This is a genomic window from Stenotrophomonas sp. YJH_SMC_94-11 (assembly GCF_059370435.1).
Genome location: NZ_JCAFTR010000005.1, coordinates 111,107 through 168,777 on the forward strand (window position 1 = coordinate 111,107; position 57,671 = coordinate 168,777).

Annotated in this window: 46 protein-coding genes and 1 pseudogene (2 of these 47 running past the window's edge); 25 read left to right on the forward strand and 22 right to left on the reverse strand. The window is 68.3% G+C overall.

All coding sequences use genetic code 11. From position 1 onward, the window contains the following. The 7 genes in view from AC5P74_RS10955 to AC5P74_RS10985 are tightly spaced (at most 49 nt apart) and all read right to left on the reverse strand, a layout consistent with a single transcriptional unit that may run on beyond the window. Positions 1-731, reverse strand: partial view of an NAD-dependent epimerase/dehydratase family protein gene (locus tag AC5P74_RS10955; protein WP_053499948.1) — the 5' portion only. Its footprint begins 292 nt before the window's first position; 731 of the gene's 1,023 nt are visible here — the first part of the coding sequence; the start codon lies at positions 729-731; its stop codon lies off the left edge, out of view. Further along, positions 731-1,750 carry a 3-oxoacyl-[acyl-carrier-protein] synthase III C-terminal domain-containing protein gene (locus AC5P74_RS10960; protein WP_005420980.1) on the reverse strand — a complete coding sequence of 340 codons (1,020 nt, stop codon included), beginning with the start codon at positions 1,748-1,750 and terminating at the stop codon, positions 731-733. Before AC5P74_RS10960 ends, AC5P74_RS10955 begins: the two co-directional genes overlap by 1 nt. Positions 1,751-1,755: 5 nt before the next feature. Beyond that, the gene (locus AC5P74_RS10965; protein ID WP_005420982.1) at positions 1,756-2,190 is read right to left on the reverse strand and encodes a hotdog fold thioesterase; all 435 of its coding nucleotides are present in this window, start codon (positions 2,188-2,190) and stop codon (positions 1,756-1,758) included. Between the two features lie 10 nt (positions 2,191-2,200). Further along, positions 2,201-4,258: a phospholipase D family protein gene (locus tag AC5P74_RS10970; RefSeq protein ID WP_053499946.1), complete on the reverse strand. Its 2,058-nt coding sequence runs from the start codon at positions 4,256-4,258 to the stop codon at positions 2,201-2,203. Beyond that, positions 4,255-4,872, reverse strand: coding sequence for a YceI family protein (locus tag AC5P74_RS10975; RefSeq protein WP_005420984.1), 618 nt, complete (start codon positions 4,870-4,872; stop codon positions 4,255-4,257). The genes AC5P74_RS10970 and AC5P74_RS10975 overlap by 4 nt, the downstream gene beginning before the upstream one ends. Positions 4,873-4,876: 4 nt before the next feature. Then, entirely contained in the window at positions 4,877-5,353 is a 477-nt protein-coding gene (locus tag AC5P74_RS10980; protein WP_005420985.1) for a SixA phosphatase family protein, read from the reverse strand. 49 nt (positions 5,354-5,402) lie between these two features. Then, on the reverse strand, positions 5,403-6,032 hold the full coding sequence (locus AC5P74_RS10985) for a nucleotide-binding protein (protein ID WP_005420986.1): 630 nt from the start codon (positions 6,030-6,032) through the stop codon (positions 5,403-5,405). A 123-nt stretch (positions 6,033-6,155) separates the two neighbouring features. Between AC5P74_RS10985 and AC5P74_RS10990 the strand changes: the two genes are divergently transcribed. Beyond that, the gene (locus AC5P74_RS10990) at positions 6,156-7,640 is read left to right on the forward strand and encodes an AAA family ATPase (RefSeq protein ID WP_005420987.1); all 1,485 of its coding nucleotides are present in this window, start codon (positions 6,156-6,158) and stop codon (positions 7,638-7,640) included. 611 nt (positions 7,641-8,251) lie between these two features. Here the strand turns inward: AC5P74_RS10990 and AC5P74_RS10995 are convergent. After that, positions 8,252-8,887 (reverse strand): tetratricopeptide repeat protein, encoded by a 636-nt coding sequence (locus tag AC5P74_RS10995; RefSeq protein ID WP_014035497.1) that lies wholly within the window; start codon positions 8,885-8,887, stop codon positions 8,252-8,254. Positions 8,888-9,056: 169 nt separating this feature from the next. Here AC5P74_RS10995 and AC5P74_RS11000 point away from each other — a divergent pair, with 169 nt between their 5' ends. From AC5P74_RS11000 to AC5P74_RS11015, 4 genes and pseudogenes are all read left to right on the forward strand, one after another. Beyond that, positions 9,057-12,743 (forward strand): indolepyruvate ferredoxin oxidoreductase family protein, encoded by a 3,687-nt coding sequence (locus AC5P74_RS11000; RefSeq protein WP_206619834.1) that lies wholly within the window; start codon positions 9,057-9,059, stop codon positions 12,741-12,743. 208 nt (positions 12,744-12,951) lie between these two features. After that, positions 12,952-13,284 carry a helix-turn-helix domain-containing protein gene (locus AC5P74_RS11005; protein ID WP_253135087.1) on the forward strand — a complete coding sequence of 111 codons (333 nt, stop codon included), beginning with the start codon at positions 12,952-12,954 and terminating at the stop codon, positions 13,282-13,284. A gap of 33 nt (positions 13,285-13,317) precedes the next feature. Next, positions 13,318-13,566 (forward strand): annotated as a pseudogene (locus AC5P74_RS11010) (HipA N-terminal domain-containing protein); the annotation flags it as partial. A 155-nt stretch (positions 13,567-13,721) separates the two neighbouring features. Then, positions 13,722-14,603 (forward strand): HipA domain-containing protein, encoded by an 882-nt coding sequence (locus tag AC5P74_RS11015; RefSeq protein WP_495204919.1) that lies wholly within the window; start codon positions 13,722-13,724, stop codon positions 14,601-14,603. On the opposite strand, the gene AC5P74_RS11020 is transcribed toward AC5P74_RS11015, so the two are convergent. After that, entirely contained in the window at positions 14,604-15,218 is a 615-nt protein-coding gene (locus AC5P74_RS11020) for a DUF938 domain-containing protein (protein ID WP_346608193.1), read from the reverse strand. It lies immediately after the preceding gene. A 762-nt stretch (positions 15,219-15,980) separates the two neighbouring features. On the opposite strand from AC5P74_RS11020, the gene AC5P74_RS11025 reads away from it, so the two are divergent. From AC5P74_RS11025 to AC5P74_RS11065, 9 genes are read left to right on the forward strand one after another with little or no spacing between them, the layout of a single operon-like run. Beyond that, positions 15,981-17,612, forward strand: a complete 1,632-nt coding sequence (locus AC5P74_RS11025; RefSeq protein WP_495204920.1) for a TldD/PmbA family protein — start codon at positions 15,981-15,983, stop codon at positions 17,610-17,612. A 30-nt stretch (positions 17,613-17,642) separates the two neighbouring features. Next, positions 17,643-19,277, forward strand: coding sequence for a TldD/PmbA family protein (locus AC5P74_RS11030; protein ID WP_171958011.1), 1,635 nt, complete (start codon positions 17,643-17,645; stop codon positions 19,275-19,277). Positions 19,278-19,298: 21 nt separating this feature from the next. Beyond that, positions 19,299-20,633 (forward strand): TldD/PmbA family protein, encoded by a 1,335-nt coding sequence (locus tag AC5P74_RS11035; protein ID WP_061479901.1) that lies wholly within the window; start codon positions 19,299-19,301, stop codon positions 20,631-20,633. After that, a complete protein-coding gene (locus AC5P74_RS11040; RefSeq protein WP_053497967.1) occupies positions 20,633-21,340 on the forward strand; it encodes a DUF4159 domain-containing protein in 708 nt (235 codons plus the stop codon). Before AC5P74_RS11035 ends, AC5P74_RS11040 begins: the two co-directional genes overlap by 1 nt. Before the next feature lie 16 nt (positions 21,341-21,356). Continuing rightward, entirely contained in the window at positions 21,357-22,340 is a 984-nt protein-coding gene (locus AC5P74_RS11045) for an AAA family ATPase (RefSeq protein WP_065178689.1), read from the forward strand. Between the two features lie 7 nt (positions 22,341-22,347). After that, complete coding sequence (locus AC5P74_RS11050; protein ID WP_206619830.1) at positions 22,348-23,244, forward strand: DUF58 domain-containing protein; 897 nt, start codon at positions 22,348-22,350, stop codon at positions 23,242-23,244. After that, positions 23,241-24,362 (forward strand): BatA domain-containing protein, encoded by a 1,122-nt coding sequence (locus AC5P74_RS11055; RefSeq protein ID WP_346607624.1) that lies wholly within the window; start codon positions 23,241-23,243, stop codon positions 24,360-24,362. Before AC5P74_RS11050 ends, AC5P74_RS11055 begins: the two co-directional genes overlap by 4 nt. Then, complete coding sequence (locus AC5P74_RS11060) at positions 24,359-26,527, forward strand: hypothetical protein (protein WP_346607623.1); 2,169 nt, start codon at positions 24,359-24,361, stop codon at positions 26,525-26,527. Before AC5P74_RS11055 ends, AC5P74_RS11060 begins: the two co-directional genes overlap by 4 nt. Continuing rightward, on the forward strand, positions 26,524-28,332 hold the full coding sequence (locus tag AC5P74_RS11065) for an amino acid adenylation domain-containing protein (protein WP_346607622.1): 1,809 nt from the start codon (positions 26,524-26,526) through the stop codon (positions 28,330-28,332). Before AC5P74_RS11060 ends, AC5P74_RS11065 begins: the two co-directional genes overlap by 4 nt. Positions 28,333-28,442: 110 nt before the next feature. Here the strand turns inward: AC5P74_RS11065 and AC5P74_RS11070 are convergent, their stop codons facing one another. Continuing rightward, positions 28,443-29,117 (reverse strand): hypothetical protein, encoded by a 675-nt coding sequence (locus AC5P74_RS11070; protein WP_053497980.1) that lies wholly within the window; start codon positions 29,115-29,117, stop codon positions 28,443-28,445. A 40-nt stretch (positions 29,118-29,157) separates the two neighbouring features. After that, on the reverse strand, positions 29,158-29,676 hold the full coding sequence (locus AC5P74_RS11075; RefSeq protein ID WP_061479909.1) for a hypothetical protein: 519 nt from the start codon (positions 29,674-29,676) through the stop codon (positions 29,158-29,160). A gap of 238 nt (positions 29,677-29,914) precedes the next feature. Here AC5P74_RS11075 and AC5P74_RS11080 point away from each other — a divergent pair, with 238 nt between their 5' ends. The 4 genes from AC5P74_RS11080 to AC5P74_RS11095 all read left to right on the forward strand — a co-directional run bounded on the left by AC5P74_RS11080 (position 29,915) and on the right by AC5P74_RS11095 (position 35,022). Beyond that, the gene (locus AC5P74_RS11080; RefSeq protein WP_346607621.1) at positions 29,915-31,015 is read left to right on the forward strand and encodes a hypothetical protein; all 1,101 of its coding nucleotides are present in this window, start codon (positions 29,915-29,917) and stop codon (positions 31,013-31,015) included. Positions 31,016-31,112: 97 nt separating this feature from the next. Beyond that, complete coding sequence (locus tag AC5P74_RS11085) at positions 31,113-33,602, forward strand: DEAD/DEAH box helicase (RefSeq protein WP_188239590.1); 2,490 nt, start codon at positions 31,113-31,115, stop codon at positions 33,600-33,602. Next, the gene (locus AC5P74_RS11090; protein WP_329842721.1) at positions 33,599-34,627 is read left to right on the forward strand and encodes a ribonuclease H-like domain-containing protein; all 1,029 of its coding nucleotides are present in this window, start codon (positions 33,599-33,601) and stop codon (positions 34,625-34,627) included. The genes AC5P74_RS11085 and AC5P74_RS11090 overlap by 4 nt, the downstream gene beginning before the upstream one ends. Before the next feature lie 80 nt (positions 34,628-34,707). After that, complete coding sequence (locus AC5P74_RS11095) at positions 34,708-35,022, forward strand: I78 family peptidase inhibitor (protein WP_171958004.1); 315 nt, start codon at positions 34,708-34,710, stop codon at positions 35,020-35,022. Between the two features lie 40 nt (positions 35,023-35,062). Here the strand turns inward: AC5P74_RS11095 and AC5P74_RS11100 are convergent, their stop codons facing one another. Together AC5P74_RS11100 and AC5P74_RS11105 are read right to left on the reverse strand one after the other, a co-directional pair. After that, positions 35,063-37,054, reverse strand: coding sequence for a M56 family metallopeptidase (locus AC5P74_RS11100; RefSeq protein ID WP_329842722.1), 1,992 nt, complete (start codon positions 37,052-37,054; stop codon positions 35,063-35,065). Positions 37,055-37,057: 3 nt separating this feature from the next. Further along, positions 37,058-37,444, reverse strand: a complete 387-nt coding sequence (locus AC5P74_RS11105; RefSeq protein ID WP_005421039.1) for a BlaI/MecI/CopY family transcriptional regulator — start codon at positions 37,442-37,444, stop codon at positions 37,058-37,060. A gap of 188 nt (positions 37,445-37,632) precedes the next feature. Here AC5P74_RS11105 and AC5P74_RS11110 point away from each other — a divergent pair, with 188 nt between their 5' ends. Next, on the forward strand, positions 37,633-38,730 hold the full coding sequence (locus AC5P74_RS11110; protein ID WP_206619822.1) for a serine hydrolase domain-containing protein: 1,098 nt from the start codon (positions 37,633-37,635) through the stop codon (positions 38,728-38,730). On the opposite strand, the gene AC5P74_RS11115 is transcribed toward AC5P74_RS11110, so the two are convergent. From AC5P74_RS11115 to AC5P74_RS11125, 3 genes are all read right to left on the reverse strand, one after another. Next, positions 38,689-39,501 carry a hypothetical protein gene (locus AC5P74_RS11115; RefSeq protein ID WP_346607619.1) on the reverse strand — a complete coding sequence of 271 codons (813 nt, stop codon included), beginning with the start codon at positions 39,499-39,501 and terminating at the stop codon, positions 38,689-38,691. The two genes, AC5P74_RS11110 and AC5P74_RS11115, sit on opposite strands and share 42 nt — an antisense overlap. Positions 39,502-39,504: 3 nt before the next feature. Beyond that, complete coding sequence (locus tag AC5P74_RS11120; protein WP_346607618.1) at positions 39,505-40,920, reverse strand: XVIPCD domain-containing protein; 1,416 nt, start codon at positions 40,918-40,920, stop codon at positions 39,505-39,507. A 116-nt stretch (positions 40,921-41,036) separates the two neighbouring features. Next, positions 41,037-42,143 (reverse strand): SDR family oxidoreductase, encoded by a 1,107-nt coding sequence (locus AC5P74_RS11125; RefSeq protein ID WP_053497995.1) that lies wholly within the window; start codon positions 42,141-42,143, stop codon positions 41,037-41,039. 196 nt (positions 42,144-42,339) lie between these two features. Here AC5P74_RS11125 and AC5P74_RS11130 point away from each other — a divergent pair, with 196 nt between their 5' ends. Continuing rightward, positions 42,340-42,648, forward strand: a complete 309-nt coding sequence (locus AC5P74_RS11130) for a hypothetical protein (protein WP_049438731.1) — start codon at positions 42,340-42,342, stop codon at positions 42,646-42,648. Here AC5P74_RS11130 and AC5P74_RS11135 read toward each other — a convergent pair. Beyond that, positions 42,636-43,694, reverse strand: a complete 1,059-nt coding sequence (locus AC5P74_RS11135; RefSeq protein ID WP_053497997.1) for a DNA topoisomerase IB — start codon at positions 43,692-43,694, stop codon at positions 42,636-42,638. The genes AC5P74_RS11130 and AC5P74_RS11135 overlap by 13 nt on opposite strands. Before the next feature lie 111 nt (positions 43,695-43,805). On the opposite strand from AC5P74_RS11135, the gene AC5P74_RS11140 reads away from it, so the two are divergent. The 3 genes from AC5P74_RS11140 (at position 43,806) to AC5P74_RS11150 (ending at position 50,354) form a co-directional block, all read left to right on the forward strand. Then, a complete protein-coding gene (locus AC5P74_RS11140) occupies positions 43,806-44,195 on the forward strand; it encodes an I78 family peptidase inhibitor (protein ID WP_032954733.1) in 390 nt (129 codons plus the stop codon). Between the two features lie 173 nt (positions 44,196-44,368). Continuing rightward, positions 44,369-48,823, forward strand: a complete 4,455-nt coding sequence (gene gltB, locus AC5P74_RS11145; protein WP_346607617.1) for a glutamate synthase large subunit — start codon at positions 44,369-44,371, stop codon at positions 48,821-48,823. An 85-nt stretch (positions 48,824-48,908) separates the two neighbouring features. Continuing rightward, the gene (locus AC5P74_RS11150; protein WP_005421057.1) at positions 48,909-50,354 is read left to right on the forward strand and encodes an FAD-dependent oxidoreductase; all 1,446 of its coding nucleotides are present in this window, start codon (positions 48,909-48,911) and stop codon (positions 50,352-50,354) included. Here the strand turns inward: AC5P74_RS11150 and AC5P74_RS11155 are convergent. After that, entirely contained in the window at positions 50,340-52,748 is a 2,409-nt protein-coding gene (locus tag AC5P74_RS11155; RefSeq protein ID WP_346607626.1) for an ATP-binding protein, read from the reverse strand. The two genes, AC5P74_RS11150 and AC5P74_RS11155, sit on opposite strands and share 15 nt — an antisense overlap. Positions 52,749-52,915: 167 nt before the next feature. Here AC5P74_RS11155 and AC5P74_RS11160 point away from each other — a divergent pair, with 167 nt between their 5' ends. Further along, complete coding sequence (locus AC5P74_RS11160; protein WP_206619816.1) at positions 52,916-53,782, forward strand: methylglyoxal synthase; 867 nt, start codon at positions 52,916-52,918, stop codon at positions 53,780-53,782. Positions 53,783-54,107: 325 nt separating this feature from the next. Here AC5P74_RS11160 and AC5P74_RS11165 read toward each other — a convergent pair whose 3' ends face one another. From AC5P74_RS11165 to ttcA, 3 genes are read right to left on the reverse strand one after another with little or no spacing between them, the layout of a single operon-like run. Further along, a complete protein-coding gene (locus tag AC5P74_RS11165; protein ID WP_005421062.1) occupies positions 54,108-54,887 on the reverse strand; it encodes a M48 family metallopeptidase in 780 nt (259 codons plus the stop codon). Positions 54,888-54,946: 59 nt separating this feature from the next. Then, complete coding sequence (locus tag AC5P74_RS11170) at positions 54,947-55,852, reverse strand: recombination-associated protein RdgC (protein WP_005421064.1); 906 nt, start codon at positions 55,850-55,852, stop codon at positions 54,947-54,949. A gap of 36 nt (positions 55,853-55,888) precedes the next feature. After that, the gene (gene ttcA / locus AC5P74_RS11175; protein ID WP_495204921.1) at positions 55,889-56,809 is read right to left on the reverse strand and encodes a tRNA 2-thiocytidine(32) synthetase TtcA; all 921 of its coding nucleotides are present in this window, start codon (positions 56,807-56,809) and stop codon (positions 55,889-55,891) included. Between the two features lie 91 nt (positions 56,810-56,900). Between ttcA and AC5P74_RS11180 the strand changes: the two genes are divergently transcribed. Further along, positions 56,901-57,104, forward strand: coding sequence for a YdcH family protein (locus AC5P74_RS11180; protein ID WP_005421068.1), 204 nt, complete (start codon positions 56,901-56,903; stop codon positions 57,102-57,104). A 122-nt stretch (positions 57,105-57,226) separates the two neighbouring features. Here AC5P74_RS11180 and plsB read toward each other — a convergent pair whose 3' ends face one another. Next, positions 57,227-57,671, reverse strand: partial view of a glycerol-3-phosphate 1-O-acyltransferase PlsB gene (gene plsB, locus AC5P74_RS11185; protein ID WP_346607616.1) — the 3' portion only. 2,192 nt of this gene lie beyond the right edge of the window; the window shows 445 of its 2,637 coding nt (coding positions 2,193-2,637); the start codon falls outside the window, past its right edge; it ends in the stop codon at positions 57,227-57,229.

Below are 57,671 nucleotides of genomic sequence, written 5' to 3' on the forward strand. Positions count from 1 at the left end.
AACAGGCCGTTGACCAGCGCATGCACGTGCAGCGGGGTGCCGGCGCTGATGTTGTAGGCGCGCCCGCTGCAGCGCGCGTCCGCCTGCAGCGCCAGGCTCACCGCCTGCACCGCATCGTCGATGGGGGTGACATCAATGAGCGCGCGGCCGCCATGGATCAGCGGGAAGCGGCCGCTGGCCGCCACCGCCAGCAGGCGTGGCAGGATCGCGCGGTCGCCGGGCCCGAACACCGCACGCGGGCGCAGCACCACGGTGTGCAGTCCCTGCCGCGCGGCAGCGGCCACGGCCAGTTCCGATTCCCATTTGCTGCGCGCGTAGTCGGTGATCCAGCGCCGTGGCGGCTGGAAGCGTTCATCCAGACCGTACTGGTCGGCGAAGCGGAAATAGATGCTGGGCGAACCCAAGTGGACCAGGCGGGCAACACCGGCCGCCTGCGCGGCCTGCAGCAGGCGCGTGGTGGCCAGCACGTTCGCCCGCTGGAATGCGGCTGCCGTTCCCCAGGGTTGCGACATCGCCGCGCAGTGCACCACCGCATCGCAGCCCCGCAGCAGCGGCGCCAGGGCATCCTCGGCAAGATCGGCAGCAACCACCTCGATACCGCGCGCGGCCAGCGCCTGCAGCCGAAGCGCATCGCGCCCGCTGCCGCGCACCTGCCAGCCCTGTGCCGCCAACGCCAGCGCGACATGCTGGCCGATGAAGCCGCTGGCGCCGGTGACCAGGACTCTGGCCATCAGTAGCGCAGCACCGCGCCGCCCAGCGCCAGGCCGGCACCGGTACCGATCAGCAGGGCCTGCCCACCGCGCGGCAGGCGACCGTCGATCAGGGCCTGGTGCAGGGCCATCGGCAGCGACGCGGCCAGCTGGTTGCCGTGCTCGCGCAGGATGCGCACCAGCCGCTGCGGCGGCAGGCCCAGCACGCGTTGCAGGTGATCCAGCGCCTGGCCGCTTGCCTGGTGCGGCACGATCACATCGCACGCGGCCAGGCTGGTGCCGGCACTGTCCAGCAGATCCTGCAGGAAACCGGGCAGGCGCCGCGCCGCTTCGCGGTACAGCGCCTTGCCCTGCATCTGGAAATGATGGGCCGCGCGGTAGGCATCAATATCGTCGAACAGGCGCATGCCGGTGCCGCAGGTCGGCACCTGGCACAGTTCGGCACCGTCGCCATAGGTGCGCAGGCGGGTGGCCAGCAGCGCCGAGGCCTGGCCGTCGCCGGCCCGCTCGACCAGCATCGCCACCGCACCATCGCCGAACAACGGCGCGGTCAGCGGGTCATCCGGATCGAGCCCGGCACTGGGAATGTCGCTGCAGACGATCAGCACGCGCCGGTAGCGGCCCAGCGCCAGCAGGCTGCCGGCCATTTCCAGCGCCACCACGAAGCCCAGGCAGGTGGCGTTGACGTCGAAGGACGGCACGCCACTGTCGCCCAGGCCGAGGGCGCGCTGCACCAGCACGGCCTGGCAGGGAATGGCCTGTTCCATCACCCCACAGGCGGAGAGGATGCAGTCGATGTCGGTGGGTGCCAGGCCGGCCTGCTGCAGGGCCTGGCGCGCGGCCTGCGCGCCCATCCAGGAGGCCCGCTCATCGGCCGCTGCATGGCCGCGGCTGGCCACGCCGCTGTGCCGTTCGACCCAGCCGTCCGGCTTGTTCCAGCGCTGGTCGAAGTGCTGCGACGGCACCCGCAGGCGCGGCAGGCAGGCACCGCTGGCGATGATCCGCAGCGGCAGCACGGCGGGAGCAGGCAGCCCGGACATCTGCCTCAGCCGTGGCCTGCAGCCACCACCGCCAGGGTCAGCCGCGAAATGCACACCAGCCGGCCCTGTTCGTCTTCGATGCGGATCTCCCACAGCTGCGTGCTGCGGCCCACGTGCACCGCACGCGCAGTGCCGGTGACGGTGCCGCTGCGCACGGCGCGAACGTGGTTGGCGTTGATCTCCAGGCCCACGCAGACCTGCTTGGCGGTATCCACGCAGAGGTTGCCGGCGCTGCTGCCCAGTGTTTCGGCCAGCACCACCGAGGCGCCGCCGTGCAGGATGCCGTACGGCTGGCGGGTGCGTTCGTCGACCGGCATGGTGGCCTGCAGCCAGTCATCACCGGCTGCGGTGAAGGCGATGCCCAGGGTATCGATGGCCGTGCCTCGGCTGAGCGCATTGAGCTGGTCGATGGAAACAGCGTCGCGGAACACCTGGGTCATGCAAGCACCTTCAGAGAATGGGGACGAGGCCGGCGCCGAATGCGGTCAGCATGCGCACCAGCAGCCACTTCGGGCCGACGTTCACTTCGGGGAAATCACCGACGGGCACGTAGCAGCGATGGAAATCCGGGCTCTGCCGCGGCAGCGGTTGCGGGCAGTCCGGGCCGGGCTTGAACTCGTAGTCGGTGGCATAGCGCCACGGCCAGAAGTCGAGGATCGGCAGTGCTTCGGAGGCCTTGCCGACGCTGTAGTTGAGCCCGGACAGCACCGGCGGCTTGGCCCGCGGCGCCACCGTCCACGAGTTCTGCGGGTGGGTATCGCGCAGGATGCTCTCGGCCAGCTGCTCGGCGAAGGCCGGGTCGTCGATGATCACCGCACCTTCGGTGTTGTAGTTCTCGCTGCGCGGATCGAAGTTGTGGGTGCCGACCACGCCGATGCGGCGGTCGACCACCAGCGACTTGGCATGCAGGCCCATGCGCGCGCCCTTGCGGGTGACCGGCAACGGCTTGTTGACCGCCTTGCTGCCCAGGAAGGAGGGCCGGGTCTCGGTGCGCAGCAGGCGGGTCTCGACCTCGCTGCCGGCCGCGCGGCGGCGCTCGCGCGCGTTCTGGTAGGCACTGCCGGTGCGCGGGTGGTTCACCGGCCCCTGTTTGCCGGTGGGTGCCGGGTGCTCATCGCGATCGCGGCTGTCGCCGGCATTGCTGCCCGCGGCGCTGCCGCCAATCAGCGGATTGCGCCCGCCGTCGTCGTCACCTCCGGGCGCGGCGATCGGATCAGGCAACAGGTTGCGGTAGTCGACCGGTGCATCCAGCGGGAACGGCTTGTATTCGAAGATGTTGAAGCCCAGTTCGCGCATGTTGCGCCGCTTGTACTTGTACGACAGCGCATACACGATCGGGTTGTCGGTGGCCGCCAGGCTGTTGCTGGACACCACCACCCGCGGCGGCTGCGGGCGCTTGCGCAGCTCGCGGAACAGCTTCTGCGCCGGCTTGGACAACACCAGGTACGGCGTCTGCAGGATCACCTCCTCCTGCGCGCCGGCGATCAGCGCATCCAGCTGCGGCTCGGTCACGTGCTGGCCCGCCAGTGGCGCATCGGCCTTCTCGCGCCGGTGCTTGCGCGGCAGGTCGGCGACATAGCGCACCGAGGCCACCGGCAAGGCGGTATCGACGAAGGAACGGCTGACGAAGTCCATGTCATTGGCTTCGGCACTGACCCGCTGCACCCGCTCGGGGCGGCGGAAGCTGGCCGGCGGCAGGGTCGGCACGCCCTCGCGCAGCAGGGTGCGGCCGACATCGTTCAGGCGCTCGGCCGGCACGCTGCGCCTGGCATGCCAGAAGGCATCGAAGTTGGCGGCCATCGCCCGCGCCTCCGGGCCGGCGATCAGCACGTCGCGGTCGCGGAAGTTGTACTCGCGGTCCCAGTCGTAATAGTCGTCCTGGTAGTTGCGGCCACCGACCACGCCGATCGCATCGTCGATCACCAGCAGCTTGTTGTGCATGCGCTGGTTGAAGCGGCGGAAGCAGCACAGCACGCTGCCGGCATAGTCGAAGTAGTTCAGCCGGGCCTTGCCGAAGGTCGGGTTGTAGACCCGCAGCTGGAAGTTCTGGTGCGCGCCGGACAGCGCGCCGAGGATCTGCAGGTCGGAGATCGCCGAGAGCTGATCGATCAGCACGCGCACCTTCACCCCGCGCCGCGATGCAGCCAGCAGCTCGTCGATGACCAGCCGGGCGCTGTCGTCCTTGTCGAAGATGTAGGTCTGCAGGTCGATGCTGCGGGTAGCGCTGCGCAGCAGGTTCAGGCGTGCCACCAGGGCGCCCTCGCCCTCGTCGAGCAGGGTGGCGTAGTGGCGCGGCTGTTCCGGGGTGGATTCGGTGAACGCCCGGCCGGCCAGCGCACGCAGCGGTGAGTCCTGCGCGCAGCGGTCGGCGCGCTGGCAGCCGACCACGGTCGAGCGCGCCTGCACGGCGATCGCTTCGGCACGGTCGCGCTCGGCATGCGAAAGCGATGCACAACCGCTGCCCAGCAACACCGTTGCCAGCGCCAGTATACGCAGCAGGAGGTTCACGGTTTCGGCGCCTCGCTCAGGCGCGCACGTAATACGAAGGTCACTCGGTCACTCAGGGCTAGCTGCCAGCTGTCCATTCCATACCGGCCTCGCTGCACGGTACCGCGGCTGACGACATCGCAATCATAGCCGGGTCGGGCGCACTCCGCCTTCTCGACCCGCAGCGACTCGGGGTGGCTGACGCCGCGCAGGGTCAGCCGGCCGTTGATGTCGCCCCCCTGTTCCACCGTCTCCGGCCAGTACGGCAGCGAGTCGAACTCGACCACCGGATGGCGCCCTGCATCGAAGAACTCTTCGCCGCGCATCCAGCCGGTGTAGCGCGCCTTGCCAGGGATCTCCACCGAACGGGTGAACATCTTCAGGTGCACCTGGTGGCGCCCGTCGGACAGGATCTCGATGCGCCCCTCGAAGTGCGGGAATACGCCTTCGATGCGCTGGCCGAAACGGGTCCGCACCTCGAAACCGATCCGCGAGCGCTGGGTATCCAGGCGCAGTACCCGCGGCGCTTCGGCGGACACCGGCGGCAACGGGGTTGGTGGGGGCACAGCCGCCCAGGCCGGGCCAAGCGCCAGCAACGCGGGCAGCAGGAAGCGGCTGCGCCGCGCCTGGCTCATCGGATCACGGCCACCAGAACGCGTTCAGGCTGGCCACGCCCGGCTCGATCGAGACCTCGCGCGGGAAGCCGAGGACGGCCACGCCGCCCGGCGGCATGCCCCGGTAGTCGCTGCTGGTGCCGTCGGTCATCAGGGCCACCAGCTGCTCCAGGCCCGGGTTGTGGCCCACGATCAGCACCCGGTCCAGGTCGCGACGTTCGTCCACCAGCGCCGCCAGGGTGCCCGGGGTGGCTTCGTAGATCCGGTCTTCCAGGCGCTTCTCGACATAGCCGATGGCCGTCATCACCGCTTCCAGGGTCTCACGGGTACGTCGCGACGGCGAGCACAGCACGCAGTCCGGCAGCAGGTTGTTTTCCTTCAACCACTTGCCGGCGGCTTCAGCTTCGGCCAGCCCCACCGGCGACAGCGGCCGGTCGAGGTCGGCCTGGCCGGAAACGGCGGGTTCGGCATGGGCATGGCGCAGCAGGATCAGTTCACGCATCGCGGGTTTCCATGGAGAAGAGGATGCAGCAGGAGAAGTGAGGCAGGCATCAAAGCTTGAGCCAGGACAGCAGCGGTTCCCAGTCCGCCTGGTGTTCGCGCACCTGGGCGGAGCGATAGTCGAACAGGCTGCGGCCCAGGCCGGTCATGACCACGTAGCTCTGGCTGTCACGCAGCTGCGCGACCACCGGGTACGGCCATTCGGCCAGCATCTGCAATGCCTGCTGCGAGGTCTGGGTCCAGGGTTTGGTGCGGTTGAGGACCAGCCCTACCGGCAGCTTGCGGCTGTGCACGCGCGGGTTCTGGGCCAGGCTGTTGAGGAAGCCGACGATGGCTTCGATATCCAGCGCCGAGGGCAGCACCGGCACCACCACGGCGTCGGCCGCGTCCAGGAAATGGGGGATATCGTCGGCCAGCGCACCGGCGGGTGCATCGATGATGACGGTATCGGTACCGTCGGGCAGCTTCTGCGCCCACTGCTTCTTCCGATACACATCGATGGGGAGCACCGCGCTTTCCAGCCCGGCACGCCGTTGTGCCCAGCGGGTGCTGGAGCCCTGCGGGTCGGCATCGGCGATCACCGTGGCCTTGCCCTGCAATGCCGCGTACGCGGCCAGGTGGGTGGCGACGGTGGTCTTGCCCACCCCGCCCTTGGAACCGGCCACCAGGATCGTCTTCATGCCAGCCTCGCTTCCGGGTACGTGCCCCGAGCGTACACCGGCGGTGGTGACGGGAGGTAGCGCCGTGCTGAACCAGTGGCCATCGCCTTTGCTATCGTGGCGCCCCCGAAGGATCGAACCGGCATGAGCGAACTGCAGGACCTGAGCGCACTGATCCGCGCCAATACCCCCCTGATCGTGATCGAGACCCAGGATGAGGGGCGCATCGTTGAACTGTTCCGGCAGACGCTGATGCACGTGTGGCGGGCCCTGCACCGCTGGTCCATCACCGAGGGCCTGCGCCGCATCGACCTGGACCGCGAGGATCCGCCGGTCGGCCCGCCCGATGCCAGCGCCGCGCTGCAGATGATCCGCCAGGCTGATCAGCGCGGTGTCTACCTGCTGCTCGATTTCCACCCCTACCTGGGCTATGCCAGCCACCAGCGCGCACTGCGCGACCTGATCCAGCGCCGCCACAGCGAACCGCACGTGCTGGTGCTGATCGGCGCCAAGGTCGAGCTGCCGGCCGAGCTGGAAGCACTGGCGGTGCGCTTCAACCCGCGCCTGCCCGATGCCAATGCCCTGCTGAAGATGCTGCGCGAGGAGGCCGACGCCTATGCGCGCGAACACGGCGGCCGCCGTGTCGAGGTCGACAGCGAGGCGGTGAAGAAGATCCTGAAGAACCTGCAGGGCCTGAGCCTGGTCGATGCCCGCCGCATCGCCCGCCAGCTGATCTACGCCGATGGCGCGCTGCGCGACGACGACCTGCCGCAGCTGGCACGGCTGAAGTTCGAGCTGCTCAACCGCAGCGGCCACCTGTTCTTCGAGCACGACAGCGCACGCTTCGGCGACGTGGCCGGCGCCAACCGGCTCAAGCGCTGGATCAGCCAGCGCCGGGTGGCCTTCATCGCCGGCTCGGCACCGGCCGGCCTGGACCCGCCGCGCGGCATGTTGCTGCTGGGCGTGCAGGGCTGCGGCAAATCGATGCTGGCCAAGGCCACCGCCGCCGGCTTCGGTGTACCGCTGCTGCGCCTGGACGTGGGTGCGCTGTACAACAAGTACCACGGCGAGACCGAGGCCAACCTGCGCCAGGCGCTGGCCTCGGCCGAGCAGCTGGCGCCCTGCGTGTTGTGGATGGACGAGATCGAGAAGGGCCTGGCCAGTGGTGGCGAGGACGGTGGCGTATCGCGCCGCGTGCTCGGCTACCTGCTGACCTGGATGGCCGAACGCAAGGCGCCGGTCTTCATCGTCGCCACCGCCAACCAGGTGCACGAACTGCCGGCCGAGCTGCTGCGCAAGGGCCGTTTCGACGAGATCTTCTTCGTCGACCTGCCCACCCCCGAAGTGCGCGTGGAACTGCTGCGGCTGCATCTGGGGCGACGCCAGCTCAATGGAGACGACTTTGCACTGCCGGCGTTGGCGGCCGCGGCGAATGGTTTCTCCGGCGCGGAGATCGAGCAGGCGATCGTGGCCGGACTGTACGCAGCGCACGCCGAAGGCCGGCCGCTGGACACCGAGTTGCTGATGAACGAGATCCGCGCGACGAGGCCGCTGTCGGTGCTGATGGCCGAGCAGGTCGAGGCCTTGCGCGCGTGGGCGTCGGGGCGGACGGTTTCCGCGGACGATTGAGGTTCCCGCGAACGGCGCAGCCCCTCGTGGTTGGTCGCTCAAAGCGACAGTCGTGGTTGGCCGGGTGGGTAGGCTGCGCAGGGGGCGCTGCAAGTACGTCCCTGCGCAGCCTACCCACCCGCCCCCTGACAGTTTCCGGGGACGTCGGCCACGGAGAAGAAAAAAGATGATCAAAAGCAAAAGCCGGTCGTCTGGCCGCTTTCTGTAGAGCCGAGCCCACGCTCGGCTGCATTTCGATCAGATATCGAATAGTTGATTCCGATGCGGATTCATCCACGCATGGCGTGGATCTACCCACCGCCGCCGATAACCTGTCGGGGTCGAGGCGGTCTGGGGCTGCAGGACCGTTGGCGCCATGAATGGCGCCATCGAGCCCCCATGGGTGAGGGCGCTTTGCTTGCGAAGCACTGCTTCGCAAGCGCCCGAACGCCCAGCCTCCAGCGGCTGGGCCGGGCCGCGGAGCGGGGTTTACGGCGTGTCCTGCAGCCCCAGACCGCCCCGACCAAGCCACAGATAGCTCAGAGCCTGCTGTTGCTGTTGCTGTTGCTGTTGCTGTTGCTTCGGCCGTTGCCTCTGCGGGTGCCGGGTGCAACCCGGCGCAACCCCCTCCCTCAGGGCCAGGCCGGCGGGGCAGCCGCCCACGCCTGCTGCACTTCCGCCAGCGAGGCACGCTCGTCGTCGCGCCACAACGGCAGCAACTGCGCATAGCGGCTGCTGTCGCTCCATTGCGTCGGCTCGGTACGCACTGCGGCGGCGTACCACTGCACCGCCTCCTGCTTCTGCCCGGCCCGCCACAGCGCCAACGCATAGGTCGGTGGCAACCAGCCCGGCTTGCTCAGCGAACCACCGGCAGCGGCCTGCCATTGCTCCAGGGCGGCTTCGGGCTGGCCCTGACGCAGCAGGTCCCAGCCGTAGTTCCAGCGCACGCCACGGCCCAGGCTGCCCTGCACCGGCGCATCCTTCAGCGCTTCGCGATACAGCTGTTCACCCAGTTCGGTACGGCCCTGGGCAATGGCTACCGACGCCAGCTGCACGGTGGCCTCCACGGTACGCCGGCCGCGCTCGCGCTGCTTGAGCAGCTGCGCCACCAGCGCATCCCCGTCGGACTGGACCACGATCATGGGCACGGCGGCCGCATCGCTGTCGAAGTAGAACTCCTGTGGTGCCGGCACCGCCGGCGCGGCCCACACCGGGGCCGTTCCCGAGACCAGCAACATGCTGCCCAGGATCTTTCCTGCAACTGACATCCCTTCTCCCCAGGCCGCAACCGCAGCCTCCCTCTCTCTCCCCGATCCTAACCCCAGCATGGCCGCCGGCGCGAGTGCCGGGGCGGCCGGGCCTCGCTGCTACAATTCGCGCCTTTCCCGCCGCGTGCCTGCACGCGGCCGGTGCCAGCCGATCCTGACCGGGCCAGCCATGACCAGTACCGCGCAACTCACGTCGCCCTCCTCCACCGACCTGATCGACCGTGACTACACGCTCGACCACAAGTACACCCGCAACGAGGGGCGGATCTATCTGAGTGGCGTGCAAGCGCTGGTGAAGCTGCCGCTGATGCAGCGCCTGCGCGACGCGCACGAAGGCATCGACAGCGCCGGCTTCGTCAGCGGCTACCGCGGCAGCCCGCTGGGCGGCTTCGACCTGGAGCTGTGGCGCGCACGCAAACACCTCGACGCAGCCAAGGTGAAGTTCACCCCCGGCCTCAACGAGGACCTGGGCGCCACCATGGTGTGGGGCACCCAGCAGACCAACCTGTTCCCCGGCGCCAACGTGCAGGGCGTGTTCGGCATGTGGTACGGCAAGGGCCCGGGCGTGGACCGCTGCGGTGACGTGTTCAAGCACGCCAATGCCGCCGGCACCTCGCGCTACGGCGGCGTGCTGGCACTGGCCGCCGATGACCATGCCTGCCGCAGCTCGACCCTGCCGCATGGCAGCGAGGACGAGTTCGTCAGCGCGATGATGCCGGTGCTGAATCCGGCCGGTGTGCAGGACATCCTCGACATGGGCCTGCTGGGCTGGGCGATGAGCCGCTATACCGGGCGCTGGGTCGGCTTCAAGACCATCGCCGAGACAGTCGAATCGTCGGCCTCGGTCGAGGTCGACCCGATGGCGCGCCGCATCGTGCTGCCGGAAGACTTCGAGATGCCTTCGGGCGGTCTCAACATCCGCTGGCCGGACCCGCCACTGGACCAGGAAATGCGCCTTCACCGCTATGCGGTGAAGGCCGCACAGGCATTCGCCCGCGCCAACGGCATCGACAAGGTGGTGATGGACGCGCCGCGCGCGCGGCTGGGCATCGTCACCACCGGCAAGAGCTACCTGGACGTGCTGCAGGCGCTGGAATACCTGGGCCTGGATGAAGCCGCCTGCGCCGACATCGGCATCCGCGTGTACAAGGTCGGCATGACCTGGCCGCTGGAGCCGCAGGGCATCGCCCGCTTCGCGCAGGGCCTGGAAGACATCATCGTGGTGGAGGAGAAGCGTGCCTTCATCGAGCGCCAGATGAAGGAACAGTTCTTCAACTGGCCGGCCAGCTGGGGCCAGCGCCCGTCCATCGTCGGCAAGTACGACGAGAGCGGCGAATGGATCCTGCCGTCCACCGGCGAGCTGACCCCGGCCACCATCGCCGGCGTGATCGGCCGCCGCATCCAGAAGTTCTTCAACAACGCATCGATCGAGCAGCGGCTGCAGTGGATGCAGGAGAAGGAAGCCGAGCTTGCGTTGCCGCGCGCCAGCTTCCCGCGCGTGCCGCATTACTGCTCGGGCTGTCCGCACAACACCTCCACCAACGTGCCGGAAGGCTCGCGTGCGCTGGCCGGCATCGGTTGCCATTACATGGTGACCTGGATGGACCGCAGCACCGACACCTTCACCCACATGGGCGGCGAAGGCGTGACCTGGGCCGGGCAGGCGCCGTTCACCGATACCCCGCACGTGTTCCAGAACCTGGGCGACGGCACCTACTTCCACAGCGGCTCGCTGGCGATCCGCCAGGCGGTCGCCGCCGGCGTCAACATCACCTACAAGATCCTCTACAACGATGCGGTGGCGATGACCGGTGGACAGCCGGTGGACGGTCCGCTGAGCGTGCCGGACATCGCACGACAGATGCGTGCCGAAGGCATCCACACCATCGTGGTGCTGTCGGACAACATCGGCAAGTGGACCGGCCAGCGCGAGCACTTCCCCAGCGACGTCGAGTTCCATGACCGCAGCGAGCTGGACGAAGTGCAGAAGCGCCTGCGCGAAGTGAAGGGTGTTTCGATCCTGATCTACGAACAGACCTGCGCCACCGAGAAGCGCCGCCGCCGCAAGCGCGGCAAGCTGGAAGACCCGCAGAAGCGGGTGATGATCAACTCGCTGGTCTGCGAAGGCTGCGGCGACTGCGGCAAGAAGAGCTTCTGCGTGTCGGTGCTGCCGAAGGAAACTGAGTTCGGACGCAAGCGCGAGATCGACCAGTCCAACTGCAACAAGGACTATTCCTGTGTGAACGGCTTCTGCCCCAGCTTCGTCACCGTGCACGGTGGCCAGCCGCGCAAGGGCAGCAAGCGCGATGCGTCCACGCTGCTGGACAACCTGCCGGCGCCGACCCTCCGCGGCAGCCTGGAACAGCCCTGGAACATCCTGATCACCGGCGTCGGCGGTACCGGCGTGGTGACCATCGGTGCGCTGCTGGGCATGGCCGGCCACCTGGAAGGCAAGGGTGCAACCGTGCTCGACCAGACCGGCCTGGCGCAGAAGGGCGGCGCGGTAACCACGCATATCCGCATTGCCCGTCGCCCTGAAGACATCCATGCCGTGCGTATCGCCGCTGGCGAGGCCGACCTGGTGCTGGGCTGCGACATGGTGGTGGTCAACGATTACTGGGCGCTGTCGAAGGTGCGTGCCGGCCGTTCGCAGGTGGTGCTGAACACCTACGAAGCGATGCCGGGCACCTTCACCACCCGCCCGGACATGCAGTTCCCCGCCGCCGACATCATCGCCGGCGTGCGCGTGGCACTGGGCGGCCAGGAGCCGCTGCTGCTCGATGCCACCCAGCTGGCCACCGCGCTGCTGGGCGACGCCATTGCCGCCAACCTGTTCATCCTCGGCTATGCCTGGCAGCAGGGCCTGGTGCCGCTCTCGTTCGATTCACTGATGCGCGCCATCGAGCTCAATGGCGCCGCCGTGGCGATGAACCAGCAGGCGTTCGCCTGGGGCCGCCTGGCCGTGGTCGATCCGCAGGCCGTGCAGCAGGCGGCCGGCCTGGTGCGCAACCGCCATACCGATACCGAATCCACCCCGGGCCCGCTGCATCCGCTGCCGCCAGGCGAGTGGGAGGGCAATGAATGGGGTGCCACTGCGGCACCGCGCAACACCGGCGACGAACGCGAACTGCGTGGCCTGCCCTCGCACGGTGGCGACGTGGCGTTCCTGCCGCTGGACGACGCCCGCCTGTCGCGCTCGCTGGATGAAATGATCGAGCGCCGCGCCGCGTTCCTGGTCGAGTACCAGGATGCCGCCTACGCCAAGCGCTACCGTGACCTGGTAGCGCGCGTACGCGCCACCGAAGCCGACCGCATCGGCGGTTCCACTGCGCTGACCGAGACCGTGGCGCGGTACCTGTTCAAGCTGATGGCCTACAAGGACGAGTACGAAGTGGCGCGCCTGTACACCAGCGGCGACTTCCAGCGCCGCCTGCAGCAGCAGTTCGAGGGCGACTACCAGCTGCGCTTCCATCTGGCACCGCCGCTGTTGGCGAAGAAGGACGAGCAGGGGCGGCTGTTGAAGAAGGAATACGGCCCGTGGATGTTCAAGGCCTTCGGTCTATTGGCGAAGCTGAAGTTCCTGCGTGGCGGCCGCTTCGATGTGTTCGGACGCACCGGGGAGCGCCGCATGGAGCGCAAGCTGATTGCTGATTACGAGGCGACGGTGCAGATGCTGCTGGACGGGCTGGAGGATGACCGTCTGTCGCTGGCGGTGGAGATTGCCAGCATTCCCGAGCACATCCGCGGCTTCGGCCATGTCAAGGAAGCGCATTTCGAGCAGGCCAAGGCGCGCGAAGCGGCCCTGCTGGCGCAGTGGCGCAATCCGAAGGCGCTGCATATCGTGCAGGTGGCGTAACCGGCAGCAGGGCCCTACCGGCCCTTGGCCGACTGCCCGAAAGGATCTAGAGCCGGAAGCGCTGGCGATCCATGCCAGCGAACGTCGACATTTCAGAAATTGTCGCCGTTCCGTGACATTCTCGAAATGTTATCGAACGGCGACTTTTGATTAAATGTTGCCGAGCGCATACATTCCGCCTATGGACATCCTGCGAACGTCCCGAGACTTGGGCCTGGTCATCCGCCAGCGTCGCAAAGCACTCCGTTGGGATCAGGCCCAGCTGGCCGAACGCGTAGGCGTCAGTCGGCAATGGGTCATCGAAATGGAGAAGGGCAAGCCACGGGTGGAGCTGCAACTGGTGCTGCGGACGCTCAACGTCCTCGGCCTGATACTGGCTACGGGCACTGTCGAGGGAATGGCCTCCTCCGCTGCATCGTCGGAAATGCCTCTGGAACTGCCTGATATCGACACTATCGTGGATGGCAACGGGCTGCGCCCGGACGAGCACCGCGCGACTGCCATGACGTTGGGGCGTAGAAAGCCCCACAAGGCCGTCTGACAGCCCCTTCCTCCCGGACATCGTGCCTCCCGCATGGACCTCAACGTACTCCTTTCCAACAGACTGGCTGGATACCTGGGACAGGATGCACATGGCCATCCGACATTCCGGTATGCAGACAGTTGGCGCCAGACGCCGGGCGCCTATCCCTTGTCACTTGCACTTCCATTGACAGAGAACAGCGCGCCCGCTGCCACGCTCTCTGCGGTCCTGTGGGGGCTGCTGCCCGACAACGAGGCCCTTCTGCAGCGATGGGCTTCCCGGTTCCAAGTTTCGTCCCGCAACCCGGTCGCATTGCTGTCACATGTCGGTGAAGACTGTGCCGGTGCGGTCCAGTTCGTACGACGCGAACGGCTCGCCGCCGTACTTGCCGGTGAGGACGATCGGCAGGAGCCGCTGCCCCTCCATGAGGTCGCCAGCGCCTTCAGCGGATCCGAGTGGACCAGATTGCAGCGCGGCAACCCGATGATGTCGGCCAGTTCAGCCTGGCCGGGGCGCAACCGAAGATCGCCCTGATGCAACGCGACGACGGAGGTTGGGCAATTCCGGCCGGTCGCATCCCCACCACGCATATCCTCAAACCCCCCAGTGGCGACTATGACGGATTCGTGGAGAACGAGGTCTTCTGTCTGCGCCTGGCCAGTCAACTCGGCATGTCGGCTGCGTCCACTGAAATGATCTGCATGGAGGACGCACAGGCCATTGCGGTGACGCGCTTCGACCGCGTACGAACAGCACAGGGTTGGCAACGCGTTCACCAGGAAGACTTCTGCCAAGCGCTGGGTGTCATGCCACACATCAAGTACCAGAACCAAGGCGGACCGGGGCCGGCCGATCTGGCGCGCGTGCTTTGGGAACATTCCAGCAAGCCGCGAGCGGATGTCGAAAGGCTGCTGCAGGCACTGCAGTTCAACTATCTCATTGGCGGCACCGACGCGCATGCCAAGAACTATTCGCTGCTGATCGGCGCACAAGGAAACGTTCGCCTTGCCCCGCTGTATGACATCTCAAGTGCACTGCCCTATGCACACCTGCAGCAACGCAAGATCAAGATGGCCATGAAGATCGGCAGCCATTACCGCTGGTGGGATGTCCGCCTGGCGGATTGGGAGGCCACCGCTGATGGAATGACGCTGGACCCGCAGAAAGCACTGTCGGGCCTGTTCGACATGGCAACACAGCTGCCCGGCATCGCCCGGGCGTTGCTTGCGGAACTGCAGGCAGAGGGCATGCGCCACCCGGTTCTGGAACGTTTAGTGGATGGCATCAGTGCAAGCTGCCAGCACTGCCTGCGGCAATTCGAACAATCCGCTACCTGATCACCCCAACCGCCACAGCAATAGCCGGTTATTGGCCGGCATTGCCACGTCACCCAACCGGGTGAACCCGTTGTCCGCCGCCAGCGCCTGCACCGCTTCGCTATCGCGGATACCGCTGCGCGGGTCGCGCGCCTTCAGCCAGGCATCGAACTGCGCGTTGCTGTCGCTGGTGTAGCGGCCGCCGTAATTGAACGGGCCGTAGACCGCCAGCAGCGCACCGTGGCGCATCAGCGGCGGCAGCGCGGCGAACAGCGCCTGCACGTGCTCCCAACCCATGATGTGCAGGGTATTGGCAGTGAACGCCGCATCGAACGAGCTGCCCTCCGGCAGGGTCAGGCCCACTGCCGGCGGCAGTTCCACCTGCAGCGCCACGGGCGGCAGCAGGTTGAGCAGAGCCGCCTCGGCGCGCCACGCCTCGATGCCAGGCAGATGGTCCGGATGGTCGCTGGGCTGCCAGCGCAGCCACGGCCAGCGCTCGGCGAAGAAGGCTGCGTGCTGGCCGGTACCACTGCCGATCTCCAGCACCCGATGGCGGTCGCCCATCCACGGGTCGAGTGCGGTGGCGATGGGTTCGCGGTTGCGCTCGCAGGCTTCTGAATGCGGCTTGCTCGACATCAGGACGGTGTCCAGGCGGGGTCGGCTCCATTGTGCACGAGGGGGTGTTGCTCGGCAGGGCTGCGCCCTGCACCCGCCGAAGCCGGAACCAGAGCCAGAGCAACGTCAAAAGCTGGCGTTCCGTGGGTTGGCGGGGTGGGCCCGGTTGCGGGGGACGCCGTAAACCCGTCCTTGGGGGCTTGGCCGCGCCTTGCTCGTGTGCGCTGTCCTGCGCACACGGCAAGACCGGGGTTGGGCGTCCTGCCCAACCCGCCCGCGGCATGCCTCGGGCCCATGCCGCGGACATCCCCGCAGCCGGACCCACCCCGCCTTCGACAGCTTCCAGCGATCTGTTGGAACGGCTCTTGGGGTCAGATCCGTTTTCCGCAGGAAAACGGATCTGACCCCGGATTCATTTCGATATCTGACAGAAAAATCGTGTCGACCAAGGTCGACACCTACCAACAGCCGCAGGAATCTGTCAGAGGTGGGGCGGTGTCGGATTGCGGGGTGTCAGCCGCATGGATGCGGCTGCCGAGCCCCCATGGACGGATTCACGGCGTCCCCGCAATCCGACACCGCCCCGCCCACTCACGGAATGCCCGCTTTTGACGTTGACGTTGCCCTGGCTTGAAGCAGGTGCAGGGCTGCAAACCCTGCCGAAACCCACCCAACCATGACTGCAGTCACTTGCCCGGTTGCGCCGCGCTGGCGAAAGTCAAGGAGTTGACGTGATCGGTCCGGCGCGTTGCCGACCGCACGCAAGCGAGAGAGAGAAACGCTGTGCAACGACGTGAGTTCCTGGCTTTTTCCGGCCTGGGCCTGGCCGGCCTGCTGCTGCCGCATTCCCGTGCCATCGCCGCCGAGCAGCTGCTGGCGCCGGTCGATACCGCCCAGCGCCGGCGCTTGGCCGAGGTCGCGCTGGCCACCGCACGCACGGCCAAGGCCAGCTACTGCGATGTGCGCATCGGCCGCTACCTCAACCAGTCGGTCATCACCCGCGAGCACCAGGTCGGCAATGTGACCAACCGAGAATCGTCCGGCGTGGGCGTGCGGGTGATCGTCAACGGTGCCTGGGGCTTTGCTGCAACCCATCAGCAGACCGAGGCCGCCGTGCGCGCAGCGGTCGAGCAGGCTGCGGCGATCGCCCGCGCCAACGCCAGCATCCAGACCCGCCCGGTGCAACTGGCACCCACGCCGCCCGTCGGTGAAGTGCGCTGGCAGACGCCCATCCGCAGGAACGCGATGGCGGTGCCGATCCAGGACAAGGTCGAGCTGCTGCTGGCCCTCAATGCCGCTGCGCTGGATGCGGGCGCCGACTACATCAATTCCACCCTGTTCCTGGTCAACGAGCAGAAGTACTTCGCCTCCAGCGACGGCTCGTTCATCGACCAGGACATCCACCGCATCTGGTTGCCGTTCACCGCCACCGCCATCGACAAGGCCAGCGGCAAGTTCCGCACCCGCGCCGGCCTGTCCTCGCCGATGGGCATGGGCTATGAGTTCCTCGATGGCGATGCGCGCGGCAAGGTACACCTGCCCGGCGGCATCACCGCCTACCGCGATTCCTACGACCCGGTCGAGGACGCCATTGCGGCCGCCCGCCACGCGCGCGAGAAACTGAAGGCGCCGTCGGTGAAGCCCGGCAAGTACGACCTGGTGCTGGACCCGTCCAACCTGTTCCTGACCATCCACGAGAACGTCGGCCACCCGCTGGAGCTGGACCGCGTGCTCGGCTACGAAGCCAACTACGCCGGAACCAGCTTCGCCACGCTGGACAAGCGCGATGCCGGTTTCCGCTGGGGCAGCGACATCGTCACCTTCTTCGCCGACAAGACCCAGCCGGGCAGCCTCGGTGCGGTCGGCTATGACGACGAGGGCGTCAAGACCCAGCGCTGGGACCTGGTGCGCGACGGCATCCTGGTCGACTACCAGGCCACCCGCGATGAAGCCCACATCCTCGGCCGCGATGCATCGCATGGCTGCAGCTATGCCGATTCCTGGTCCAGCGTGCAGTTCCAGCGCATGGCCAATGTCTCGCTGGCGCCGGGCAAGCAACCGCTCAGCGTCGCGGACATGATCAAGGACGTGGACAACGGCATCTACATCCACGGCCGCGGTTCGTATTCGATCGACCAGCAGCGCTACAACGCGCAGTTCGGCGGCCAGCTGTACTACCAGATCAAGGACGGAAAGATCGCCGGCATGGTCGAGGATGCGGCCTACCAGATCCGCACGCCGGAATTCTGGAATGCCTGCACCGCCATCTGCGATGAACGCGACTTCCGCCTGGGCGGCTCGTTCTTCGACGGCAAGGGCCAGCCGGGCCAGGTCTCGGCGGTCTCGCACGGTTCGTCCACCACCCGCTTCAACGGCATCAACATCATCAACACCGCGCGCAGTCTCGGCGCTTGAGCCACCCATCCTTCGATATGGAGAGCAGCCTTGCAAAGACGTGACTTCCTGGCCCTGACCGGGCTTACCGCGGGCGGGCTGATCGTGCCCTCCTTCTTCGGCAAGGTGATCGCCGCCGAGCAACTGCAGTCCAGCCTCGACCCGGCGTTGAAGAAGCGCCTGGCCGACGCCGCTCTGCAGGCCGCACGCAGCGCCGGTGCCACTTACTGCGACGTGCGTATCGGCCGCTACCTGCGGCAGTTCGTGATCACCCGCGAAGACAAGGTGCAGAACGTGGTGAACACCGAGTCCACCGGCGTCGGCATCCGCGTGATCGTCAACGGCGCCTGGGGCTTCGCCGCCACCAACGCACTGGGTACCGCCGACGTGGCCAGGGCCGCGCAGCAGGCGGCGGCGATCGCCAAGGCCAATGCCGGCGTGCAGACCGCACCGGTGCAGCTGGCCAAGGCACCGGGCGTGGGTGAGGTGAGCTGGCGCACGCCGATCCGCAAGAATGCGATGGAGGTGCCGATCAAGGACAAGGTCGGCCTGCTGCTGGACGTCAACGCCGCCGCAATGGGCGCCGGTGCCAGCTTCGTCAACTCGATGCTGTTCCTGGTCAACGAGCAGAAGTACTTCGCCTCCACCGATGGCTCCTACATCGACCAGGACGTGCACCGCATCTGGGCGCCGATGACGGTCACCGCCATCGACAAGAGCAGCGGCAAGTTCCGCACCCGATCGGGCCTGTCCTCGCCGATGGGCCTGGGCTACGAATACCTGGACGGCGCCGCCGCGGGCAAGGTGGTCAGCCCGAATGGCGTGGTCAACTACAGTTCTTCCTACGACATGAAGGAAGACGCCATCGCCGCCGCCCGGCAGGCGCAGGAAAAGCTGAAGGCACCGTCGGTGAAGCCGGGCAAGTACGACCTGGTGCTCGACCCGTCGCACACCTGGCTGACCATCCACGAGTCGATTGGGCACCCGCTGGAACTGGACCGCGTGCTCGGCTACGAAGCCAACTACGCCGGCACCAGCTTCGCCACCCTGGACAAGCGCGAACAGCGTTTCCAGTATGGCAGCGAGCTGGTCAACATCTTCGCCGACAAGACCCAGCCAGGCAGCCTCGGCGCAGTGGCATACGACGACGAAGGCGTGAAGTGCAAGCGCTGGGACCTGATCAGCAACGGCAAGCTGGTGGACTACCAGACCATCCGCGACCAGGCCCACATCCTCGGCAAGACCGAGTCCGACGGCTGCTGCTATGCCGACTCGTGGTCCAGCGTGCAGTTCCAGCGCATGGCCAACGTGTCGATGGCACCGGGCAAGAAGCCGCTGAGCGTGCCGGACCTGATCAAGGACGTGGAGAACGGCATCTACATCATCGGTGACGGTTCGTTCTCGATCGACCAGCAGCGCTACAACGCGCAGTTCGGCGGCCAGCTGTTCTACGAGATCAAGAACGGCCAGATCACCCGCATGCTGGAAGACGTGGCCTACCAGATCCGCACGCCGGAGTTCTGGAACGCCTGTACCGCCGTGGCCGACGAGCGTGACTACCGCCTGGGCGGTTCGTTCTTCGACGGCAAGGGCCAGCCGGGACAGGTCTCGGCGGTCTCGCACGGTTCGTCGACCGCGCGCTTCAACGGCATCAACGTCATCAACACCGCACGCAGCCTCGGCTGACCGGTCAGGAGCCCTTACACCATGAGTATCTTCACCGAAGCCCAGGCCAAGGCCATCCTCGACAAGGTCATCGCCCTGTCCAAGGCCGACGAGTGCACCGCCGTGCTGGCCGGCGCGATCAGCGGCAACATCCGTTTCGCGCTGAACAATGTCTCCACCAGTGGCATCGTCGACAACACCGAGCTGGCGGTCACCGTCGCCTTCGGCAAGCGCGTCGGCACTGCCTCGATCAACGAGTTCGACGACGCCGCGCTGGAACGCGTGGTACGCCGTGCCGAAGACCTGGCCCGCCTGGCCCCGGAGAACCCGGAGTTCATGCCGGCCATCGGCAAGCAGAGCTACCGCGCCAGCCCGACCTTCAGCGAATCCACCGCCGCGATCGATCCAGCCTTCCGTGCCAAGGTTGCTGCCGATTCGATCGCCCCGTGCCGCGGCCACGGCCTGGTCGCCGCCGGCTTCCTGGAGGACGGCCAGGGCTTCCAGGCCACCGCCAACAGCAACGGCAACTTCGCTTACCAGCGCACCACCAACTTCGATTACACCTGCACTGTGCGCACCGAAGATGGCCGCGGTTCGGGCTGGGTCGGCCGCAACCTGAAGGACGCGGCGGACTTCAAGGCTGACCAGGACATCCGCATCGCCATGCGCAAGGCCACCGAATCGGCCGAAGCCAAGGCACTGGAACCGGGCAAGTACACGGTCATCCTGGAGCCGGCCGCAGCGGCAGGCCTGATCAGCTTCATGATGAATTTCTTCAGTGCACGCTCGGCCGATGAAGGCCGCAGCTTCCTGTCGAAGAAGGGCGGCGGCAACAAGCTGGGCGAGCAGGTCTACGATCCGCGCGTGACCATGATCGCCGACCCGTGGCATCCGGATGCACCGGTGCTGCCGTGGGACAACGAAGGGCTGCCGCGCGAACGCATGGCCATCATCGAGAACGGCAGGATCGCCAATCTGGACTACTCGCGCTTCTGGGCGCAGAAGCAGGGCAAGACCGCCAAGGCCTCGCCGGGCAACCTGCTGATGAGCGGTGGCGACAAGAGCACCGCCGAGCTGGTGCGCGGCACCCAGAAGGGCATCCTGGTCACGCGTACCTGGTACATCCGCATGGTCGATCCGCAGACCGTGCTGCTGACCGGCCTGACCCGCGACGGCACCTTCTACATCGAGAACGGCCAGATCAAGCATCCGGTGAAGAACTTCCGCTTCAACGAGTCGCCGGTGATCATGCTCAACAACATCGAAGAGCTGGGCAAGCCGGTGCGTGTGGCCGGTGATGAATCCAGCTACGTGATGATGATCCCGCCGATGAAGCTGCGCGATTTCACCTTCACCTCGCTGTCCGACGCGGTCTGATGGATCGCCGGGCCTGCCTGCGCTGGTTGGCCGCTGCCGCTTCGGCGGCGGCGCTGCCGGCCTGGGCACAGGCAGGCCCGCGCAGTTCGCGCTACGACTTCTGGTTCACCCGCCTGCAGTACGACTCCGGTGACTGGGACGTGGACGCGCGCATGCCATCCAACCTGATCACCTCGCTGATCGACTACACATCGCTGCGCGTGGACCCGCAGGAACACGTGGTGGCCCTGGCCGACCCGCGCATGCTGGAAGCGCCGTTCTGCTACCTGGCCGGGCACACGATGGTGGAGTTCAACGCCGCCGAACGGCAGAACTTCGTGCGCTACGTGCGCAATGGCGGCTTCGTCTTCGTCGATGACTGCAACCATGACATCGACGGGCTGTTCGCCACCTCGTTCGAGGCACAGATGGGCCGCCTGTTCGGTCCGAAGGCATTGCAGAAACTGCCCAACAGCCACGCGCTGTACCGTAGTTTCTTCCGCTTCCCGGACGGTCCGCCCGCCACCAGCTTCGAACTCAACGGCTGGGGCGACGACCTGGTGCACGACTATCTGAAGGGCATCGAGGTCGATGGTCGGCTGGGCCTGCTCTACAGCAACAAGGACTATGGCTGCGAGTGGGACTACGACTGGCGCAACAAGCGCTTCCTGGCCGAAGACAACACCCGCTTTGGCGTCAACATCGTGATGTACGCGTTGAACAATTGACAGGACCTGCACGCCCATGAATTCCTCCGACCTCGATTCCCTGCTGCCGCGCCTGGATGAACTGCGCGCCGCGCTCGCACGCGCGGTGGTGGGCCAGCACACCGTGGTCGAGCAGCTGCTGATCGGCCTGCTGGCCGGCGGCCACTGCCTGCTGGAAGGTGCGCCCGGGCTCGGCAAGACCCTGCTGGTACGCTCGCTCGGCCAGGCATTGGAACTGCAGTTCCGGCGCGTGCAGTTCACCCCCGACCTGATGCCCAGTGACATCCTCGGCACCGAGCTGCTGGAGGAAGACCATGGCACCGGCCATCGCCATTTCCGCTTCCAGCAGGGCCCGATCTTCACCCACCTGCTGCTGGCCGACGAACTCAACCGCACCCCGCCCAAGACCCAGGCCGCACTGCTGGAGGCAATGCAGGAACGCACCGTCAGCTACGCCGGAACCACCTACGCGCTGCCCGCGCCGTTCTTCGTGCTGGCCACGCAGAACCCGATCGAGCAGGCCGGCACGTACCCGCTGCCAGAAGCACAGCTGGACCGCTTCCTGCTGCACGTGCTGGTGGATTACCCCAGCGAAGACGAGGAGCGGCGGATCCTGGAACAGACCACCGGCGGTGCCACCGACGCGGTGCCGAAAGTGATGGATGCCGAGGCGGTGATCGCCCTGCAGGCGGCTGTGCGGCAGGTGCATGTCAGCCCCGACGTGCTGGCCTGGATCACCCGCCTGGTGCGCGCCAGCCGGCCAGGCGAAGGCGCCCCGGCGGCGATCAACCAATGGGTGAAGTGGGGCGCCGGTCCGCGCGCCGGCCAGTCGCTGGTGCTCGCGGCAAAAGCGCGCGCACTGCTGCAGGGCCGCTTCGCCGCCACCCGCGAGGACGTGCAGGCACTGGCCGCACCGGTGATGCGCCATCGCCTGCTGCTGTCGTTCGCCGCCGAGGCCGAGCAGAAGCGTGCCGACGACGTGGTCGCCGCCCTGCTGCAGGCCGTGCCGTTCCCGGGTTGAGCCACGCGTGAACGCCGGTACCCCGCTGACCTTGCCTCCGGAACTGCGTGCGCGCCTGCGCCTGCTGCGGCTGCGGCCGCGCCTGGCCAGCGGCGCCAGTGGCATCGGCCAGCACGCCAGCCGCAGCCGCGGTGCCGGCCTCGAGTTCGCCCAGTACCGGGCCTACGAACCGGGCGACGAGCTGCGCCAGATCGACTGGAAGCTGTACGCGCGTTCGGACCGCTTCTTCGTGCGCGAATCCGAACGCGAAAGCCCGATCACGGTCTGGCTGTTGCTCGATGCTACCGCCTCGGCCGGCCAGGCCGATCGCGCGGCACCGCAGCGCACGCGCCTGGATCACATGCGCGGCGTGGCCGCCTGCGTGGTGGAACTGGCGCTGCAGCAGGGCGACCGTTTCGGCCTGCTGGCGATCAATGGCGATGGACTGCAGTTGGTGCCCGCAGCGAACGGCGCACGCCAGCGTGACCGCGTGCATCTGCAACTGCATGCCCTGCATGCGCGCGGCGGCTGGCCCGTGGCCGATCGCCTGCGCCCGCTGTGGGAGCGTGTGCGTCCGGGCGACCTGCTGCTGGCGATTGGTGATGGCTTCGACGCGGCCTGCATCGTGCTGCTGGAGCAACTGGCCAGCGCACGCCGTGAAGTGGCACTGCTGCAGATCCTCACCGCCGACGAGCGCGATTTCCCGTTCGACGCCGGCCATCGCTTCCGCGATCCGGAAACGGGCGAGGAACTGCTGGGCGATGGCGCGGCGATCCGCGCCGATTACCTGCAGCGCTTCGCCGACGCACGCAACGCATTGCAGTCGCGCCTGCAGGCCAGCGGCATCGCCAGTGCCACTGGCTGGCTCGACCAGCCGCTGGATCATCCACTGCAGGTGCTGTTCGGTCGTGGGGGCGGTGCATGACCCTGCTGTTCCCGTTGGGCCTGGCCGCGCTCGCTGCGTGGTTGCTGCCGCTGCTGATCCATCTGGCCCGGCGCCATCCGTACACGCCGCTGGATTTCGCCGCGCTGCGCTGGCTGCGTGCACAGATCCGCCCGCGCCAGCGCATCCGTTTCGATGACTGGCCTTTGCTGCTGGTGCGCCTGTTGCTGCTGGCTGCATTGGCCATGCTGCTGGCGCGCCCTGCGTTGGTCGGCCCTGCCCCGGTCCCCACTGCCTGGACGGTAGTGGCTCCCGGACTGGACGCGACCGCACTGCGCGGCACCGCCGAAGCGGGCAACTGGCACTGGCTGGCGCCCGGCTTCCCCAGCATCGATCAGGCAACGCCGGCATCCAGCGCATCGCTGCCCAGCCTGTTGCGTGAGCTGGATGCACAGCTGCCCGCCGGCACCGCGTTGACCGTGCACGTTCCCGATCCCCTGCCCGGTCTGGATGGCGCCCGCCTGCAGCTGTCGCGCGAAGTGCAGTGGCGGCCGCGACCGATACCGGCCACTCCGCAACCGAGTGCCGCGACGATGCCGCGTCTGCGCGTGCACAGCGATGCGCCGGCCGCCGCCCAGCACTGGGTGAACGCACTGCAGCGCGCGTGGGGCATGCAGGCGCCGCCCGCTCCTCTGTCGGTTGATGCCCTGCCCGAACGCGGCGAGATCGGCGTATGGAGCCGCAGCGATGCACTGCCGGCGAGCTGGCAGGCGTGGCTGCGCGACGGCGGTCGTGCAGTGAGCGCCGGCAAGCCTGCTCGCGGCGCCGGCATCCTGCTGCGCAACGCCGACGGCACACCACTGCTGTGGCAGCAGCGCATCGGCCACGGCGTCCTGCTGTCACTACCCGGCGACTGGGATGCCTCAGGCAACGCTGCGCTGCGCGACCCGCAGTTGCCGCGTGCCCTGCTGCTGGCCCTGCAACCGCCAGCGTCACCGCGCCTCGGCGATGCACAGGACCAGGCACCACGCCGGGCCGCACTGCCCGCCATAGCGCCCCCAGCGCGTGAGCCAACCACGTGGTTGCTGCTGGTCATCGTGGTGCTGTTCGCGCTGGAGCGCTGGGTGGCCAGTAGTCGCCGGCGCAGGGGGGCCGCATGAACACCCTGCAGTACGCCTGGCAACGCGCACGCCGTCGCCGTGCACTCGTTACCCTGCTGCTGGGCCTGCCGTGGGCGCTGGCCGCGACGACGCTGGCGCTGCGCCTGGCGGGCTTCGATATCGCCTGCGTGGTCGGCACGGTCAGCGTGCTCGCCTGCGCAGCGCTCGCCACGGCACGTGCCCGCCAGCTGGACCCACAGTGGGTGCAGCGTCAGCTCGATGCCGGCGGTGCCAGCGAGGACAGTGCCGACCTGCTGTTCGCCGATATGGCAACGCTCAATCCGCTGCAGCAGCGCCAGCGCGCGCATGTGCTGGCCACGCTGGAGCGCGCGACACCGGACCTGCGTCCGCGCTGGCCGCGCAGGGCGTTGGCCCTGAGCTGGGTCGCAGGCCTGGCGATCACTGCGCTGGCATTCGGCTGGCCACGTTCCGGCCCCGGCTCCGCGCCGGCCCGCACATCGGCGCCTGTCAGCACGGCTGCCGCCGGCCCGCTGCACCTTCAGTCCACCCGCCTGCGGATCGACGCACCGGCCTATACCGGCCAGGCCACGCGCACCCAGAACGCGTTGGATGCCAAGGTCGCCGCGGACAGCCGGCTGTCGTGGTCGTTGCGCTTCGATCGCGCGCCGGACAAGGCATGGCTGCAGTTCCACGACGGCCGCCGGCTGCCGCTGAGCGAGCAGGATGGGCAGTGGCTGGCGCAGGATGTGGCGCGCGTGCCTGTGCTGTACCGCGTGGTGAGCGAACCTGCACTGGCCCAAACCCACCTGCATCGCCTGGATGTGGTCGCTGATCGTGCGCCCAGCGTGCGCGTGCTGGAGCCCGCCGCGACCCTGGTGCTGGGCACGCCCGGGCAACGCCAGTGGTCGTTGCGCTTCGAAGCCAGCGATGACTACGCCGTGGCCACGCAGGCAACGCTGTCGATCACCATTACCCGGGGCAGCGGCGAGAACATCACCTTCGTTCGCCGCAGTGTCGGCCTCACCGGCAGCGGCAAAGCGACTGCACGGCGTTTCGCGTACACCCTCGACCTGGCTGCGCTGGGCGCGCAGCCCGGCAGCGATGTCATCGCCCAGCTGGAAGTACGCGACAACCACGCGCCAACACCGCAGGCCGGGCGCAGCAGCAGCGTGATCCTGCGCCTGCCCAGCGCCGAGGTTGCACTCGGTGCTGAACTGGAAGGCCGCATCAAGAAGACGCTGCCGGCCTACTTCCGCAGCCAGCGGCAGATCATCATCGATGCCGAAGCGCTGATCCGGCAGCGACGCAGCCTCGCTGCCGAGGACTTCGTGAAGCGCAGCGATGCGATCGGTGTCGACCAGCGCATCCTGCGCCTGCGCTACGGCCAGTTCCTGGGTGAGGAAAGCGAAGGCGCACCGAAGCCGCCGCCGACCAGCGACCTGCCCACCAGCGATGCGCCAGCTGCAGGCAGCCACGACGACGAGCACGAGCACGACCATGGCACCGAGGCCGGGGCACACGATGAGCATGGCCACGATCACGGCGGCAAGGCGTCCAATGCCGATTCGCCACCGGTGTTCGGCAGCGCCACCGATGTGCTCTCCGAATACGGCCACACCCATGACCATGCCGAGGCCGCGACCCTGCTCGACCCGCAGACCCGGGCCACGCTGAAGGCCGCGCTGGACCAGATGTGGTCGGCCGAAGGCGAGCTGCGCCAGGGCCGGCCAGAGCAGGCGTTGCCATTTGCCTACAAGGCGCTGGGTTTCATCAAGCAGGTGCAGCAGGCCGAACGCATCTATCTGGCCCGGGTCGGGCCAGAGCTGCCACCGATCGATGAAGGCCGTCGCCTCGGCGGTGATCGCGCCGGACTGGCCAGTCGTGAACTGCCGTTGGCCGCCCGAACCCCGCCCGACCGGGCCATCGTTGAAGCCTGGCAGCGCCTCGGTGATGACACCAGCGTGCCCGACCTCGATGCACTCGCTGCCTGGCAGCAGCGCAATGCCGCCTACCTGCCCGATGCGCTGGATCTGGCTGCCGCCATCGAGCAGCTGCGCATCGAGCCCGGTTGCCGCGACTGCCGCCGGCGCCTGCGCGCTCAGTTGTGGCGGGCGCTGCAGCGTCCACTGCCGCAGGCGATGCGGCGCGGTGCCGCCGATGCGATGGGCCAGCGCTACCTGGACGCGCTGGAGGCGCAGCCATGAACCCCTCCGGCCTGAACCTGTGGATCGCCCTGGCACTCGCTGTGATCGTGGCGATCGCCAGCGTTCGCCAGTCGCGCGGCAACACCACGCACCGTGGCCGCCGCTGGGGGGGGATCGGGCTGCAGGTCATCGTCGCCACGCTGCTGTATTTCTGCCTGGTGCCGCCCCCCCGCCAGCAACCCGCAGGCGGGCTGGTTGTGCTCGGAATCGATGCCAGCAGGGCCGGCGCGTTCCCGGCCAGCGAAGGTCCGCTGTGGCTGTTGCCGGAAGCTGCCGATGTGCCCGGCGCAAAGCGCGTACCCGACCTGGCCACCGCGCTGCGGCAGCATCCGGCCTCCACGCTGACGCTGGTTGGTGCCGGCCTGGTCGCGCGTGACCGCGACGCAGTACTGCCACGCGACGTACGTTGGCAGCCGACAGCGACGCCGCGCGGCTGGGTCGCCTTGCAGCCACCGGCCGACGCCGCGCCCGGCGCACGCTTCGAGGTACAGGCACAGGCGCGTGGCGTTGCCCGGGCAAAGGCGGAACTGCTCGACCCGGCCGGCAGCGTGGTCGATCGCGCGGATGTTGCCGAAGACGGCCACGTTCAGTTGAGTGGCATCACCCGCGCCGAAGGCCGCAGCGTATTCCAGCTGCGCCTGCTCGATGCCGACGGCCATGTGGTGGACAGCGCACCGGTGCCGCAGCAGACCCTGCCGGCGGCGCCGTTGCGCCTGCAGGTGCGTGCCAGGGCGCCGGGCCCCGAACTGAAGTACCTGCGCCGCTGGGCAGCCGATGCCGGCATCCGCGTGCAGGTGCAGGCCGATACCGGTGCCGGCCTGAGCGTTGGCGACGGGGCCTTGCCGCTGGACGCGGCGTCGCTGGCGCGCAGCGATCTGCTGCTGCTGGACGAGCGCAGCCTGGCGGCATTGAATGCCGCCCAGCTGGCCGCTGTGCGGCAGGCGCTGCGCGAAGGACTGGGCGTGCTGGTACGCAGTGCGGGCGCCCCTTCGGCCAGCGCGCGCCAACGCCTGCACGATCTGGGCCTGCCGCTGCGGGGTGATGGCAGCAGCCAGGTCCTCGAACTTCCCGGCGACGGCGAGAGCGCGGTCCTCGCCGCACGACGTGGCCCGCTCGCCGCGGGTACGCTGCCGACCGGCTACGGCGAAGAGGCAGACCGCAGTTCGCACGACGCCGCGCTGCCCACACTGGAAGCACTGGCGCTGCAGGTACCTGGCAGCAACGCGCTGCTGCACGATCGCACCGGCAAGGCTGTCGGTGGCTGGCGCGCTACCGGCAAAGGCCGCATCGGCCTGCTGCCCATCACCGACAGCTGGCGCTGGGTACTTGCCGGCCGCGATGACCGCCACGGCGAACTGTGGAGCGGCGTGATTGCCACGCTGGCGCGGGCGCAGGGCAGCGCTGAGGCGTTGTGGTCGCCACAGCCGATCAGCTGGGCGGGCGAACGGCAGGCGCTATGCGGCGTGCAGGCGCCGCTGCAGGCCTTCAACGCACGCGGTGAAGGCACGCCGCTGATCGTCGATGGCGCGACGTCAGACCTGCGCTGCGCGGGCTGGTGGCCGCGCGAGGCGGGCTGGCAGCGCCTGCAGCACGGCGACGCTACCCTCTGGCGCTATGCATTCGACCCGAAGGACGCGCCCGCGCTGCATCAGCAGGCAATGATCGATGCAACCACGCAGGCGCTGGCGGGCAGCTCCCCGGCAACCGCGTCGCTGATGCAACCCGTGCCGGGATCGCGCTGGCCGTGGTGGCTGGCGTTCGTGCTGTGCGCATCGCTGCTGTGGTGGCTGGAGCGACGGCGCTGATCCTGGGGTCAGAACCCTTTCGCCAGCGAAAGGGTTCTGACCCCACCGATCGGATCGCGAACGGCATCCACGCATGGCGTGGATCTACCAGCCCCACCCTCATGCGTCCTTCAACGTTTCCCCGCGCGCCGATACACGCCATTGAAGCGCACGTTCATGCCACCGCATTCGCTGTTGTCGGCCACGATCAGCACCTCACCCAGCGAGTGCACACGCACCCGGCACGTATCCTCGGCGAACTCGACATCGGCACCCTGCGGTGTGGCACGCGCTTCCACCTGGCCCAGGTTCGGCCCATACGGGCGCTGTTCCGGCGTGGGGTTGGCGGAGGGCCAGTAAGCGTCGCCATCCACGTGCAGTTGCCCACCCTGCACGGTGATGCGCAGGCCGTTGTCGCCATCTTTCCAGTGGCCCGTCCAGTCCTGCAGCGTGGGCACGGCCGCCGGCAACGGCTGCAGCTTGCTGCGGTCGACCCAGCCGGCGCTGCCGCCCACCTTGTTCGGGAAGAACGCGCAGCGGTAACGGCCCAGGTCGCGACCGGTCACCACCGTATCGCCGTTGACCACATAGCTGCGCTGGCGGCAGGCCGGTTCGCCCTTGGCGGGGCAGCCCTCCATGTCGCCGAGCAGGTACAGGCGCGGTGCATCAACCACCCGCGCCAGCGCGAACCGGCTCTGTTGGGAGGGGAACGCGCCATTGCGGCAGGCGCCGCCATCGGCGATACCGGACGCGAAGGCGGAGGCCGGCAGCAACGCGGCCAGCAGGCAGAATGAACGCAGGGACATGACAGCATTACTGGTGGGGGAGCCCGCAGGATATACCGGCCTACTTCACTGGCGCTGTGTCGCCGGCATCCTGCTCCTGTGAGAACCGCAGCGCGCGCTGCTGCTGTTCGGCACTGAGCTCTGGGGGTGGCCGCGCCACGGCCGCCTGGATCTGGTCGGGACCGCCGGTGAGTTTGTTGATGCCTTTGGCTGCCGCCAGCACACCCTTGACCACGCCCATCATGATGTAGCCACCGCCCATGCTGACCTGCTCCGGCGATGGCGGTTCGCTCCAGTCGCGGCTGAAGCGGTTATCGCCGAACTTCACCGGGTTCTTGAAGCGGTACAGGTCCAGCGGCTCGTCATCGGGCTTGAGCGCACGCACTTCGCCGAGGGTGGTGACGTTGTCCTGCGGCAAGGTGGTGGAGATCGGTGCGGTGGGGGCAGGCGGCGCATCTTCAGGGGGAACGGGTGCAGGATCGGGCACCGCCACCGGCGCAGCCTGTTGCGCCTGTACGATGCCGGTCAGCAGCATGCCGGCCAGGAGTGCTCCCTGCGTTCCACGTCGTGCCACAGCCATCCACCCTTTGGTTGCGTCCAGCGCCCAAGCATACGGATGCCGGCTTCAGATTTCGTTGGCATCGGCGGGGGCATTCAGGCTGTGTCGCGCATCATCGTTGCGCGGCCCGGACACTGAAGTTTGCAATGAGCTTCATTCCCCCCGTGGGATGGGGACGGCATCCTGCGGGTTTCCCGTCAAGACCCACGCTGATGACAGCTCCCTCCACACGCCTGCCGCGCCGGCAGGTCGCCTGCTGATGTCGCGCGCAGCAGTACTGGTTGGTCTGGCGGTCGTGTGCCTGATGGTCATCGCGGGCGCAGTCGAATGGACGTCACGTGTCCGCGCCGGCATCGCCTCGCTGCGCCGGGGCAGCACGCTGCGGACGCTGGACGCGGACGAACACAGGGCACTGGCACCAGTGCGCGCGTTGACCGGCTGCGACCACGACGACCAGGTGAAGCGGCTGCATGGCGCCTTCGCCGGTGGGACGTGGCGGAACAGCTTCCCGATCGGTGACGGCTTTCTGGGTGGCATTCCCGTGCTGGTGCCAAGACAGGCATGGCCCTACGTCTCGGAAGACAATGAAGCTGAAGTCGTACTGGGTGAGAACGTGGCCATGGTGGTGCGTCTCAATGGCTTCACTATCGCTGCTGCACGGCCGGATGCGGCCACCAGCCGCGTCTGTGGCGAGCGCCTGGAGACCCCCGAAGAAGTTTCGATGCGACGGGGACCCGGCCTGCGCGTTTCCCCGCTGGTGATTGCCGCACTGGCGTTGTGGGCCGCCGCTGGCGCCCCAGGGCTGCTGGCCATGCCGTTGCTCGCCATCGCCGGGCTGGCGGCCTGGCTGGCACTCCCTCGCCGCAACAGCCCCGCGACAGCTCAGCGCGTGCTGCAGGTTCGCGGACGCCTGCGCGCCTACCAACGCACTGCCCAGACATCCCGGGTGTGGTTGCTCGGCAATGACCGGCGTGTGCAGCTTCCAGCGGAATGGGAGCACGCTGCGGCATTCTCCCACGGGCGCTCGATGGTGCTGGAGGTGCGTGCCTGTGATGGATGGGTGTTGGGCGCAGGGACAGCATGGTGCCTCGCCAGCGACCGACGGCACTATCCGCCCACAGGAGGGTCGTGGCATCTGGCATGGCTGGGCCTGCTCCTGTGCGTGCTGGTGTTCGGCACTGGCGGAATGCCACCGCTCCGTCCGGATCCTGCATGGGCGGCTGCCTATGGCTGGGGGGGGCTCGCAGTGCTGGCATCGGGCTGGCACGCGGTGCAGATCGTGGTCTGCACCGTGCAGTTCCTGCTCCGCCGCCGCGCGCTTGACGCGGACATCGCGCAGCGTCCCGCCCCGTGGCACTGAACGGTTCACTCGTTCCCATGCTGGTGTCTCACATCCTGAGACACGGATGTGGTGCCATGTGACCCCTCGCAATCCGTCCCGGCTCCCTCCCTCTTCCATGGCCTACGAACTCGCCAAGCGCACCGCCGATGCCGAGCAGAAGCTCGCCACCCGCGATGGCCTGCCCGCCCGCGACGGCGCCCTGCTCAGCGCGCGCTTGCAGCGCCGCTACCAGGACCGCATCACCGGCAGCTTCGCCATTCCCGGCCGTGAAGGCCGCTACGCGCCCGTTCCCGACTCGGTACCACCGGCGCTGGCCGCTGCACTGAAGGCACGCGGCATCGAGCAGCTCTACAGCCACCAGGCCGAAGCCTGGGAGGCCAGCCAGCGCGGCGAGCACGTGGCCATCGTCACCCCCACCGCCAGCGGCAAGTCGCTGTGCTACACCCTGCCGGTGGTCAGCGCGGCCATGCAGGACAAGGCCAAGGCGCTGTACCTGTTCCCGACCAAGGCACTGGCCCAGGACCAGGTGGCCGAGCTGCTGGAACTCAATCGTGCCGGCGATCTCGGCGTCAAGGCCTTCACCTTCGACGGCGACACCCCCGGCGATGCGCGGCAGGCGATCCGCCTGCATGGCGACATCGTGGTGTCCAACCCGGACATGCTGCACCAGGCCATCCTGCCGCATCACACCAAGTGGGCACAGTTCTTCGAGAACCTGCGCTACATCGTCATCGACGAGGTGCACACCTATCGCGGCGTGTTCGGCAGCCACGTCACCAACGTGCTGCGCCGGCTCAAGCGCATCTGCGCGTTCTACGGCGTGCAACCGCAGTTCATCCTGTGCTCGGCCACCATCGGCAACCCGCAGGCGCATGCGGAAGCGCTGATCGAGGCCCCGGTGACTGCCATCACTGAATCCGGTGCGCCCACCGGGCCGAAGCAGGTGCTGCTGTGGAACCCGCCGGTGATCAACCCCGACCTGGGCCTGCGTGCCTCGGCGCGCTCGCAGAGCAACCGCATCGCCCGCATCGCGATCAAGTCCGGGCTGAAGACCCTGGTGTTCGCGCAGACCCGGTTGATGGTCGAGGTGCTGACCAAGTACCTGAAGGACATCTTCGACCACGACCCGCGCAAGCCGCCCCGCATCCGCGCCTACCGCGGCGGTTATCTGCCGACCGAACGCCGCGAGACCGAGCGTGCGATGCGCGCCGGCAACATCGATGGCATCGTCAGCACCTCGGCGCTGGAACTGGGCGTGGACATCGGCAGCCTGGACGTGGTCATCCTCAATGGCTACCCCGGCAGCGTGGCCGCCACCTGGCAGCGTTTCGGCCGTGCCGGTCGCCGCCAGCAACCCGCACTCGGTGTGATGGTGGCCAGTTCGCAGCCGCTGGACCAGTACGTGGTGCGGCACCCGGACTTCTTCGCCGAAGCCTCGCCCGAACATGCGCGCATTGCGCCAGACCAGCCGCTGATCCTGTTCGACCACATTCGCTGCGCGGCCTTTGAACTGCCGTTCCGGGTCGGCGATGGCTTCGGCCCGATCGACCCGGAAGTGTTCCTGGAAGCGCTGGCCGAAACCGAAGTCATCCACCGCGAAGGCGAGCGCTGGGAATGGATCGCCGACAGTTATCCGGCCAACGCGGTCAGCCTGCGCGCGGTGGCCGATGGCAACTTCGTGGTGGTCGACCGCAGCGACGGCCGCCAGCAGATCATCGCCGAGGTCGATTACTCCGCCGCTGCGCTCACGCTGTATGAAGGCGCCATCCACATGGTGCAGTCCACGCCCTACCAGGTGGAGACGCTCGACTGGGAGGGCCGCAAGGCCTACGTCACCCGCACGCATGTGGATTACTACACCGACAGCATCGACTTCACCAAGCTCAAGGTGCTGGACCGCTTCGATGGTGGCGTGGCCGGGCGCGGTGATTCGCACCATGGCGAAGTGCACGTGGTGCGGCGCGTGGCCGGCTACAAGAAGATCCGCTACTACACCCATGAAAACATCGGCTACGGTCCGGTGAACCTGCCCGACCAGGAACTGCACACCACCGCAGTGTGGTGGCAGCTGCCGCAGGCACTGCTGCTGCGCGCCTTCGCCAGCAGGCAGGATGCGCTCGATGGCTTCCTCGGTGCGGCGTATGCGCTGCACATCGTCGCCACCGTGGCGGTGATGGCCGATGCGCGCGACCTGCAGAAGTCGGTCGGCAACGGCGATGGTTCCTGGTTTGCGATCGCCGACCAGAGCGGCCGTGGCCAGTTGCGCGGCAGCGAGGGTGATCCTGGCGTGGTCGAACTGCTGCAGGAATTCGTGCCCACTGTGTATCTGTATGACAACTTCCCCGGTGGCGTTGGCCTCAGCGAGCCGTTGTGGCAGCGTCAGGCGGAGCTGGTGCAGCGCGCGCGTGAACTGGTGCAACGCTGCGACTGCAAGGCCGGCTGCCCGGCCTGCGTGGGCCCGGTGCTGGCTGCACAGGAAGAGGATGAAACCTCGCCACGCGCGCTGGCATTGCGCGTGCTCGACCTGTTCGACGCCGAGGCCTGCCGGCACGTGCCCGACGTGGTGGCGTCCGCACGCGACCCGATGGAGCTGCTGGCACCGTGAGCCTGAGCCTGGACAAGCTGCGCCTGCTGCGGAAGCAGGCCGGCGACCCTAAAGCGGCCACGCCGGCGGCGTCGGACGTTGCCCCTGCGCCACCGGCACCACCGGCCGCCAACGATGCGCAGCAACCGCCGGCCGAGCGTTCGGTGTTCGCCTGGGTCGAGCAGGAGATCCGCCACAAGCCCACAGGTGCTGCGGCTGCCACATCGGCACACACACCGGCCCAACTGCGGCGGCCGGAAGTGGGCAGCCTGCATCGCCTGCTCGGCATGCGCTCGCGGAGCGGCGCCACGCCGGCACGTGCCAGCGCACAGGATCGCCAGCTGCCGGGCGAGGAAATCGCGCCGGGTCTGTTCCTGATCGAATCGCTGCAACCTCAGCCGATCCCAACTGCCCCGCTGTCGCTGGCCTTCGCCAAGCGCGAAGACCAGCACGTGGCTGCACGCGATCTGCTGTTCTTCGACACCGAGACCACCGGCCTGGCCGGCGGCACCGGCACCCGTGCCTTCATGATCGGCGCGGCCGATTGGCATGTGTGCCCGCAGCGTGGCGAGGGCCTGCGCATCCGCCAGTTGCTGATGGCCACCATGGCCGCCGAGGACGCGATGCTGGCCACCTTTGCCCGCTGGCTGCAACCGTCCACCGTGTTCTGCAGCTACAACGGCCGCAGCTACGATGCGCCGCTGCTGAAGGCGCGCTACCGGCTGGCCCGGCAGCCGGACCCGATCACCGCACTGGACCATGTCGACCTGCTCTACCCCACGCGCCGTCGCTATCGCGGCAGCTGGGGGAACTGCAAGCTGTCCACCATCGAACGCCAGCTGCTGCGCGTGGTGCGCGAGGACGACCTGCCCGGCTCGGAAGCACCCGGTGCATGGCTGCGCTTCCTGCGCGGCGGCGATGCGGTGAACCTGCGCCGGGTGGCCGACCACAACCACCAGGACGTGGTGACCCTGGCCCTGCTGCTGCAGCGGCTGGTGCGCGAGGAACAGCGCGAGCGCGAGACACTGGCGCTGGTCGGGCGGTAATGACACACGGGGCCGCGTTGACATGCCCTGACGGTGGCAGCGGTGACACTGCCACCACCATCCACGCCTGGAGCCCGACGATGCGCCTCAATCCGCTTGCCCTGCTTGCCATTCTGCCACTGGCCGCCTGCAGTCACGCCGGCGGCAGCACCGCCCCCGATCCCACGCCGGCGCCCGTGGCCGACGCCGCGCACGAATGCAGGCCGGAGGCGCTCGAGGCCTTCACCGGCAAGACGGCTGACGAAGCCACCATCAAGAAGCTGGTGGCCGCCAGCGGCGCGCGCGGTGCACGGGTGGTCAAGCCGGGCATGGCGGTGACCATGGACTTCCGCCAGGACCGCGTGACGGTGCAGGTGGATGCGCAGAACCGGATCGAGCGCGCCAGCTGCGGTTGATCGCCCCAGGGTAGTGCCGGCCGCTGGCCGGCACTACCGATCAGAGTCGCTCGGCCTTGCCACTGGCCAGGGCGCGCGCGATCACCTGCTGCGCCTGTTGCGACGCCTGGGCATGCACGCGTGCCTGGCGCTCGCCCAACGCGGCCTGCTGGCTGCCCAGCGCTGCCTGGCGGCTGGCCAGTTCAGACTGCTGGCTGGCCAGGCGCTGCATCTCGCGGGTGTCGCTGGCGCGCGCGGTTTCGTTGTCCACGTCCTGCATCGCACGACGTGCCTGTGCGGCGGCCTCACGTGCCGCCTCGCGGGCAACGGCCACATCGTAGGTCGCGCCCCGCGCCGCCTTTGCCGCTTCCGCCGCCGCCTCGCGATTGATGTCATGCGCGGCCATCGCACTGCGCGCGGCCTCGGCGGCGATCAGTGCGATGCGGCGCGATTGCTCGCCCTGCAGGCGGCCCATTTCACCCAGCTGCCTGCCGAGTTCGCCCTGCTGGCGACCCAGCACGCTTTGCTGGCGGCCCAGTTCGCTCTGCTGGCGGCCCAGCTCTACGGCACCGCTGTAGGCACGCTGCAGGCTCTGGATCAGCATCGGGTCACGCACCACGTAGCGCTTGTCACCCTGGCGGAACCACAACGCCGGGCCCTTGCCGAGCTGCCTGCGGGCCACCGTCACGTCGTCCATGCCGCCGTTGGCGAAGGTCGAATCACCATCAACCAGAACGAAGGCCTCCCGGGGCGACCTGCCCAGGTCCAGGCGACCGTAGGTGGTGATGGAGGTGGCGGCCGACGTCGTGCCTTCATCGTCTTCGGCCATGCCCGTGGCGTCGCCGACATCGGCCACATCGGCATCGTCGGGCCCGGTCGCGTCAGCGGGTTCGGCCGGCGCGGCCGGTGCTGCAGGCGCGGCCGGGGCCGCCGGCACGCCCGCGGCGGATGGCGGTGCGGCCGGAGCCTTGGGAGCCTTCGGCGGTGGTGGCGCCACGACCTTGGGTGCCGCCGGTGGCGCGGGCGGTGCCGGCGGTACCGGCGCAGCGACCAGCCGCATCGGCGCCACACCCACCAGTACCACGGCCGCCGTCAACGCCATCGCCAGGATGCGGGGGCAGGCACGGCGTGGCTGCAACGAGAGCAGGCGACGCTTGAGGCTGGTGGCATCCGGTGCGGCACTGGCCACGCCCAGGTGCGGCTGCGGTGCCACCCCCAGCTGCAGCAACAGACGGCCATAGGCCTGGCGGCTGGCAGCGTGCTGGCCCACCACCGCTGCGTCCACCGCTTCTTCGCGCGCTTGTGCATATTCACGCACCGACAGGCGCAGCAGCGGATGGAAGAAGAACAGGTGCTGGGCCAGCGCAGGCAGCAGGCCCCACTGCAGGTCCCGCCGCTGCAGGTGCTGCAGTTCGTGGGTCAGGGCCAGGTCGAGCGCGTCGCCCTGCAGGGCGTTCTCGCCCGCCGGCAACAGCAGCACCGGGCGGAACGGACCGACCAGCTGCGGTGCGTCCACCTGCGTGCTCATCCACAACCGCGGCGCAGGCCGCACACCATGTGCATCGGAAGCCAACTGCAGGGCCTGCACCAACGCCTGGTCCTCGCAGGGATAGGCCGCTGCCAGCAGCGCGCGACAGCGACGCCACTCACCGAAGGTGCGCAGGGCCGTCAACAGCACGCCGGACATCCACAGGCCGGCCAGTGCGATGACCCACCACGCCACTGCTGGCGTGTCTGCTGCAGGCATCGGTATCGTCGCCAGCAGCTGCGCCGAGGCTTCCGGGGCCAGCGGATAGACCACGTCGGCAGCCGCATCGGTTGCGGTCATCGCCACCACCTGCGGTGCGGGCAGCCAGGCCAGCTGCAGCGGCTGGCTCCAGAACAGGCCAAGCACGGCCTGCAGCGATACCAGCCACCACAGGCGGCAGCGGGTCGCCGCCGACAGTGACGGCAGCGCGCGGCACACGCCATATACCAGGGCTACCAGCAGCACGGTCTGCAGGCTGGTCCAGCCCAGCCGTTCCAGCATCGGGATCAGCATCGTGGTGTCCATGGCTCAGCCCTCGTGGCGACGCGATTGGAGTTGGGCGACCAGCGCTTCCAGTTCGGCCAGTTCGTTGTCGCTGACCTTCTGCCGCTGCGACAGATAGGCCACGAACGGCGACACCGAGCCCTGCAGGGTGTTGTCGACAAACTGCGCCACCGCGCCCTGCAGCACGCTCTGCGGGCCGCGGGTGGCCTGGTAGCGGTAGATACCGTCCTGTTGCCGGCGCTGAAGATACCCCTTCGCCCGCAGGCGCTCCATCATCGTCAGCACAGTGGAGCGGGCCAGCCCGCGGGCCTCGCCGTAGCCACTGGCGACCTCGCCGACACTGGCCGGCGCATGTTCATCGATGTACTGCAGCAGGGCCAGTTCCTGGTCCCCGATGGTCTTGCCGCGCATGACACCACTCCCTTGACTACACGTGTCGCCACTGTCAGCTTGACGACAGCTGTAGTCAACCCCCCGGAAGTCACGGGCCGACGAACGGTAGGGCACCGAGCGCTTAAACCTTCGATGCGCTGTCTGCATCCGATTCGCAACGCCCGCTGGAATTCCGCATGTTCCGCCCAACGCTCCGAGTCGTGCTCATGCTCATCAGTGCCCTGCCCTTCGCCGCCGTCTCTGCCAGCCAGGACCAGGCCAACGACCAGACCCGCCGCCTGATCCGCCAGATCATGCTGGAGCAGCGCATCCCCGGGCTGCAGGTCGCGGTGGTCAAGGACGGGCAGATCGTGCTCTCCGAAGCCTACGGCCTGGCCAACGTCGAGAACGGCGTGCTTGCCTCGCGGGACACCCGCTTCCCGCTCAATTCGGCCACCAAGGCGTTTACCGGCGTGGCTGCCGCGCAGCTGGCTCAGCAAGGGCAGCTGGATCTGGACGCGCCGGCCTCGCGATATCTGGCTGATCTTCCGCCAGCGTGGAGAGACGTACGCGTACACCAGCTGCTGGCGCATACCTCCGGCCTTCCGGACATCCTTGATGCGAACGGGCTGCTGGGCGGAGGTTCCGAAGCACAGGCATGGGCGGCGGTGACAGCTCGACCGCTGGAAGCGGCGCCTGGGCAGCGCTTCGCCTACAACCAGACCAACTACGTATTGCTGGCGCGGATCATCGCGCAGCAATCCGGCATGCCCTACGAACGTTTCCTCGCCACCGGCCAGTTCAGCAGCGCGCGGATGGCCCGCACCACCTTCGGCGACAGCTACGACCTGATTCCGGATGCTGCGACGATGTACAGCCTGGCCCCGCGTGCCACCGACGATGTAGATGCGCCGCCCCGCCTGTCGCATTGGTTCTACGACATACCGCCTTCGCTGTGGGCGGGTGGCGGCATCCTCACCACCGCCGACGACACCGCGCGCTGGCTGGTCGCGCTGACCGAAGGCCGCCTGCTGCCGGAGACGGCCCTGCGGCGGATGTGGAGCGTAGAGCGCCTGGCGGATGGCCGTGCCGGCCCGTGGGCGGGTGGCTGGCCGGTGTTGCACGCATCGCCCGACCTTCAGGTGGCCGGTATCGGCGGTGCGCGCTCGGCCTTCGTGGTCTATCCCGAGCGCGGCGTGGCGGTGGTGGTACTGACCAATCTTGTCGGTGCCAATCCACAGCAGTTCATTCCACGCATTGCCGATTTCTATGCGCGCGATGCCTCAACGCCCGGTCACGAACGGGTCGCCCTGGCACGGCAATAGCGGGCTGTCATCGCAGGGCCATAACCCGGCCGGCACGGTCCTGGACACTTCAAAGTGATCCTGGTTCCAGCGCAGGAAACCGCCGTGCATGGCATTGCCATGGTCGAAGCTGCGTGCATCGGCGGTCAGTGGCTGTTCGGGGTCGGCTTCGGCCACCCAACGCAGCACGGGCACTTTGTCCAGCACGCCGATGAAGGCGAACAGATCGCCCGCGCCCTTGTCCTCGTAGGCCGTCAGGGTCGCCGCATCGGGCAACCCGGCCTGCGCCAGGATGGATGCGGTGACATCCTGCAGCGGTGCGGCTCCCTGTGCGATGTAGGCGCGCATGCCCGTGGTGGTTGCCGGGCAGCCCTGCAGCTGCACCAGATAGCCGGTGATACCGCCACTGCCGGAGAACGACCGCATCCAATAGCGGAAGCGCGGCCCGCTGCGATCAGTAACCATGAAATCCTGCTGGCCATCCTGCGCGGGAATGGAGAGCACCTGCACCTTGCTGGCGCTCTCCACGTTGCACTTCAACTGCGCCAGCACCTGCCTGGCAGGTTCGGGCAACGTAGCGTAGCGGCCGCCGGGATGGACGCTGCCGGAAGCCTTGGGCAATGCGGGCAGTCCGCGATCCGTGGGAAGGGTCTGCGCAGGCAGGGTCTCCGGTTTCGCGGCCGAGCTGGCAGTGGGCGCCACCGGCGCGACGCGCTCTCCAGCGGGCGCGCAGGCGCTGCAGGCCAGCAGCAGCATCAATGGAACGCTCGGCGTCAGCTGCGATCGGATCATCGATCAACGCCCTCCCATCGCCGGCGCTTCCTGCTGCTGTGCCGGCGCGGGCACAGGTGCAGCCTGTTCGCGCGATTGCTGCTGCAGCTGGCGCACGCTGGATTCCACTGCGGTCTCGCGCACCTCGGCCGCATTGACCCCTGCGCGCAGCGCCGCAGGATCGCCCGGGCTGCCCTGCACCAGGAACAGTGTCTCGCCCGCCGCACGGCCGGCGCTGGGATTGCTGGCCACGATCTGGTCGACCCGGGTGATGCCCGCGGCCTTCGCTTCGCGCAGCATCACCAGGCTGTAGTCCTCGGCATGCTCGGCGTAGCGTCCGCCCAGGGCCTGCAGGCGCGTACTGCTCTGCTGCTGCAGGGCATGATCGCGATGCTGCGGCTGACGGGGGTCCTCGTTGGCCGCGAGCGGCACGTCCTGCCCCAATTCGCGCGTCTGGCCGGGTGCAACCGAGGTCAGCACGTACTGCCAGCGGTTCTGCCCAGGCGTGCCGCGCACCGTCGACACGAAGTCGTCATACTCGCCGCCACCGATGGTCTGGCAACCGGCCGAATCGGTGTTGGACCGGCTGCCACGATGGATCTTGAAGGTGTCGTTGAGGTCCTGCACGCCCTGGGTATCACGCGCATCGAACCAGCCATCGCCATTGCTGTCGCGCTCCACCCGTCCGGCGCCCGCAGTGATCGCGTCCTGCGAAGGACGCAGCGCGAACTCATCGGGATGGCCATTGCGCGGATGGGTGGTCGCGCGCATCTCGGTGGTGCCCTCGCCCAGGCGCCCCAGATCCTTGACCCGGTCGCCGTTGACATCCTCACCCTCGGTCTTGGTACGCGGCGCCACATTGCCAAAGCCCGGGCTGCGCGGCGCGGTCTTGGCATGGCCGTCGTACTGGGCGGTCGGCTCGGTCGTGGCCTGGTTGAACTCGCGCACATGGCCGCGGCCCTGCGCATCCTTCCACAGCACCACGATGCGGTCATCGTAGACCCCACGTCCGCGCGCCTCGGTCGTGCGGTTCTCATCGCGCAACCCCAGCACCACGCGGTCCTGGGTTGCCATTGCATCGTTCGCTGCGATGTTGCCGCGCTGGGCCACGATGCTGCCATAAACGTCGTACTGCTGGGCCTGGCTCAATCCCGCTGTCTCGGCAGCATCGGGCATCCGCGGCGGGCGCGTCGCCTCGCCCAAGCGATCCAGCATCGGATTCACCGTAGCTGCATCGGCTGCGGCCACGCCCCCGTTCCGGCGCAGGCCCTCAAGCTCGGCGGCCGCACGCGCCGAGATATAGCGATCCAGCGATTCCTGCACCACTGCGCTCTGGCCGTCGTGCAGGGCCTGGAGGCGGGTGGCGGCAGCACGCGCATCGTTCCGCCGCAGCAGGGCGACGACCTCGTTGGCTGCGGCATTGATATCCATTTCGGGCATGGTCGGTCCTTGAACATGGTCGGTACAGGATCAGCCTACCCCAATCGCACGGTGGGGCCTTTGACAGGTCGCACACCTTCGCTGCCCCGCCGGATTCAGGCGGGAACCATCACAACTCAGCCGCGTGGCCCACCCATCACCGGCAGGATCGCCCCGCTGATGTAGCTTGCACAGACCGGCGAAGCCAGGAACACATACGCCGGTGACAGCTCTTCAGGCTGTGCCGGCCGGCCCATGTCGCTGTCCTTGCCGAACTCCGCCACGTCTTCGGCCTGCTTGTCGGCGGGGTTCAGCGGCGTCCATACCGGCCCTGGCGCCACGCAGTTCACGCGGATGCCGCGCGGCAGCAGCTGGCTGGCCAGCGCCTTGGTGAACGCATGGATCGCGCCCTTGGTGGCGGAATAGTCGATCAGCGCCTTGCTGCCGAAGATCCCCGTTTCCGAGCCGGTGTTGATGATGCTCGCGCCTTCGCCCAGATGCGGCAGTACCGCACGCGCCATCTGGATGTAACCGCCGATGTTGGTCTGCAGGGTCTCCTGCAGATGCGCATCCTCCAGATCTTCCAGGCGCTCGCAGTGCAGTTGGAACGCGGCGTTGTTGACCAGGATGTCGATGCCGCCGAACGCCTTGGCCACCTGCTTGACGGCCTTGTTGCAGAAACGCGGATCGCGCACATCGCCGGCGATCACCACGCAGCGGCCGCCTTCGCGTTCCACGTGCTGGCGGGTGATGTCCGCGTCTTCGGCCTCGTCCAGGTGCAGTACCGCCACATCCGCACCTTCGCGCGCGAACAACACTGCCACCGCACGGCCAATGCCGGAGTCGCCACCGGTGACGATCGCACGCATGCCCTGCAGCTTGCCGCTGCCCGTGTAGTCGGGCGCAAGGAAACGGGGCGCCAGCTCCAGTTCGTGCTCGTGGCCGGGCTTGGCCAGCTGCTGTGCCGGCATCGCCTCCGGCTGCCGGCGTGCGCCGGCCTGGGTGGCGGTCTTCTTCGTTGCCTTCTTGGCCGCGCGCGCGTCCTTGGCCTTCTCCTGGTCCTGCAGGCGCCGCTGCCGTGCAGCGACGCGTGCCGCCCGTGGATCACTGGCGGCTGCCTTGCGGGTTGCGGTCTTCACCACGCGCGGGCGATCAGGGTCGGCGACCGTCTTGGTCGGGGTGCTGCCTTTGCGCACTTTCGGCGATGCCTTACGGCGGGCGGGGGTCTTGCTGGTGGTGGCCATGCAGGTCTCCTCGGGAGGGAAAGGGGCTGCCGGCCAGCGGCCGGCACTACCGGAGGGCGGCCCATGCCGCTCCTGCAGTGTCTCCACCCACGCTGTTGGCGGCGGTGAGCGCGCCGTGTCCACGATGTGCACGGCATTCATTCCGCCACCACGTCTGACGTCGCACCCTGCACGCAATCACACCAGGAGCGCCGCCATGAAACTTGCCATCGCCACCGCCGCCGCCTGCTTTGCCCTTGCCGCCTGCAGCAGCACGCCGATGGCCCAGGTGCAGCCGATCGACGGCGTGATCTCCGGCCAGTGCCACAGCGACAGGGTGCGCGGCGCGGTGGGCCTGGCCGCCTCGGACGCCACCGTGGCCCGCGCACGCGTGGACAGCGACAGCCTGCACGTACGGGTATTGCGCCATGACGGGCCGCGGGTGCCGCCGGCCAGCGAAGGCGGCGACCGCCTGACCATCGAAAAGGGCCGGACCAACAACATCGTTGCGATCTACTGCGGCTGACGACTGCGACTGAGCCGCCGCGCCCGGCGCAGCACTTTCAGCGTGGCCTGCTCCCACTGCCGCGGGCCTCGCAGGCCGGCCAGCGAGGCCAGCTCACCGCGCTCCCAGCCGGCAAACACGCACGGGTCGATGTAGGCCTTGCGGCACACGGCCGGCGTGTTGCCCAGCCGTGCCGCCACTTGGCAGACCACTTCACGCTGCGCCTTGGCCAGCGCGCGCTGGCTGGCCGGTTCCGGCAGTTCGGTGGCGGCCAATGCCTGTACCGCCGCCAGCGTGCCGCCCCAGGTGCGGAAGTCCTTGGCGGTGAAGTCTTCGCCCATCACCTCGCGCAGGTAGTCGTTCACCGCGCCGGAATCCACCGGCTGCAGCGCGCCTTCGTCGTCGCGGTACTGGAACAGCGCCTGCCCGGGCAGCTGCTGGATGCCGCGTACCAGCGTGCCCAGCCGCCGATCGCCCACCACCACCTCGTGCAACTGCCCGGATTTGCCCCGGAAGCGCATGCGCACGCGGCCACCGCGCAGCAGGTCCAGGTGGCGGTTGCGCAGCGTTGTCAGCCCGTAGGATTTGTTTTCCTGTGCATAGCTTTCGTTACCCACCCGCACCAGGGTGTCGGCCAGCAGGGCCACCACCACCGCAAGCACCTTGTCGCGCGGGAAGCCGGGCTGCTTCAGATCGCGCGACAGCCGCCGCCGCAGCGTGGGCAACGCCTCGCCAAAGGCGATGATGCGGTCGAACTTGCCGGCATCGCGCTCCTTCGCCCAATCGGCATGGTAGCGATACTGCTTGCGTCCACGCGCATCGCGGCCGGTGGCCTGCAGGTGGCCATTGGCGTGGGCGCAGATCCACACGGCGGTATACGCAGGTGGAATCGCCAGCGCACGGATGCGCTGCAGGGTGGCGGCATCGCGAACCGCGTGGCCATCGGCATCGCGGTAACTGAAGCCCTTGCCGGCGCGACGCCGGCTGATGCCTGGCTGGGTGTCATCGACATAGCGCAGGCCGGCCGCGCGCGCGGCCTGTCGTTCGGGGGTAGAGGAGGTTGGCATGACCGCAGTGTCGCCGTCGCGATGCCGCGAACCTGTCGATAACAGAAGACAAACACGTGAGGGTCGGTTCGCCGCTATGCTCGGGCTTTCACAATCCCTTCCGGAGTCATGATGTCGTTCCCGATTCGCGCCCGTTCGCTCTCCGCCCTGCTGCTGCCGGCCGTGCTGGCCCTGACCGCCTGCCAGGCTCCGGCGCTGGATGAACAGGATTCGGCCACTGCCCATGCCCAGCAGGCGGCCGAAGCCGCCAAGGCGCCGGCCGACGAAACCGGCAAGGCCACCGAGGCACCGCCGGTCGGCACCTGCGATGCCAGCCAGGTGCAGAGCCTGGTCGGCCAGGCCTACGCAGACGCGCTGGGCAAGCAGGCGCAGGAAGATGCCGGTGCCCACCAGCTGCGCGTCATGAAGCCCAATGACGTCGCCACCATGGAGTTCCTCGGCGACCGCCTGAACATCGAAGTGGACGACAAGGGCCTGGTCAGCGGCGTGCGCTGCGGCTGAGCCCGACCGCGCGCCGGCACGGGATGCCGGCGCGTTCTGTTGCACCTGCAACCGTGTATTGCGGCGCTGCAGCAACCTGTGATCTAGTCGAGGCATCCGGTGGCCTCACGATGCGCTCCAGGGAATGAGCGGGGACGAGTGTCGCCGCCAACCCTATACGCATCGAGGTAGAGATGGCCCCCCGCAACCGCCAAGGGCTTTACGACCCGCGCTCCGAGCGCGATGCCTGTGGATTTGGCATGGTCGCCCAGCTCGACGATCAACCTTCGCGCCTGTTGGTTGATACCGCCATCGCCGCGCTTTCGCGCATGACCCACCGTGGCGGCGTCGCCGCTGATGGCCTGACCGGCGATGGCTGCGGCCTGCTGCTGCGCCGCCCCGATGCGTTCCTGAAACTGCTGGCCAGTGAAGCCGGCATCGCCGTCGCCGCACGCTTCGCTGCCGGCCTGGTGTTCCTGCCGCACGATGCCGAGGCTGCACACGCCTGCCGCACGCAGCTGCAGGCGCAGGTCGAAGCGGTCGGCTGCAAGGTCGCCGGCTGGCGCGAGGTACCCACCGACGACAGCGTCTGCGGCCAGCTGGCGCGCGACACCCTGCCACGCATCGAGCAGGTGTTCGTCGATGCCGGCGTCGGCCAGGATGATGCCGGCTTCGCGCTGGCGCTGTTCCTGGCCCGTCGCCGCAGCGAACAGCAGCTGCGCGACCATGCCGACTTCTACGTCACCACCCTCACCCCGGATGCGATCAGCTACAAGGGCATGGTGCTGCCGGACAAGCTCAGCCGCTTCTTCCCCGACCTGCAACGCCGCGAACTGGCCTCCAGCGCGATCGTGTTCCACCAGCGCTTCTCCACCAACACGCTGCCGCGCTGGCCGCTGGCGCACCCGTTCCGGATGCTCGCCCACAACGGCGAGATCAACACCATCGAAGGCAACCGTCGCTGGGCGCAGGCGCGCAGCAAGGTGTGGAAGACGCCGCGCTTCGACATCGCCGAATTCGATCCGGTGATCTCCATGCACGGTTCGGATTCGCAGAGCCTGGACAACATGCTGGAGCTGATGGTTGCCGGTGGCATGGAGCTGATCCAGGCGCTGCGCATCCTGGTGCCGCCGGCCACCCAGTCGCTGGAGTTCAAGGACCCCGACCTGGCCGCCTTCTACGAATTCCACGGCCTCAACAGCGAGCCGTGGGACGGCCCGGCCGGCATCGTCGCCTGCGACAGCCGCTATGCGGTGTGTACATTGGACCGCAACGGCCTGCGCCCGGCGCGCTGGATGCTCACCGCTGACCGCCACTTCCTGGTCGCCTCCGAAGCCGGCGTGTGGGAAGTGCCGACCGAGCGCGTGGTGCGCAAGGGCAAGCTCGGCCCCGGCGAAATGGTGGCCATCGACCTCAAGCGCGGCGACCTGCTCGATTCGGACGCGGTGGACCGCATCAACCGCGGTCGCGCGCCGTACAAGCAGTGGCTGCAGCAGGGCGTGACCTACCTGCAGACCGAACTGATCGACCCGTCGCTGGTGGAAGAACCGTTCGACGAAGCCACCCTGCGCAGCTATCACAAGCTCTACCAGCTCAGCAGCGAGGAAGTGGAACAGGTGCTGCGGCCACTGGCCGAGACCGAGCAGGAAGCCACCGGCTCGATGGGCGACGACACACCGATGGCGGTGCTGAGCCAGCGCAGCCGTCCGCTGTACGACTATTTCCGCCAGGCCTTCGCGCAGGTCACCAACCCGCCGATCGATCCGCTGCGCGAAGACTGCGCGATGTCCCTGTCCACCCAGCTCGGCAAGGAGACCAACATCTTCCATGCCGGCCCGGAGACGGTGAACCACGTCATCCTCAACTCGCCGGTGCTGAGCCAGCGCAAGCTGCGTCAGCTGCTGAAGATGGACCAGTACGTGCAGGCCAACCGCCTGCTTGATCTGTCCTACAGCGAAGACGAGGGCCTGCGTGCCGGCATCGAGCGCATCTGTAGCGAGGCCGAGCAGGCCGCGCGCCAGGGCATGGTGATGCTGCTGCTGTCCGACCGCTACCCGGTGGCCGGTCGGCCGATGGTGCATGCCCTGCTCGCCACCAGCGCCATCCACCACCACCTCTCGCGGCTGGGGCTGCGCTGCGACGTCAATCTGATCGTCGAAACCGGCACCGCGCGCGACCCGCACCACATGGCCTGCCTGCTCGGCTTCGGTGCCACCGCGGTGTATCCGTACCTGGCCTACCAGACCCTGTTCGACCTGGGCCGTCGCGGCATCCTCAAGCTCAGCAAGGGCGGCGAGCAGTCGCAGATCGGCCGCCGCTACCGCAAGGGCATCTACAAGGGCCTGTCGAAGATCATCTCGAAGATGGGCATCTGTACGGTGGCAAGCTATCGCGGCGCGCAGCTGTTCGAGATCATCGGCCTGGAACCCGAGGTTGTGGACATGTGCTTCCCGGACACCGCCTCGCGCATCGGCGGCGCCGGCTTCGCACGCCTGGATGCCGACGCGCGCGAGCTGTGCGCGCAGGCGTGGGACGCGCAGCAGGACGTGGATGTCGGCGGCCTGCTGAAGTACGTGCACGGCGGCGAGTACCACATGTACAACCCCGACGTGGTCACCACCCTGCAGCGCGCCGCGCGCAGCGGTGACCCGCGTGCGTGGCAGCAGTACTGCGATGCGGTGCACGCGCGCCCGCCCTCGGCGCTGCGCGACCTGTTGGAACTGGTGCCGGCCGCAATGCCGGTGCCGCTGGACGAGGTCGCCCCGGCCAGCGCCCTGTTCCCGCGCTTCGATACCGCAGCGATCAGCCTCGGCGCCCTGTCGCCGGAGGCGCACGAGGCCCTGGCCATCGCCATGAACCGCCTCGGCGGCCGCAGCAATTCCGGCGAAGGCGGCGAAGATCCCGCACGCTATGGCACCGCCAAGCGCAGCAAGATCAAGCAGGTGGCCTCGGGCCGCTTCGGCGTCACGGCCGAATACCTGGTCAATGCCGAGGTGCTGCAGATCAAGGTCGCGCAGGGCGCCAAGCCCGGCGAAGGCGGCCAGCTGCCGGGGCACAAGGTCAACGAACTGATCGCGCGGCTGCGCTATGCGCGTCCGGGCATCGGCCTGATTTCGCCGCCGCCGCACCACGACATCTATTCGATCGAGGACCTCGCGCAGCTGATCTACGACCTCAAGCAGGTCAACCCGACCGCGCTGGTGTCGGTGAAGCTGGTCAGCCATGCCGGCGTCGGCACGATTGCCGCAGGCGTGGTCAAGGCCGGTGCGGACCTGATCACCATCTCCGGCCATGACGGCGGCACCGGTGCCTCGCCGGTCAGCTCGATCCGCTACGCCGGCGTGCCGTGGGAGCTGGGCGTGGCCGAAGCGCACCAGGCGCTGCTGGCCAACGACCTGCGCGGGCGTACCCTGCTGCAGACCGATGGCGGCCTGAAGACCGGCCTGGACGTGGTCAAGGCCGCACTGCTGGGCGCGGACAGCTTCGGCTTCGGCACCGCGCCGATGATCGTGCTGGGCTGCAAGTACCTGCGCATCTGCCACCTCAACAACTGCGCCACCGGCGTGGCCACCCAGGACGAGCGCCTGCGCGAGAACCACTTCACCGGCCAGCCCGAGCGCGTGGAGAACTTCTTCCGCCTGCTGGCCGAGGAAGTGCGTGGCTGGCTGTCGTACCTGGGCGCGCGTTCGCTGGAAGAAATCGTGGGCCGTACCGACCTGCTGCGCCAGATCGACGCCGCACCGCGCGACGGCGTGCGCGTGGATCTGTCGCGCCTGCTGGCCGACAGCCGTTACGAGGGCAGCCACTGCGCGGCGCAACGCCTGTACGAATCGCCGGACAGCCTGGCCACGCAGATGGACGGCCTGCTGGCGCCGGCCATCGAGCACAAGCGTGGCGGCGAGCACCGCTTCCTGATCCACAACACCGATCGCAGCATCGGCACGCGCCTGGCCGGTGCCGTTGCGCGCGCGCACGGCAACCAGGGCATGGCCGAAGCACCGCTTGAACTGCGCTTCCGCGGCAGCGCCGGGCAGAGCTTCGGTGCCTTCAACGTCGGCGGCCTGCACCTGGAAGTGGAAGGCGAAGCCAACGACTACGTCGGCAAGGGCATGGCCGGCGGCCGGCTGGTGGTGCGTCCACCGCGTGGCGCCCGCTTCGAGGCACGCAGCACCGCCATCATCGGCAACACCTGCCTGTATGGCGCTACCGGTGGCGAGCTGTTCGCCGCGGGCCGCGCCGGCGAGCGCTTCGCCGTGCGCAATTCCGGCGCGCTGGCGGTGGTGGAAGGTGCTGGTGACCACTGCTGCGAGTACATGACCGATGGCGTGGTGCTGGTGCTGGGCAAGGTCGGGCTGAACTTCGGCGCCGGCTTCACCGGTGGCCTGGCCTACGTACTGGACGTGGACCGCGATTTCGTCGACCGCTACAACCACGAGCTGATCGACATCCATCGCGTCTCCGCCGAAGGCTTCGAGAACTACCGCCAGCACCTGCACCGCCTGATCGGCCGCCACCGCGAGCTGACCGGCAGCATCTGGGCACAGCAGATCCTGGACGAGTTCCGCGACTACATCGGCAAGTTCTGGCTGGTCAAACCCAAGGCCGCCAGCATCGAGTCGCTGACCGAAACCCTGCGACGCGCCGCATAACGGTAGTGCCGGCCGCTGGCCGGCATCCCAGGATCACGTAGTGCCGGCCGCTGGCCGGCATCCGGAAAACACCACAGAGTCCGCCATGAGCCGCAAGCACGCCTTCCAGTTCCTCGACCTGCCCCGCACCATGCCGCAGCGCATCCCGGTGGAACTGCGCACGTCCGGCGACTGGGGCGAGCTGTACGGCAAGTTCGGCAAGGAAGACGCCCAGTACCAGGCGGGCCGCTGCCTGGACTGCGGCAACCCGTACTGCAGCTGGAAGTGCCCGGTGCACAACGCCATTCCGCAGTGGCTGCAGCTGGTGCAGGAAAACCGCATCCACGAGGCCGCCACGCTGTGCCACAGCACCAACCCGCTGCCGGAAGTATGCGGCCGGGTCTGCCCGCAGGATCGGCTGTGCGAAGGCAGCTGCACGCTGGAGGAATTCGGCGCGGTCACCATCGGCGCGGTGGAGAAGTACATCGTCGATACCGCACTGGCCAGTGGCTGGCGTCCGGACCTGGGCGCGGTGCAGCCGACCGGCCACAGTGTGGCGGTGATTGGTGCCGGCCCGGCCGGGCTGGCCTGTGCCGACCGCCTGGCACGCGCCGGCATTGCCGCCGTGGTCTACGACCGCTACGAGCAGATCGGTGGCCTGCTGCAGTTCGGCATTCCCAGCTTCAAGCTGGACAAGGACGTGATCCATCGCCGCCGTGACGTACTGGAAGGCATGGGCGTGCAGTTCCGCCTCGGCGTGGAGATCGGCCGTGATGTCAGCGTGCAGCAGTTGCTGGACAGCCACGATGCCGTGTTCATCGGCACCGGCGCCTACCGCTATACCGATGGTGGCCTGGTCGGCCAGGACCTGAAGGGCGTGCTGCCGGCGCTGCCGTTCCTGGTGCAGAACAGCCGCATCGTCGGCGGCGATGATCCGAAGGGCCGGCCGATCGCCGGCTGGGAAGACACCATCGCCCTGCCCGACCTCAACGGCAAGCGCGTGGTGGTTCTGGGCGGTGGCGATACCGGCATGGACTGCGTGCGCAGTGCGGTGCGGCTGGGCGCGGCCAAGGTCACCTGCGCCTATCGCCGCGACGAAGCCAACATGCCCGGCAGCGCGCGCGAAGTCGCCAATGCACGCGAGGAAGGGGTGCGCTTCCTGTTCAACCGGCAGCCGCTGTCGATCGAAGCCGGCGCCGACGACGAGGTGATCGGCGTGACCGTGGTCGAGACCCGGCTGGGCGAGCCCGATGCCAATGGCCGCCAGAACGCGGTGCCGATCGAAGGCAGTGAGTCGCTGTTGGAGGCAGACGTGGTGATCATCGCCTTCGGCTTCTCGCCGAGCGTGCCGGCGTGGCTGGCGGAACTGGGGGTGGAAGCCCAGCCCAATGGCCGCATCCTCGCCGGTGGCAAGGACCGCCTACCGTTCCAGACCGCGCATCCACGCCTGTTCGCCGGTGGCGACGCGGTGCGTGGTGCCGATCTCGTGGTAACCGCGGTGGCCGAAGGCCGCGACGCCGCTGCCAGCATCGTCCGCCTACTGGCGCACTGAGTCCGGCAACAGCAGCAGTTGCAGCAGCGCGCGCAGTTCGTGCGCCTCCAGCGGCTTGGCCAGGAAATGGTCGATGCCCGCCTCACGGCAGGCCTCGCGCGTGCGTTCCAGCACGCTGGCGGTCAACGCAATGATCGGCACCGGAGCATGGGCAGCGCGGGTATCGCTACGGATCGCCCGGGCCAGCGCGAAGCCATCCATGTGCGGCATATGGCAGTCGGTGATGACCAGGTCGAACGGTTGCACCTGCCAGGCCTCCCATGCCTGCAGGCCGTCGCTACAGGCGTGCACCTGCAGTCCCAGCTCGCACAGGCGTTGTGCCAGCAACTGCAGGTTGGTCGGATGATCCTCGGCCACCAGCACCCGCGCCGGCGGCAACGGTCGTAGCGCGGGCCGTGCCATCGCCGGTCCCGCAGCGGGGGCCGCACAGGCCGCCAGGTCCAGCTCCAGCCACACAGTGGTGCCCTTGCCGGGCACGCTGCGCAGGTGCAGATGCCCGCCCATCGACGTCGCCAGCTCGCGGCAGATCGACAGCCCCAGGCCACTGCCGCCGAAACGGCGCGTGGTCGACGCCTCGGCCTGCTCGTAGGCGGCAAACACCGCCTGTTGCCGTTCCACGCTGATGCCCACGCCGGTGTCGGTCACCTGCAGGCGCAGTTGCTGGCCGCCGTCGCGCTGCTGCAGCACGTGGACCTGCAACACCACGCTTCCCTGCAGGGTGAACTTCAGCGCGTTGCCGGCCAGGTTGAACAGGACCTGCCGCAGGCGCAGCCCGTCAGCCAGCGACCAGGGCTGCAACGTCGGGTCGATCTCGCTGCACAGGTGCAGCCCGCGGCTGGCCGCGACGGGCATCAACAGCTGCTGCACCGCGCGCACCAGCGCCGCCAGATCGGTCGGACGCAGCTGCAGGGGCGCCGGCTGCAGGCGCTGGCTGTGCAGCACATCGTCGAGGATCTGCCGCAGCATCTGCGCAGCCTCACCCACGGTGGTCAGCACCTGCCGCTGGTCCGCATCCAGGTCCGTGCCGGCCAGCCGCTCCAGCATGCCCAGCAGGGTGCTCATCGGCGTGCGGATCTCGTGGCTCATGGTCGCCAGGAAATGGCCCTTGGCCAGCGCCGCCTGCTCGGCCGCGCGGCGCGCCTCGGCCAACGCCGTTGCACGCGCCTGGGCTTCGCTGACGTCCATCCAGTAGCCGCTCCACTCCACGCTGCTGTCATCGCACGGCAACGGTCGTCCCTGTGATCGGACCCAGCGCCAGCCCTGTGCCGACCGGGTGCGGAAGGTAACGTCGATCGGACCGCGCACGAGCGCGGCCGCTTCGATGCTCGCCATCACCCGGCTGCGGTCACCGGCATGCACGGCCGCCAGCAGCTGCAGATGGTCGATCCGCTCAGTCTCCACGGCTACGCCGAACAGCGCCTGCACGTCGCCGGCGATCTGCGCCAGGCTGTAGTGGCCGGTTGCCGAACGGCGCGCCTGGTAGACCACCGCCGGCAGGTTCGCGGTGACTTCATGCAAGCGCTGCTCCAGCACCCGGCGACGCACGCTCTCGCGATGCACGCGCCAGTAGCCGAAGGCATGCAGCAGTATGAGCGCGAGCAGGATCAGCGACACCGGCACCAGCCAGCGCAGTGCCGAACCGGCCGGACGCGCACGTGGCAGTTCCGGCAGCCAGGCACTGCGAACCGATGCCCGACGCGCATCGCCCTCCCGCTGCAGCTCCCGGTCGAAGGCAGCGACCACCGCGGCACAGGCCGGTACGGCGGCCAGCACCAGTGCATCGCCGAAGCCAGCGGGTGCTGCGATCACCAGAGGGTCACCCGGCACGGCGCGAAGCGCGGCTTCGACTTCGGCGAGATTGGCCACCACGGCATCGACCAGCCCGGCGCGCAGCAGTGACAGCGCGTGGTCCAGCGGCGCCGGTGCCAGCAGCTGCGCACCCGGGGCCTGTTCGGCCAGCAATGCGTCCAGCGGCAGCCGGTCCGGGCTGGCCACGCTGCGGCCACGCAGTCCCTCCAACCCCAGCACTGCCGCTGCACCCTCGCGCCGCACGATCACCTGTGGCACTTCCAGGTAGGGGCTGCTGGCCACCCAGCCGGTCGGCAGCTGTGCGCGCGGCCAGCCCAGCAGCACCTGGGTGCCAGCCGGCAGCGGGTCATCAGTGAGCACCGCTGCGGGCAACGGCCGCGCATGCTGCACCGCCTGCGGGCCCAGCAGCGGCAGGTAATCCGCAGCCAACCCCGCAAGGTCGCCCTGCGCGCTGTATGACAGCGGCGGCCGATCGGAACGCCATGCCACCTGCAGTGGACTCGCACAGCCGGACGCAGCAGCGATGCCGGGCAGCAACAGCGATGCCATGACAGCGGCGACGGCGCGGCGGCCGGCGACATTCACGGTAGACATCCTCATTTCGCGGGCAGGAACCACGGCCGCGCAGCGGTACCGCTGCCAGCCACGCTAGCGAGGCGCGCTTCCGCGACAATGAGAAAAATTCGAAAAACATCCCTATCGGCGAATGCCGACATACACTGCCGCTTCTACCCGTCCCTACGGAGCGCTCGATGCGTATCGGCCTGGCCGCCAACCGTCTCCATCACCACGATGCGCGCGCCGCGCTGTTCCGCTGGCTGCGTGCCAGCGAGGCCGGGCTGCGTGAACTGGGCGTATCGCTGCACGCGGTCGGGCGCACCCACGATGCGATCGAACGGCAGGGCTTCCTGGCCGGCTACGGCGGCCTGCACCGCTACCCCTACGGGCGCGAGGGTGGCCTGATGAAACTGGTGGCCGAAGTGGTTGGCATGGGGCCGGATCGCACCCTGGACGGTGCGATCTACCTGATCGACCCGGTCGATCCTTCCTCGGTGTTTCCGGAGGCAACCGCGCTCAAGCGGCAGTGCGTGATCCACGGCAAGCCGTTCATTTCAACGGTGGCCACTGCGCGCGACTGGATCGAGGTGGAACGCATCCACGCCGGGCTGGCTGCCGATACCGGTGCCGACGATCTGCATGCCTTCCAGCACCAGACGCTGGCGCTGATCGCGCACGACGCGATGAAGCCGGCGATGCTGGCCTTCGCCGACGAGCACTTCGATGTGCTGGCACGGTTCGGCGAGCGCGTGGCGACCGGCACCACCGGCCAGCGCTTGAACGAACTGGCCTGGAGCCGCGGCTGGCCCAGCGATACGCCGTGGGTGACGCGCTACCAGAGTGGCCCGATGGGCGGCGATGCGCAGATTGCCGACCGTGTGCTGGAGGGGCGCTGCCAGCGCGCGATCTTCTTCGAGGACCCGCATGTGGCACGCCAGCACGAGGCCGATATCCAGCTGCTGGAGCGCGCGGTGACGACAGTGACCGACCAGGCGGTGTGCCTCACCGCGCCGCGGGTGGCGGCACGCTGGGCTGCCGCGGCGGCATTGCGGGCGGGGTGAGGGTTTCGGCCAACGGCTGCGCCCCTCGTGGTGGGTGGGGGCTGCACGATCATGAGGTTGGCCGGGATGGGTGGAATTGCGGGGGACGCCGTGAACCCGTCCCTGGGGGCTTGGCCGCGGCATCCATGCCGCGGACACCCCCGCAATCCCACCCATCCCGTCCTTCGACAGTTTCCGGTGTGCCCACCACGGAAGAAAGAAGGAAGAGCAGGAGCGGGTCGCGCGCTGCGCGCGCTCTTCTGTAGAGCCGAGCCATGCTCGGCTGCTCTTCAACGTGATGACTGGAACCCCGCGCCACGCGCTTCAGCCGAGCATCGGCTCGGCTCTACAACAGCTGGCGAAGCATCGCCTTCAGTCGCCGACCTTCCAGCTGGAAGTAGTCGCGCTGCTCGCGCCAAGCAGGGAAACGTTGTTCGACTTCATGCCAGAACGCGGCCGAATGATTCGGTTGGATCAGGTGGCAGAGTTCGTGCACCAGCACGTACTCGAACGCTTCCGGACGACCCAGCACCAGGGCCAGGTCCAGGGCCATGCTGCCATCGGGGGCCAGCGAGCCCCACTGCGAGGACATCACCTTCAGGCGCAGGCGGCTGGGAGCGCGCGGCAGGGTGGGCAGGTACTTCGGCAGCCAGCGGCCGACGTCGGCGCGGGTCTGCGCTTCATAGAACTCGCGCAGCAGGCGGCGCAGGGTGGCGTCGCCACCACGGGTCGGCCACTGCACGCAGGCACCGTGCGCGTCGATCTCCAGCCGCGCGTAGCGGCCTTCCTGCCAGCGCAGCGGCAACAGTTCACCGCGCAATGGCAGCACGCCGTCTTCGCCGGGCTGCAGCGGTGCCGGCAGGCCCTGCCCCTGGTACTGCCGCAGCTGCAGCGCCAGCCAGTCGCGGTGCTGTTCCAGGAAGCGCTCGCCCATTACCAGGCTTGCGCGCGGTGGTAACGTCAACCGCGCGCCACGCTCGTCCACGCTCAGCTTGATGCGGCGCGCGCGCGGATCGCGCACGCGCAGCACCTCGATCTCGGCATCCTCCAGGCGCAGGCGAACGGTGTCGCGCTGTACGGTGGCGGGCGGGGTCGGCGTGATCAGGCGGCGCAGCAGACGGCTCATGCGCCCAGCATAGCGCTGCTTCGGGCCGCCGGATGACCGGCGACCGTCGAGCTGCCTGTTCAGTCAGCCTTGCTGAGCTTGAACGCTTCTTCCAGCAACAGGAACAGGCGGCGGATCTCGGCGCTCTGCAGGGCGAAGCGGGCATCGAACTCGGCACGGCGGCCGTCTTCGTCGGCATGCTCCAGCTGGTCCAGGGCGCCGTCGAGGAACTTCAGCTTGCGCACGATCAGGTCGTCGCCGATCACGAAGGACAGGTTGTCCTCGAAGATCAGCGCCAGCTTGGTCACCTGCTTGCCGGCGTCCAGGTGCTTGTCGATCTCGTCGCAGCGCAGTTCCTGGTGCTGGCACTTGACCACCGCGCCGCCTTCGACCGGATCCTTCATCTCGCACTCTTCGCCCAGGCTCAGCCCGGTCGGCAGCGGCTCTCCGGCGATCCAGCCGGTCAGGATCGAGCGCGGCGCGACTTCGGCGTTCAGCGGCATCGCCGGGAAGCTGCCGAGCAACCCGCGGATGTCGGACATGAAGTATTCGCCGGTCTTGCGGCTGGAGGTATCCACCGCCACGTAGCCGTGCTGCAGGTCGATGAAGGCGTCGTTGCGCGAGGACTTCACGAAGGCGCGCGGCAGCAGTTCATGCAGCAGGTCGTCCTTCATGCGCTTGCGCTCGCGGCCACCCGGGCGCCGCCCTTCCTTCTCCTCGATCTCTTCCAGCTTGCGCTCGAGCAGGTCGTTGACCACCGCCGCCGGCAGGATCTTGTCCTCGCCGCCCACGGTCAGCCACAGGTGTTCGGCGATGCGGTGGGACAGCAGTTCCTTCTCCTCGCGGCCGAACGGCGAAATGAAGCCGCGCGAATTCATTTCCAGCGCGCCAACAGGCTTGAGCACGGCGTGCGGCAGCAGGGTATCGACTTCGGAAAAATCGGTGGTGGTCGGGAAACGGAAGAACGTCAGGTTGCGAAAGAACATGGAATTCCGGATGGCGAAGAGGAAGGGCGACCGACCTTAAACGGTGGGCGTCTCGGGATCTGCGTCGGCATCGGCCCGGGAGCCGGCCAGCCAGGCATGGGCGTCGGGCAGCGGCGTGTCGTCGCGACGGCCCAGCGCCATGAAGTCGAACAGGGTGGTGTCGGCCAGCTGCGAGGGCCGGACTTCACCCATGGCGCGCGCGATCTGCTCGATGCGGCCCGGATGGTCCTTTTCCCACTGCTTGAGCATCAGGCCGACCTGGCGGCGCTGCAGGTTCTCCTGGCTGCCGCACAGGTTGCAGGGAATGATCGGGAACTGGCGTGCCTGCGCGTAGTCGACGATGTCGCTCTCGCGCACGTAGGCCAGCGGCCGGATCACCACGTGCCTGCCGTCGTCGCTGCGCAGCTTCGGCGGCATGCCCGCCAGCTTGGCGTGGTGGAACAGGTTCATGAAGAACGTGGCCACCATGTCGTCGCGGTGATGGCCCAGCGCGATCTTGGTGAACCCGTGAGTCTCGGCGTAGTTGTACAGCGCGCCACGACGCAGGCGTGAGCACAGCGAACACATCGTCTTGCCCTCCGGGATGACCCGGCTGACCACCGAATAGGTGTCCTGCTCGATGATGTGGTACGGCACGCCCAGCCCTGCCAGGTACTCCGGCAGGATGTGCTCGGGGAAGCCCGGCTGCTTCTGGTCCAGGTTCACCGCCACCAGCTCGAACGGCACCGGCGCCTTCTTCTGCAGCTGCAGCAGTACGTCCAGCAGGGTGTAGCTGTCCTTGCCGCCGGACAGGCAGACCATGACCTTGTCGCCGGCCTCGATCATGCCGAAGTCGGCAATCGCCTCGCCGACCTGGCGGCGCAGGCGCTTGGCCAGCTTGTGCTGCTCGCGCTCGGCCACGCGTGGATCGCGGGCGGCGCGCGGCTGGGGATCGGGAAGGGAAATCACGGCACTCATGGGTTCCATTCTAACGGCTCGGAGCCGCCCCGGCCGGGGATCGGGTTTCCCCTCTCCCGGCAGTCATCAACGCTGTGTATGCTCGGAGGCTGTGGATACCTACAGCCCCGCCGAGATCGTCGAGCACCTCGCCGCCCTGCGCGCCGAGCACCGCCTGCTGGATGAACAGATCACCCGCATGGCGGCCAACGGCGAGGACGAACTGGAAGCCAAGCGCCTGAAGCGGCGCAAGCTGCAGCTGAAGGACTGCATCGCCAGGCTGGAAAGCCTGCAGATTCCCGACGAGCCGGCCTGAGCCGGGTCCGGGTGGGTGCCAACCTTGGTTGGCCTCCCTCTCCGGTAGGTGCCAACCTTGGTTGGCACGGGTGGAAGTGTGCGGACCAAGGTCCGCACCCACCGCATTGTCCGGCGCGACCTTCAATCCTGCGGCGCAGGCTCGTCCGGGCGCGCTGCTTCCGGGCTGACCCGCTCGATGGTGTGGCGCAGCTCGCGCCCCAGGATGAACTTGGCGTCCTTGGCCCAGGCATCCAGGCGTTCGTCGAACAGCAGCTTGCTGTTCTCGTCCGGCCACACCAGGCGCAGTTCGCGCAGCTTCTGGATGAAGCCGCGGAACAGGGCCTTGTCGAAGAACTCGGGAGCGGCCGGCGCATAGAGCAGGCTCAGGCGCTGCGCGGCCTGCTGGCACAGGCTTTCCAGCTCGGCCGCACCGAGCACGCCCGGGCCGTTCTTCACCAGCACCGAAATGGCGATGTAGTAGCGCTCGAACGCCTGCTGCAGCGAATGGCCGATCGCCCGCAGGCGGAACACCTCGTCGGTCTGCCCGGTGTTGCGCGCGAGGATGCCGCCGTCGTCATCGTTGACG

Excerpts from the sequence above, each read along its gene's own strand:
- AC5P74_RS10960 (WP_005420980.1), bottom strand. The coding sequence starts at position 1,750 with ATGTCCGGGCTGCCTGCTCCCGCCGTGCTGCCGCTGCGGATCATCGCC.
- AC5P74_RS10965 (WP_005420982.1), bottom strand. The coding sequence starts at position 2,190 with ATGACCCAGGTGTTCCGCGACGCTGTTTCCATCGACCAGCTCAATGCG.
- AC5P74_RS10975 (WP_005420984.1), bottom strand. The coding sequence starts at position 4,872 with ATGAGCCAGGCGCGGCGCAGCCGCTTCCTGCTGCCCGCGTTGCTGGCG.
- AC5P74_RS10980 (WP_005420985.1), bottom strand. The coding sequence starts at position 5,353 with ATGCGTGAACTGATCCTGCTGCGCCATGCCCATGCCGAACCCGCCGTT.
- AC5P74_RS10985 (WP_005420986.1), bottom strand. The coding sequence starts at position 6,032 with ATGAAGACGATCCTGGTGGCCGGTTCCAAGGGCGGGGTGGGCAAGACC.
- AC5P74_RS10990 (WP_005420987.1), top strand. The coding sequence starts at position 6,156 with ATGAGCGAACTGCAGGACCTGAGCGCACTGATCCGCGCCAATACCCCC.
- AC5P74_RS10995 (WP_014035497.1), bottom strand. The coding sequence starts at position 8,887 with ATGTCAGTTGCAGGAAAGATCCTGGGCAGCATGTTGCTGGTCTCGGGA.
- AC5P74_RS11000 (WP_206619834.1), top strand. The coding sequence starts at position 9,057 with ATGACCAGTACCGCGCAACTCACGTCGCCCTCCTCCACCGACCTGATC.
- AC5P74_RS11020 (WP_346608193.1), bottom strand. The coding sequence starts at position 15,218 with ATGTCGAGCAAGCCGCATTCAGAAGCCTGCGAGCGCAACCGCGAACCC.
- AC5P74_RS11035 (WP_061479901.1), top strand. The coding sequence starts at position 19,299 with ATGAGTATCTTCACCGAAGCCCAGGCCAAGGCCATCCTCGACAAGGTC.
- AC5P74_RS11040 (WP_053497967.1), top strand. The coding sequence starts at position 20,633 with ATGGATCGCCGGGCCTGCCTGCGCTGGTTGGCCGCTGCCGCTTCGGCG.
- AC5P74_RS11045 (WP_065178689.1), top strand. The coding sequence starts at position 21,357 with ATGAATTCCTCCGACCTCGATTCCCTGCTGCCGCGCCTGGATGAACTG.
- AC5P74_RS11055 (WP_346607624.1), top strand. The coding sequence starts at position 23,241 with ATGACCCTGCTGTTCCCGTTGGGCCTGGCCGCGCTCGCTGCGTGGTTG.
- AC5P74_RS11060 (WP_346607623.1), top strand. The coding sequence starts at position 24,359 with ATGAACACCCTGCAGTACGCCTGGCAACGCGCACGCCGTCGCCGTGCA.
- AC5P74_RS11065 (WP_346607622.1), top strand. The coding sequence starts at position 26,524 with ATGAACCCCTCCGGCCTGAACCTGTGGATCGCCCTGGCACTCGCTGTG.
- AC5P74_RS11070 (WP_053497980.1), bottom strand. The coding sequence starts at position 29,117 with ATGTCCCTGCGTTCATTCTGCCTGCTGGCCGCGTTGCTGCCGGCCTCC.
- AC5P74_RS11075 (WP_061479909.1), bottom strand. The coding sequence starts at position 29,676 with ATGGCTGTGGCACGACGTGGAACGCAGGGAGCACTCCTGGCCGGCATG.
- AC5P74_RS11080 (WP_346607621.1), top strand. The coding sequence starts at position 29,915 with ATGTCGCGCGCAGCAGTACTGGTTGGTCTGGCGGTCGTGTGCCTGATG.
- AC5P74_RS11085 (WP_188239590.1), top strand. The coding sequence starts at position 31,113 with ATGGCCTACGAACTCGCCAAGCGCACCGCCGATGCCGAGCAGAAGCTC.
- AC5P74_RS11095 (WP_171958004.1), top strand. The coding sequence starts at position 34,708 with ATGCGCCTCAATCCGCTTGCCCTGCTTGCCATTCTGCCACTGGCCGCC.
- AC5P74_RS11100 (WP_329842722.1), bottom strand. The coding sequence starts at position 37,054 with ATGGACACCACGATGCTGATCCCGATGCTGGAACGGCTGGGCTGGACC.
- AC5P74_RS11105 (WP_005421039.1), bottom strand. The coding sequence starts at position 37,444 with ATGCGCGGCAAGACCATCGGGGACCAGGAACTGGCCCTGCTGCAGTAC.
- AC5P74_RS11110 (WP_206619822.1), top strand. The coding sequence starts at position 37,633 with ATGCTCATCAGTGCCCTGCCCTTCGCCGCCGTCTCTGCCAGCCAGGAC.
- AC5P74_RS11115 (WP_346607619.1), bottom strand. The coding sequence starts at position 39,501 with ATGATCCGATCGCAGCTGACGCCGAGCGTTCCATTGATGCTGCTGCTG.
- AC5P74_RS11120 (WP_346607618.1), bottom strand. The coding sequence starts at position 40,920 with ATGCCCGAAATGGATATCAATGCCGCAGCCAACGAGGTCGTCGCCCTG.
- AC5P74_RS11125 (WP_053497995.1), bottom strand. The coding sequence starts at position 42,143 with ATGGCCACCACCAGCAAGACCCCCGCCCGCCGTAAGGCATCGCCGAAA.
- AC5P74_RS11130 (WP_049438731.1), top strand. The coding sequence starts at position 42,340 with ATGAAACTTGCCATCGCCACCGCCGCCGCCTGCTTTGCCCTTGCCGCC.
- AC5P74_RS11135 (WP_053497997.1), bottom strand. The coding sequence starts at position 43,694 with ATGCCAACCTCCTCTACCCCCGAACGACAGGCCGCGCGCGCGGCCGGC.
- AC5P74_RS11140 (WP_032954733.1), top strand. The coding sequence starts at position 43,806 with ATGTCGTTCCCGATTCGCGCCCGTTCGCTCTCCGCCCTGCTGCTGCCG.
- gltB (WP_346607617.1), top strand. The coding sequence starts at position 44,369 with ATGGCCCCCCGCAACCGCCAAGGGCTTTACGACCCGCGCTCCGAGCGC.
- AC5P74_RS11150 (WP_005421057.1), top strand. The coding sequence starts at position 48,909 with ATGAGCCGCAAGCACGCCTTCCAGTTCCTCGACCTGCCCCGCACCATG.
- AC5P74_RS11160 (WP_206619816.1), top strand. The coding sequence starts at position 52,916 with ATGCGTATCGGCCTGGCCGCCAACCGTCTCCATCACCACGATGCGCGC.
- AC5P74_RS11165 (WP_005421062.1), bottom strand. The coding sequence starts at position 54,887 with ATGAGCCGTCTGCTGCGCCGCCTGATCACGCCGACCCCGCCCGCCACC.
- AC5P74_RS11170 (WP_005421064.1), bottom strand. The coding sequence starts at position 55,852 with ATGTTCTTTCGCAACCTGACGTTCTTCCGTTTCCCGACCACCACCGAT.
- ttcA (WP_495204921.1), bottom strand. The coding sequence starts at position 56,809 with ATGAGTGCCGTGATTTCCCTTCCCGATCCCCAGCCGCGCGCCGCCCGC.